This window comes from Listeria floridensis FSL S10-1187 (assembly GCF_000525875.1).
In the GTDB taxonomy this organism is placed as follows: domain Bacteria; phylum Bacillota; class Bacilli; order Lactobacillales; family Listeriaceae; genus Listeria; species Listeria floridensis.
The window spans coordinates 1-56,366 of record NZ_AODF01000011.1 but is presented as its reverse complement, the minus strand read 5'-3'; the positions used below and the strand labels follow the sequence as shown (position 1 = coordinate 56,366).

Sequence of the window (56,366 nt, the reverse complement as noted above, 5' to 3'; positions counted from 1 at the left end):
TTGGGGTGGAATACACAAGCTGATGGGCAAGGGAAATCTGTTTCGGCAGGAGAAGACTGGTCCGATGCGGCGCAATCTGTTCTGTATGCACAGTGGAAGGCCGATACCATTATGGTCGATCCACTTCCTGAGCCAACCCCAGATCCAGATCCACAACCACAACCTATAGATCCAATGGATCCAGTTGACCCTGAGCCCCCAGTTCAACCTGAACAGCCGACACCTGAAAGAGGGGACATAACACAAGAATCTGTTGAGTCACACGATCCTATTCTGTCGAGTCAAGAGTCTTCTCCTTCAGGGGGAACTCCAGCGAAACTACCTCATACTGGAGATCGGCCTTTCCCTATGGGTTTAGCTGTTGGTTTAGGCAGCGTATTTCTGTATCTGGGAATTCGGCGATTATTGAAATAAAAAAGCCCTTCCGAGGGAGTGGTTGTGAGAGATGTGAAGAGAATTGACAAACCTGTTTTAAAAAAGCGTAACTGGAACGCGTGAAGGAGGATAGACTGAAAAAAGGCGAAGCCATGCGATTAAAAGAGGGAATGGAAGGGAGAAAAGAGATGAATATGAAAAAGAGTTGGGCGGTTGTCCCGACAGCAGCGTTATTAGTGAGTTTAGGGAGCCCAATGGTGCAGGCGGTGGAGTCAACAGGCCAGGAAAAGGGACCTAATCAATCTCTTGCCGTTTCGAAGGCAGCGGTTGAACCTGTCGCTTCAAAAGGGATTCAAACACAGGCAGAAGATCCGAACGAAGTCAAAAGCATTGACGAATGGATTCCAAACAATCCAAGCCTTGCACTGCGTGTGAAAGAAGAAGTGCTGGGTGAATTTGAACCGAGCAATCTGGTGTCTCGGAAGCAATTGGAAAGTTTGGAACGTTTAACACTCGAGTATTGGGGAGACGATAGTCTAGCAGGGATTGGCGTATTAAAGGGATTGCAAACCTTGAACATCTATGGAGATGTGAAAGATTATACCCCGCTGCGAGGATTACCCAATCTATTAGTTTTAAACTTGTATGGTACGAATTGTACCAATTTGGATTTCTTAGAGGGAATGGCTCCTTTAAATAATTTAATGGTTCAGACAACAGAGTTAACGAGTGTGGAAGGATTGCGTCACCAAACAGCGTTAGCAACGTTAGACATTAGTAACAATTCAAAGGTTACGGATTGGAGCCCACTAAATCAATTAACCACGCTTCGAGGATTAAATGTGGCGTATTGTGGCATTGATGATTATTCGTTTATCCAAAATATGACGAAGTTAACGCGTCTGAACTTGGATGGGAATCCGATTACGAAAGTAGAAGGGCTTCAAGCTCTACCTGATTTGAAATTCTTAACGTTAGGTTCTACTCCATTAGAAGATTTTAGCGGTTTAAAAGGATTGGATTTGATTCGATTGAACGTAAGCCATACGGGCATTCATCGTGCGGAGGACTTGGCACTTATTGAAGACATGATCAATCTAGAAGAACTGTATATGAGTGACAATCAACTGACAGAAGTTCCTTCGTTTACGAAGTTGACGAAGTTAAAAAAATATCGGTTTAGCACACAATCAACTAGCTGATGCGCGTTTTGTGAATGAGCTTCCATTAAACGCGACCGTGACTTTGCAATACAATCAGATTGTCGATTTATCAGTGATTGAAAACTTTGCTGCACATACTGATTTAAGGTTACAAAACCAAGAAGTAACCTTACCTTTCCGTTATGTACGGGGAGATGAACCTATTTACGTAGATAATGTATTGATCAAACCGGATGGTTCTTCTTTCACTGATTTAGTCTATGGAGGATATAGTGGAAATCCCCGCCCAACAAATTTTGGTGGTTATGATGCGGAAAAGAATCAGGTTTATTTTTATAATCTAGAAACCTTAGAACATCGATTTCCTAACCGAGAAGTTATTTATGCTCAAGTAGACCCAAACTATCCGAAGTATGGGGTATGGGTAAGGATTCCTTTTGAGTTTGCGGAGAATCAAACGGTGACCTATGATCCGGCAGGGGGCGAACTAACTTCCGATGACACACAACAAGTCTTTCCGGGAGAAAAAGTGACAAAACCGAATGCCCCAACACGTGAGGGCTATACGTTTGAAGGATGGGCATATGAAACAGAGGAAGAAACAGTACTTTGGGATTTCGAAACCCAGACGATGCCCAATTCCCCGTTAACGCTTCAAGCCACGTGGTCTATTCAGTCGTATGCCCTACATTACAACGCGAATACGATGGAAGCGGTAACGAATGTACCAGAATCTCAATCTTTTACCGTAGAGAACTATCCTTCTGTTCCAACGGAAACGCCTACTCGGGAAGGGTATACGTTTGGAGGATGGAATACCCAACCGGATGGGTTAGGAGAGACCATCCAACCTGGAGAGAGTTGGTCTGAGTTGACTGAAACTACGCTTTATGCGCAGTGGAAAGTGAAAGACTGGATCAACCCGACCCCAGATCCGGAACCAAAACCAGATCCAGATCCAGATCCGATCCCAGAACCTGATCCTACGCCGTTCGATCCAAGTCCGAGTCAACCGGAGAATCCAGGTGGACAGCTAGAGGATAATCCTGAAGGGACAACGGGAATCAAAGACGGGACGTTCGTGACAGTACCAGCAAAGGAGAAAGAAACGGAAAACAATTCTACCCCAGTGCGTCTTCCTCAAACTGGAGACACTCCGATTCTTCCTTATCTTGGACTCGGAACCTTGTTCCTGCTCCTTGGTTTACGGAAGTGGATAAAATAAGGGAATCCATAAAGTCTTAGTAAAAGAGCCTATACAGGCTCTTTTTTTGGCTTGATAAATGAAGAAAGAAGTAGAATAGCCTGACTAGCTCGGCTCCTTTAATTGATGATGATCCTGTCACAATGAATATAATGACAGTTCAATAGCATAGCAAGTGATCTTTGCTTCTTTTTTTCAAAAATAAAACGAGAAAAACAACAGTAAAGTTATACATTTCTGAAAATTCATTGTGTTGAAAAGGAGTATCAAGTATACTAGAGAGGGAACAGAAAAAAGAAAAAAGGGAGAGCAAACATGAAAAACAGACGTGTGTTAAAAAAAGGATTGTTACTTGGGATTTCGGGAATGATGGTGGCATCAGGATTGGTTGTGTATCCTATGCCGCCTAACGGTACGACAAGTAGTTCACGCGCAGCCACCGCCTATGATACAATTGACTATAATAAGGTGGTTAATTTGGATGCGAATATCGCCTATCCAGAAACGAATGCGTTTTGGTCAGCGCCTTATTATTCGGAAGGTTCCACTTTTGTCGCGAGTGCTACCGCAACAGCGTATGCCAAAAAAGATGTCAAATTGGTAAGGGAAGCGAAAACAGCGCGTGGAATCTATTATCAAGTGAAAATAGGAAACCAACTCGTCGGATGGTTAGATAAACGGGCTTTTACTTTTTATACCATGCCGACCAGTAATGAGGTTTTTAATCGACCGGCGATTGTACAAACCGTAACCGGACATGCAGCATGGACAGAGCCATACGGACAAATGGGCTCCACTCGAATTGGCCCGGCTAGTGACTATTTGAATAAACAAGTCCAGTTACTGAGAAAAGTGGTAAACCCGAATAGTACGTATTACCAATTCAGCTTGAATGGGAAAACCATAGGGTGGATGGATAGCCGCGCTTTTGATGTCTATGATGTGATCGAGAGTAATACGGTAGTGGATATGACAGGAGTCATTGCCAATGGGGCTACGAATGCGATTTGGACAGAGCCTTACCGAGTTATTGGAACCAAGTTGGTTGCGCAGGCAACCGCTTATCAGGATAAAAAAGCCGTGATACATCGAATTGCGAAAACGACACGTTCCACCTATTATCAAATTAGTGTAGACGGTAAGCTGTTAGGTTGGATGGATCAACGGGCCTTTAATGAAATCCATGTCGCTTATTTGACAAACCAGGCTGTGACCCTTCGAGCAGATCGAAGTGATTCCTCAGCGGTTGTTGCGAGTGTCGAACCATTTGCTGAAGTGACAGGTGTTTTTGGAAGCACTCAGAACGGTTGGATAAAAGTAAACTATGCCGGAAAAACGGGCTATGTGAAAGTAGCAGATCTTACTGAAAAAAATAAATTTACTGAGATTATTTCTGAGAAAAAAGTGAATTATGGCGCAGGAGTCATTCTCGGAAATGAATTCATTTATGAGAAGAATGTTTACAATGCACCTGGAGCTAGCAAAAAAGGCGCAAGTTCAGAATATCTTAACCAATTCTATCAGGTAGATATGGAAAAAGTAACTGCCGATTCAACAATTTGGGCACATTTAGTCTATCCAAATGGTGAAGAACTGGGATGGATTAAGAAAGCGTCATTAAAAACAATCTCAGCTGCAACTTTTGATGAACTTATAAAATTTTTAACCACTTATCCGGATTACAAAACTTACTTTGAAGGTATTTTTGATGATACGAAGCTGGATAATGATTTAGATACTTTAATTAGAGAAACTATCGTGGAGTTATCTAAAATGGAAAAAGAAAGTCAAATAGAAATGGAACAACTTCAACAAGAATATACTGAATTAGCCGTGAATCCATTAAACCCTGAAGAGGATCAACAACCAGATGAGAATGGGGTCCAATCAAGAAATATTGGGACAGCGTTAGCTGCTAGGGGAGCGTATACAGCAGGGATGGCTTTGGTCGCAAAAAAAGGGAACATCATCACTGCGAATTATATGAAGCATGCTCAAGTCCCTTATGGGATAGCAGGTTGGCTATATAAACCAAAAAATATTACGCATAAAAATGATAGTGTGGCTAACCGAGCATACGGACATCGAGGCTTTTTCTTTACGATCAATGGAAAGTTTGAGAAAGAAATGCTTGAAAAAGGAAAAACTAATGCTACGGTAACAGGTAGTTATGTATTTGAATCTGGAGCAGATAGTGATCTGCATACAGCTTTTAACAAAGTTAAATATACAGCAACTTTCAAAAAAAAGAAAAAATGGTACTTATAAGGTTCAAGTCGTAATTGATGATAAATTCGATTTTGCATGGGGAAAGTATGACAATTTACAAGTTGGATTTGGAAATAATTATTGTGTATGGATGACGAACTTAGGATTAATTAAACCATTTAAAATAAAAATTATCAAAGATGTTCAATAGAGAAGTGGTGATTTGATGAAGAAGATTCTAGGATTACTTGTAGTAATGATTTTAATCTTGTCAGGATGCGCGGGCTCGGCTGATTACGCGATTAAGGTTAATGATAGATATGAAATATGGCAAATTTATCCAACTTTACACGTTATTCATGATAACGAGAATGGAGAAATCCAACTTGATAATCATACAAATTCAAGTTCGGATAGCAGTGATAATATTGTAAAATTGAACTGGGATAAGGATTTTCTGATTGCTAAAACAGAAACCGAAGAAGAATCAAATAAATGGTTTAAAAAACATGAAAATCCAACATATTGGCTATTGGATCTTGAAAAAAATCAACTGACAGGCCCAATCAAAAGTGAAACTGAATTTAAAAACATTTTGAAAGAAAAGAAAATTGATTTAGAATTGATGTCCTATGAAAAACGTATTAAAGATGAAGAAAAAATTTATTAGAGGATCATCCATATCTTTTTACTTCGCTAGTTATAAAATAAAGAAGTCTTGAATTTATGCGTAATAGAATTTAAAAAGGAGAAGAGAAGGGGGAGGTGAATCCCCTTCTTTTCTTATATTATTTGCTCAAATGAAACTATATCATATCTGGGAAACTAAGCACAGCATACACAGAAGAGGGAGTATTTTCGGCCTTTCTAAATGGTCTTGATCAACACTAAACGATAAAGTAGGTAGATGAATTGAAAAAAAATTGTGTATCTATTAAGTATATTTGGATGCTTTTTCATAGTAACTGGCTGTAGTTGGATGGAAGATGGTGATTTTAATGTAAAAGTCACAGACAAAAGCATATTAACTAAAACGAGCAATGATGTCATTTTCTATGCTTGGATTCAGGATGGAAAAAATCTTATTATTGAAGATCCTCTATCTTGGGTGAATTGGAATAAAAAATATTTGATCGCCAAGTCGGATCAAACGGATGACCAATTTTACTATGATCTTCCAGAAAAGACTCCTCTCTTCTGGATCTATGACTTCTCACAGGATGACTTGTCTAAGTTTGAGACAAAAGTCGCTTTTGAAAAAGCATTAAAAGAAAAAAAAGATTTCACTTAAACTGATTCGTACAAAAGAAAAGATGTTACAAGCTCCAGATAAAATATACAATAAAAAAAGATTTATTTTACGGAACACTGGGATAGAAGGTAGATATAGTTGAGGTGACGTATGAAAGAAATAAAAAAAGCTTTTATATCATTAATTAGTTTGCTTGTATTGAGCGGTTGTGCGTTTGGACCAGGAAGTGGAGACTATAAAGTGGCCATTACAGAAGGTGTTTATTTCATTCGAGTTAATAGTAAAGAAACGTCGCTTTACCGAGGTACCGAGGATTATATTGGAACAGCTATTATTCCAGATGCGATTCAAAAGGTGAATTGGGATGACGATTTTTTAATCGCGAAATCAAAACGTTACGCAAGTGGTTCATATGAGACTGTGGAAGAAGAGAACTATTGGATTTATGACATTCAAAAAAATGAAACAAAAAAAGTTTGCATCGGAGCAAGCCTATGACGAGAGCGTAGAGGAACTTCATATTAATATGAAGTTAGTTGAGTTAGATAAGAGGTTAAGATTCGTTAAAAAGAATTATGATTAAAAGGAGTATTTACAAGGGTCGAATCCTATCCAGTATTATGAAGGGAAAGGGCATAAACCAAAAGGATATTCTAGTGGGAAATTCGGCAATAAACAAAAGAAATTACCAACTAGAAGAACCTACACTGAATTTGATATATACAGGAAAAATGGCAGAACGAATAAGACAAGAGGAAACAGAGGACGACAAAGACTTGTGAGATCAAATACTGGGAAATGGTACTATACTAATAATCATTATAGTTCTTTTAGAAAAGTAAGGAGATAGTAAAAATGAAGATTTTGGAAGAAGAAAATGAAAAGACTTTATGGAGAAAAATAGGCGAAATTTATAGCTTTAAGAATTATAACTATAAAAAAATTGAACCTAAAAATTTAATCTACACTGTAAAGCAAATAGATGGAACTTGATGTTATTTTCGTATGATAAAAATGATAGAGTATCAAAATTATATATAGAGTCTGGAGAAAAATTGAAAACAGCTTTTGAAAGTTGTTTCCCTAACGGTATCTATATATTGAATTGGGAACATGAGTGCTATGAAGTAAATTCTTATGAAAATTTTCCTATTAAAGATGAAGATGGATCATGGAAACCTAATTTTCTACCTGAAGGGGATACAGTATTCTTCCTATCAAAAAATCTTCTTTCTGGATGGATAGCTGATTTTAACAATGGTTCTATTATTATAGTAGGAGAAAAATTTATTGAAACGATTAGGAAACTAGATTTTGAATTTCTTAATTTTGACAGGTAGATGGATTTCCTATGAATGAATTGTTAATGCAATATAATGAACTATTAGATATACTGGAAAAGAAAGGGCTTTAGACAAATGATGTTTAAAGCCCTTTCTGGATGTTTTTAGGGCTTAATACTGATAAATATGATATTGAGGCGAACTTGGAAGCGAAGCGCAAGTGAATTTTTCAAAGAGGGAAAAAATTACTGGAGATGATTCAGGGTTGAAAGATTCTGTAGCTGGACAAAAAGGAGCGGAACTTCATAGAACCCCCTCGAAAAGTAATAAGTCAAAAAAAGCCAATAAGAAACCCAAAAAAGAAAAAAAAGTATTAAAGGAGTTCATTTATGAACGCAAAAGAGATAATAAAAAGAATAAAGAATACTAAATCAATTGATGCAAAAAAGCAACTAATAAAAGGGCTAGGAAAATATGCTAAAGGAAAAACAGTTCAATCCTTTCTGTTAGGTTTGACAGAAAATCAAAATGAGGAAATAAGAGCAGCAGCAGTTGATTCTTTATTAATCAATAAGAAAAAAGTTGTGAAAATGAAGATTGTTAAACACTTAGAGGATATAAATCTAGTGAAAGTAAAATGTTTTGAATACATTGGTTATCACAAGATGTCTCAATTTTTGCCGTTACTTGTAAGTTTTCTTGTAGATGAAGATTTTTGGGTGAGGTATTATGCCGTTTTAAATATAGGGGATATGGGAGACGAAAGCTACCTTGAGATTGTGAAGCAACATTTGGAAAATGAACAGAATGATGTTGTAAGAGCAGGTTATTTCTTTACTTTGTTTTTGTTAATAGACGAGGAACAGGAGTGGCGTTTTTATATTAGACAACTAGAAAATTTACTTGTAAATTCTCAAAATAATGTGGCTCGTTTTGTTACTATCAATTTTTTGATAGATGTTGCAACAAATATTGGAACGGAGCAGGTGGAACAACTCTTTAAACAATGCTTATTGGTCGAATCTGACCTAGAAAATCAGGAAACTTTAAAAAATGGTATTCGGTCAGTAAAGTATTGGAGATAGTGGTTGGAAAAAGCAGATTTATAAGATTTAATAAAAGGAGAAAGAAGAAATAGGGAGGATAGGAAGTGGTTAAAAGGGTTACTTCTAATGAATTAAAGCATTAATAGATGAATTATATATCGCTGAACAGAGCATTCCTCAGTAGGTTTTTCGGGGAGCAGTTTCGACATATGTATTTGATTTGAAGAATTTTATGGATCATAAGTTAAGGACATACTGAATTTGTCGAAAAATGAAGATGCCAAAAATCTTGTTTGGTTACCCCATATAAGTGTTCCAAGAGAAACTGAAATTATAGAATTAATTCAAACGAAAATCCAGAAGATTTTGGTGACTGTTAAAAAGGCTTTGGGATAATGGTGCCACTTTATTTCTTTTATTGGATTACGGGTGTTTATTCAATGACAAGAAAAGCTAGATTATTCATTTTTCCATAGAGTTACAGATTGCTGTACTGGGGATTTTTCTGAAGAAGTAGATATTAAAGTGGACTCGCCAAATGTAAAAATGGCATATACATACGTTGACAGGGTTGTCACGAATTATCATTATGATGGCGATAGTATCGATGTCTTGTATGAGACAGATGCGGCTGGAAAGGTAACACGGCAGTATGTGTATTCGGATGACAATGTTCGTCTTGCGATGAAGATGAATGGGAAGACACTTTATTATCACTATAATGCGCATGGGGATGTCGTGGCGCTGACGAATGAAGCAGGAATGCTCGTTGCGGAATATACGTACGATGCTTGGGGAAATGTGCTTTCAGATACGGCAACGACCGCGGAAGCGAAGGCGAATCCTTATGGGTATGCGGGTTACACGTATGATAAGGAGCTTGGTCAGTATTACTTGATGGCGCGGTATTATGAGCCCGAACAAGGCGTATTTACGGCATATGACCCAGATCCGGGGGGTGAAGATGATCCTCAGACGATGAATGGGTATAATTATGCGAATAATAATCCAGTGATTTATTTTGATGGTGACGGAAATATGGCATATGCAGCTGTTGCAGGTGCAGCTTTTGGACCGATTGGTTGGGGGGTAGCACTTGGAGTTACTGCCGCATGGGCTGGGTATAAAGTTTATAAGTGGCATAAATCAAAAAAAGGAAGTAACTATTCTTATAGTAAGAGTAAAAGTAAAGGAAAAAATAAGGGAAAGAAAAAAAATAAAAAAATAAAGTTTATTAAAAAAGAAAAAAAGTTAAACAATACGAATCAAATGTGACAAGACAACAGCTAGAAGGTAGATTAAGAAAAGGAAAATGGAAAGTAACTAAGGGAAGCAAAGGAAGTAAAATATATACCCGAAATGGAAAAAAATAACGACAAGATCTCATTCTTCTGGTGGGGAACCGACTGCTGAATAATGGGGAAAAGGAAAAAGAAAACCGATAAAATTTAGATTAAGGGATAGGAGAAAGAAGAAATAAATAGAGAGGGTGGATAGGAAGTGATTAATAGAGTTACTTCTAATGAATTAAAGATAATGTACTCACTAATAGATGAACTATATATCGCTGAAGAGAGCATTCCTCAAAAGGTGTTTAAGGGAGCAGTTTCAACATATGTATTTGATTTGGAGGATTTTATGGATCATGGGTTAAAGGACATACTGGGTTTATCAAAATATGAAAATGCTCAAAATCTTGTTTGGCTACCTCACATAAGTGTTCCAGGCAAAACTGAAATTATAGAATTAGAATTAAACCAAAATCTAGAAGATTTTGGTGACTGCTTGCAAAGACTATGGGATGGCGCTACTTTGTTTCTTTTACTGGATTACGGGTGCTTATTTAATGATAAGAAAAACTGGATTATTCACTTTTCCATAGAGCTACAGGTTGCTGTACTAGGAATTTTTTCGAAGGAAATAGATGTTAAATCTAGAATATTGTCTACTCCATATTCCAAAGAAACTTTTTTTAAAAGACTTTCAAGAATTCCCTGAGGACTACGAGAATAGGAGAATGGGGGAAATAGAAGCTAAAAAGATGAATGATCTTGTAGTTTATCCTATTATAAATAATTATTTTTGAGTCCTTTAAAGAAATTAAATAAAATATATGGAAAAGAACTGGATTAATGCTAGAAAAGTAAACAGAAGAAAAGACTAGAGTGGGAATTAAAACTCTAGTCTTTTCTATTAATTCTTTTAGAAACCTTCTTTCGTAAATGGGAAAATCAGTTTTATTTAATAAAGATGAAAATATATAATTATGGATAAAAGTCCAAAACTTATAAATTCTAGACTCTTTTTAGTCCAACGAAAGAATGCAGGTTTTCGAGATGGAAAATCCTTGATTTTAGTCTATAGTATGGTCTATAAAAGAAAGGTTGAAATATGAATAATGATGTTAAAAAAGTATTGAAGAAAAAATTTTATTTTGTAATAAAATGAAAACATTTTTGTGCTATACTTAATATGTGAAATTTCTGTTCTTTAAACATGAGGGGGCTCAAATAACTACACAATCCCATTAATGGATAATATGGAGAGGTTAGAAATCTTAACTATAATGAAGACGTTTTGCTTGAATGAATGGATAATATATAAAGATAGTGAAAATTAATGGAAGGTCTTTGGGAAGAAGCAGATAAAAGGATATCTTTTGGTAGAAGTAAAGAAACTTGTCCTGGGATAAAGTTTAACAATTTGAAAACGAAAAGAAAACTACAGATATAGAAAAACTACTTACACATGCTCTTCAGTTATATCAACATATACATAACTTTGTAAATGGTTCAATAAATAGCATTTATAAACAAGGTAATGTCAATATTTTAGAGAAATAGTTAATATTAATTAATATGTTAGAGGATAGTCAAAAAAAAGAATAAATGATTCCAGAATTATCTTTACAAATGGCTGGTAAAATGTTATCTACTGAATTTGGTGGAGATGAGCTTGCGGGATACATTTCAATTAATGCGACTAACTTTAATTAAATTATTCGGAGAGAACAATGGATGATGCTTATAATTGGTTTGACTATAATAGTTATAAATGAAAAGAGAAAACGATTGGAGGACGTAAATGGAAACTATAGAAACGAAAAAAAGTATTTATATCATATAGTTGGTCTAGTGAAGAACATAAATCAAGAGTGTTAGAATTAGCTAAATCTTTAGTGGGATCGGGTGTAGAAGTTATTTTAGATGTTTGGGATTTAAACGTCGGTCAGGATAAGTATGATTTTATGGAGCAAATGATAAAAGATAAATCAATTGATCGAGTCCTTATTATTTCAGACAAGCTTTATTCTGAAAAAGCTGATGGAAGAGAGGGCGGTGTTGGAACAGAAACGCAAATTATAACTCCTGCCATGTACGATGACTTGGGAAGAAATAAATTTATTCCTATTGTCTTTGAAAGAGATGAAGAAACAGGGAAAGAATACCTTCCACTTTATGTTAACGGAAGAATGTACATTGACTTATCAAGCGACGAAGTCTTTCAAGATGGTTTTGAAAGATTGTTAAGAGAGATTTTTGATAAGCCGAATTTGAGAAAACCAAAACTGGGTAAAGTACCAGCATTCCTACTTGATGATAGTGTAGATACATTTGAAATTGAAAGAAAAGCAAGTTTAGTTGAAAAAGCATTAGATAAGAATACACAGAGACTTTCATATGCAACTAAGGAGTATCTTGATTGTTTTATAGAAGAACTTAAAAAATTAAGCATTTCAAAAAGAAGAGGATGAAGAGGCAGATGAGGCGGCTATTCGGATGATACATGAGTCTCTTCCTTTTCGAAAATCTTTTTCAACAGTAATTAATGCATTTGTTCAGGATAATAAGATGAATAATATTTTTATTGTTGACTTTTTTGAGGACTTTAATAATCAAATCTATTATCTTGAAGAAAAGGGAAATGAATTGAGCTCAGAGGCAATTAAATTTCTGCTTACAGAGTTATTCCTTGTTGCAAACTCAATTTTTATTAAGTATAAAAGGTTGGATATAGTTTCTTCACTAATAAATCACTTATATTTTGATAAGCGACGACATAAGAATGTGTCGTTTTACATTTTTCGACATCCAACTAGAATCATATTTGAAGGGAAACTTTCAAAAGAAAGTAAACGTGTTTCTTTAACTGCAGATTTTATGAAAGAGCGATCCACAGAAAAGGAATTTAAAAACATGATAGAAACAGATATGTTGCTCTATTTTGTAAGTAATATAAATCCTATTGGAAATTCTAATTCATATAGTATTTGGTTTCCATTAACATATATATATTTGCATAGAATTAACGAGCGGATAAGTATTATTAGTGCTTTGAAATCTAGAAAAGTACTAGAAGATATGTTGCCAATCTTTGGTGTATCAGAAATTGAATTTATTGAGAGAATTAAAACAATACCGGAAGAAATGGGCTATAGAAATAGTTGGGAATCAATTCCTAATTTCGAAAGATATATAAAAGGTGATGAAATAGGAACAACAACTTGAAAATGTGTGATATGTCAAATGGAAGTTGGTTGGGAGTATGCTAATTAATTGGTAGCTTGATTTTTTTGGGTGTTTTTAGGCAATTTTAGTGAATCAATTGAATAAGATAAAAGGAGAATAAGATTTCTGATTGAAAAATGAACACCAAAAAACTAGTTTGGAAAAAGGTAGGAAAGCATACTGTTTAAAAAAGAGTAAAAATGATTTTCTTTCATTTGATTAAACTAGTTTATCGTCTGAACTTTAAAATAAACTAGTAATACAATGAAAAAATACTTAAGAATGATTCGTTTTTCCCTGTCCAGAAAATGACCATTTTCTGGACAGGGTTATTTTTCATGAATTTTCATCTAAAAATGATCGTTATCCTGTTCATAAACCCATAAAATAATCTATGACCAGTATATCTAGTTCATTTAAGTTATGGCACAATAAAACGAAAATAAGATAGAATGTGTTTTGAAAGTTACGAAAAATAAAAATTTACTATGCGCGAGTTTCGACAGGTTTACAAAATTTAGACTTACAAATGGATAGCTTAGAAAAAGATGGGTGTGAAAAAATTTTTACGGATTATATCAGTGAGGCAAAAAGTAAAGATCCTGGATTGGAAGAAGCGATTCAATATTGCCGATCAGGAGATACGTTGGTTGTTTGGCGTTTAGATCGTCTGGGAAGAAATATGGAGGATTTAATCCGGATTGTCAATCAACTGAACGAGAATGGTGTTATTTTTCACAGTTTACAAGAGAACATTACGATGGACAAATCGAGATCAACTAGTCAACTGATTTTCCACTTGTTTGTAGCCTTTGCAGAGTTTGAACGAAATTTAATCTTAGAACGTTCAGCAGCTGGACGAGTGGCAGCACGTGCAAGAGGAAGAAATGGAGGACGTCCAGAAAAATTATCAGAAGAGGATCACAAGCCGTTACGTAAACTTGTGGAAAATGGAACACCGATTAAAAGTATTGCGGAACGATGGAATGTATCGCGGACAACTATCTATCGGTACTTAGATAAGGTTGAAAAAATAAAGGATGAGCGAAAGAAAAGAGAGGTAGCGTTGTGTGACTAGCACAGAGTAGAATGCTTCAGCAGACTGATAATCATAAAAAGAGCATGCGGTTCGCCGTAGCATGCTCTTTTTATAGCTATAAACCGCTTAAATTTAGGCCTTTCGAATTCTTAAAATAAGCTCGTCTTTCTTCAGGAGTAGATAGTTTATTTTGGCTGCTGTAAGACGCTTTTTTACTTGAAAGCGGAGCAGATTGTTCCTTATCAAAATTCCCCATTTCCTTGGCAAGTTCATCATCAAAGAAATAGTTAGACACATCGTTTTTATCATTGATATTAAGAGTAAAACCTACATCATATTTTTCATTTTTTACTGCTTCCAATACATGTTATTCTTCTCTGCAAATTGCTCGAAAGTCTGAGGTTCTTTCCCCATAACCTGTTTGAAAACAGAAGTCACTCTTTTAGCAGTTCCTAAGCGCGTCATCAAATACAACATACTCATAATAGTACTATACTTTTTTTCTAGCCCCCTTACTTTGATCCAATATTTTTTTGTAAAAGCAGGTTTAGGGTTAGTATAGACAATCTCTCGATTTAGCTGTTTGGAAAGAATTTCTGCAACTCGCCAATAGTCGATGGCTTCCGGTCCTGTAATTGAATACGCGCTATTTTGGTGCTTTTCAGGCTCACTTAATACTTTTGCAGTAAATTCACCAATGTCTTCCGTATCTATAAAGCTGGTTAATGCTTTTTTAACTGGAACAACAATCCGGTTAAAGTGCTTAATTTCAAAAGCATGGATACCACTTATATTTTGCATAAAGAAACTAGGTCGAATGTGGCAATAGGGTAAGTTGGCTTGCTCAATGTACTTTTCGATTTTATAGTGTGGAGGGATTGGATTGTGTTCAATACCAATTAAAGAAAGAAAACTAACGAGTTTTATTTTTTTCGGATCAACAGCATCAATAAATGGTTTTAAATCTTCAAGTTTGCCTAAATGAGGTGGACGCATAATAAATATTCGATCGACGTCTTCTAAAGCTTGTGAAAATGTGGCTGGATCAGCAAAATCAAAACGAACGATTCTTGCTGTATCGCCAAATAGAGTAGATAGCTTTTCCACCGATGTTCCGGCTACTGTTACTTCTTGTTTATTTGCAATAGCATAATGTGTCACATATTTACCAACATTTCCAGATGCACCTGTTACTAAAATTCTACCCATTCCTTTTTTCCTCCAATAGAATATGATTTGCGTCTTCCAGTAATCTTACAAGTTCAGAAAAATTTTTCTCGCCCATTTTTTTATGCAATGTTGAAATCATTGTGAAATAATCTTGATAGGTTTCTTCAACAAGTTGTATGGCTTTATCTGTCGGAATAAGTATAAAACTGCGCTTATCTTTATCAGACTGCTTTTTTTGGAGAAATCCTTTTGAAGATAAGGAGGTCACCATGTTGGTTGCCATCGATTTTGTGAAACGAAAAAAAATTTGCTACACCTAAAGGGGTTTTTTCTTCATCTGTCTTTACGAGATAGATCAACATTCCCATCTCGCTGGCACGAATAGGTAAATTTGGTTTTATTTGATTGTTCATCCTACAAAATAGAGAGATTTGTTCAGAGGCTTTTATGAAATCATCCATACGGGTCACTCCTGTCAATTAAGTATACTTAATGTACTTTATAAAAGTTATATTAGTACATCCAGTGTACTTTGTCAACGTGATTTATTCTTAGTTATTTTTGATAGATTGTGTTTTACATAGGGGCATGGGAGTATGACTTAAAACAATACAAAAATTTACTGCAAACAAAACGAATAAAATGATTTTTTATGATTGCAGGGAGTGACTCTTGTGATTCTAGTTCACGATTTTGTCATCATAAGTGTTCAGGTTAGTAAATATATCTACAATTGAATGTTTTTTAGATGTATCAGTTGACTTTGCTTTTTTCGGTTAAATATCTGAAGAATTATGGGCATTGAATTTGTATTGTTTAGATAATCAATACATAATTTATCAAAAGTATCTATGATTTCAACGCTATCTTTGCTCTAAGCGGGGTATCAATTGTTAGGTTGTCATCATCGTTTACGCATTCATTCATGTGGACAAACGCGGTAGGACGTAAATTATATCAACCAATGTATACTATTTATTAAGATGAGGTTATTTTCTCCCATTCGATTATCTTAGTAGTATAATTTCATTGAAAAATTCACCTTGAGCAGAAAAATTCGACTTTTAGCCCAAATAGCATTCTGCAACTGAACATTTCATGGTGTGAAATCTGAACACTAAAAAAAGCATTTCCTTTTTTTACTGGAAAATGCTCTTTTTGATGTAGCAAAAAATAGTTTCAGTGTTCAAATCTCACAAGGTGTTCATCCTCAAGAGATTGATTTCATCCAATCCTGTTATAGAGAATAAAATGCTTTTTTCGAGTGTCAAACGGACGTCCGTCACATAGCTCTGTAAAGATTCTGCTGAAAGTCAACAGTTTCTCCATAAAATATCTAGTATTATCAAAATGAGGGAACTCATCAGATATGGACTAAGTAACTAAAATGATAAATACTCACCTCACCCTTTCCCAATCAAAAAACTAATGACTAGGATAACGAGTACGATTCCAGTGATCCCAACGTAAAGGTAGTCTTTTTCTTTCAGAAAGGTGAACAGGGATACGACCACCCGAAAGACCGGTGTCAAAATTAGGCAAAGCAGACCGAACATCATGATGGCGAATGGTTTGAGGGAAACTAGTCCCGAGAAAATTGTGCCAAATGTGGTTGGGTAGGTGGTGCCGGGATAGCCGCTTTCACCAGTGATAACATAGAGTGCAAGACCGATAATGATGATTGCGGCACTGATGAAGACGCCGATGCGGAGGAGACCGCCGACGATTGCCTCAACGTGATACATTTCTTCGTTTTTGGTTTTGTTTTCTGACATCTAAATCCACCCCAATCCTTGCAGTATCATTTGGAGAGCGACATAAAGCAGTACCGGAATGAAGATAAGCCGGATAACACGACTCTTTAAGCGTTGCATGATTTTTGTTCCTAGGGTGGCGCCGATTAAAACGCCGATTGCAACAGGAGCTGCGATGGTCGGATCAATGTCGCCTTTGAAGAGATATACGGTTGCGCTTGCGGCTGCGGTTACGCCCATCATCAGATTGCTCGTTGCACTGGATACTTTGAGCGGCATTTTCATGAAGACATCGAGTGCCATAACTTTGAAGGCGCCGCTCCCAATGCCGAGAAGTCCGCTTGCAACGCCCGCGCCGTACATTACGCCGAAGCCGGCTGGGACATTTGCCACTTGATAGTCTACTTCGCGGCGAAGTGCTTTGTCATAATAGCTGTCATGCAAGTTTAATTTGGTGGCGAGCGGATCAGGCTTTACGTTAACAGGAATCTCGGTGCTCGCCTTTTTAATCATATTAATTGCGGAATATAGTAAGAGCAGCCCAAATATGATGTAGAGCGCTGTCGCGGATAGAAGTCCGCCGATAAAAGCGCCGGTAATGGCTCCAAGTGTCGTTGCGATTTCAAGAAACATGCCGACGCGAAGGTTTGTAATTCGGTCGCGAATATAGGCAATCGCAGAACCGCTACTCGTTGCGATTACAGAAATGATGCTTGCGCCGATTGCGTATTGGATGTCAATGCCGAAAACAAGTGTCAATGCAGGTGTTACAATGATGCCTCCTCCAAGGCCAAGAATTGAACCGATAATTCCGGCAAATACAGCAATGAGGAGAATTTCAAGCGTTTGTGCGATATCCAAAAATGTTCACTTCCTTTTTCTCTATCTTTTTCATCTTTCCATCATACGCCAAAATCAAATAGTTGAAAAGTAAAACTCTAGATTTGTCACGTGTCAAAATTGGATTTTTAGGCTACAATAGAGGAAGTAAATTGCTTTTAGGGGATGCTTGCATGAAACGATTAACCATTTGGCATACAAATGATGTTCACAGCCATTTAGAGCACTGGCCGCGAATTTCATCTTTTCTTAAAGCTGAAAAACGTGCCGCCCGTGAAAAGGCAGAGAATGTGTTGTTTTTTGATATCGGTGATTTTCTTGATCGTGTCCATCCATTTACGGAAGGAACAGCTGGAAAGGCCAATGTTGAACTTTTAAACGAGCTACCATATGATGCGGTAACTTTTGGAAATAATGAAGGAACAACGCTATCGCACGAGCAACTAAATGAGCTTTACGGAGCAGCCGATTTTCCGGTTGTCTGTGCGAACTTTTATGCGGACGTTGAGCGAACCAAGCGGGCAGAGTGGGCGCTTCCGGTTGTTTATAAACGGGTAGGTGATGCAAAAGTTGCAGTGCTCGGTGCCACGGCTGCGTTCAGCGACTACTACGAGTCGCTCGGCTGGGGAATTGAAGAACCGATCAAAGCGCTGCGGCGTGAGCTAGCTAAGCTTGATCCGGATACCGACCTTGTCATTTTGTTATCCCACCTTGGACTTCCGCTTGATGAGGAGATTGCGATACAGCTTCCGGAAATTGATGTTATTCTGGGCGGGCACACACACCACTTGCTTGAAGAAGGTAAAAAAATCGGATCGACACTGCTTGCTGCTTGTGGTAGATGGGGCGAATATGTCGGCCGCGTTGAAATTGCGTGGAACGATGAGGGAAAATTCAGCAGTAAGTCGGCGCGTGTCTATAAAACAGACAGTTTAGCGGCTCCGGCAGATGAAGCAGAACAAATTTCGGCGTTTTTTGAAAAAGGAAAAAAAGAACTTTCAAATACGATAGTAACACTCCCAGCCAAACTCTCGCACAACTGGTTTGATGATTCGGCGATTGCAGATATTATGCACGAAGCGCGGTGGAATGGGCAGATGCAGACAGTTTCTTAACGAATGCAGGCATTTATATGACAGATATTGGGCCAGGTCCGGTGACGGCGTTTGATATTCACCAGCTTTTGCCGCACCCACTCAATTTGATAGCGGTCACGTTGTCTGGAAGCGAGCTTGAAATTTTGATCCACGAAATTATCCGTAAACAAGAGGAACTCGAAAAAATTCCACTGCGCGGTTTTGGCTTCCGCGGCGAATTTTTTGGCACGGTTTTGATGAAGCGCGCGAGTTTCGATCCGATTCGTGGATTGCCGCTCTTTGACGGGGAACCGATTTCGAGCTTAAAGAAATACCGGATTGTGACGCACGATACACTTGTGTTTGCGCCGTTTTTCCCAATTATTAAACAAGCACGGAAAAAAGAAGTCTATACGCCGGAACTTTTACGCGATATTTTCGCTTGGAAATTGAAACAACTATATGGGGAGGAAAAAGAATGATTACGATCCAAAATCAGGATTATGAACTGGTAAAAGACCATCGAGACTGTTTTGATGAAGAAAAATTGAATGAACGTTTCAGTGATATCCTGTTGCGTTATGATTACATTGTCGGTGATTATGGCTACGATCAGTTGCGTCTTAAAGGTTTCTTTGAGGATGGCAACAAAAAGGCAACATATGACAATAAAATCAGTACACTAAATGAGTATCTTTATGAGTATTGCAATTTCGGCTGCTCGTATTTTGTCCTTAAAAAAATGAAAAAGCCTATGAAAAAGGCAGAGAAAGGCGAATAAAATTTTGAAAAAATATCAAGCTTACCTGATTGACCTAGATGGAACGATGTATCACGGTGAACAAGTTATTCCTGAGGCGATTCCATTTATTCAGCAATTAATTGACCAAGGAATTCCCCACCTTTTTGTCACTAATAACTCAACCAAAACGAGCATCCAAGTTGCGGAACGACTTAACGGAATGGGGATAGCGGCTCGCCCGGAAGATATTTTCACTTCTTCGATGGCGACGGCGGCATATATGCTTTCAGAAGGCAAACCCAAAACCGTCTATGCGATTGGCGAAACAGGATTGAAAGACGCGCTGAAAGAAAGTGGATTTACAGAAGAACGCGAAAATCCGGCGTATGTAGTTGTTGGGATGGATACTTCGCTTACGTATGAAAAAGCGGCGGAAGCGGTACTTGCGATTCGAAATGGTGCCACTTTTATTTCAACGAATGCCGATGCAGCAATTCCGACTGAGCGCGGGCTTCTCCCTGGAAATGGCTCAATCACGGCACTTGTTGCGGTAGCGAGCGAAACAAAACCGCTTGTTGTCGGGAAACCCGAGCGGATCATCATGGATCAAGCATTGGCGCGGTTAGGCGTTTCAAAAGATGAGGCGATTATGGTTGGCGATAATTATGATACCGATATTTTGGCAGGGATAAATTCCGGAATGGATACTTTGCTCGTCCTAACTGGCTTTACAAATCGAACAGCCTTGGCTGAAAAGAAAGTCCAGCCTACGTTCGTAATCGACAAACTGACCGATTGGGAATTTTAAGAAACGCTTTTTTAAGGCGTTTTCTTTCTTTTCAAATATAGAGAGGAGCGAAGCAGATGGAATGGTTAAGTAATTTGTTTGTCGTGGTTTTAATCCTCGGCACGGCTTTTTTCGTAGCATCCGAGTTTGCAATTGTAGCAATCCGCAAGCCGACCGTGGCAAGCCTTGTCGCATCGGGCAATAAGCGAGCACTTTACGTTCAAAAAGTTACGTCCAATATGAATGATTATTTGGCTGCTTGTCAGCTTGGCAACACGCTTGCGGCTCTTGCAATGGGGTGGGTCGGCGAAGAAACAATGCGAGGTTGGCTTGAACCGCTATTTGCTCTTTTGCCGCTTCCTGCATCAATTGAAGGCCCAATTTCCATCTTCGTCTCCTTCATTTTAATCACCTTTCTAAATGTGGTGCTTGGCGAATTAGCGCCAAAAACGTTAACGATTCAAAGTACGGAGAAGGTAGCACTTTTTATTGCAAGACCGCTTGTATATTGGTATCGTCTAACATTCCCGCTTAACTGGGTGCTGAACCATTCGGCCAATTTGATTACACGGCTCTTTGGAGCGAAAAATGATGCCGATCCTGATCGGATGACACCAACAGAGCTGAAAATTATTTTTGAAGATAGTTACAAGCAGGGTCTTCTTAATCCGCAAGAATTTAAATACATGAAGAATATTTTTAAACTTGGCGATGTACCTGCTCAAGAAGTGATGATTCCGCGTACTTCTGTGGTTGCCATCGACGAAACAGCGACGGAGCTTGATTTGCTGAAGCTTACTTCTGAGCACACGTATCATATTTTCCCCGTAACGACAGATCATGATAAGGATAAAATCATCGGTATTTTACAAGTAAGTGCAGTTATGGCTGGACTTGGGAAAGATCAGACGATTGTAAACCAGTCGATCAAGCCGTTTGTGCGGCCGGGAATGGCGATGTTTGAAGGCACGGTTTTAGAAGAACTGCTTGTTAAAATGCAGCAGAAAGGCGAGTCATTTGTGATTTTGACGGATGAATACGGCGGAACTTCTGGGGTGACAACGATTGAAGATATTATGGAAATTATTGTCGGCGATCTGGAAGAGGTGAATGGGCCAAAAGGAATACGCAAAATCGCGAACCATCATTTTGTGATTTCGGGAAGCGAACCACTCGTGAGTGTAGAGGAAGCACTTGGATTTGATCTTGAATCAAGCGGCGTGCATACACTTTCCGGATGGATGCTGCTGCAGGATTTTAAACTCGAAAGCGGGGACACGGTGTTTGAAAAAGGTTGGACGTTTAAAGTGCTTTCGATGAATAAGAACTCGGTGCGACAAGTGGAAGTGAAGAAAAATGTGGCGGGAAAAGTAAGAGATAAGAGAGAGTAAAAAGAGGAAGTCCTTGATCAAAAATGGCGTAGTTTATCTAAATATATAGTAAAGTCCGTCTCAACTTTAAAAGTGAGGCGCTTTTTTTGAACATGCAACATCTACACTTTTTTATAAATCATAAGAAAAAATGCCTTTAGGAAAGTAAAATAAAATTAAAAAATTGTACACAAATATCAAGTGAGGACATGATATAATATAGAATGATTATTATTTTAAAGGAGGTAGTGAATGTGTTTAAAAAAAGGGAATTTAAATTTCTATAGAAAGAAACGCAAAGCTATTGTGATAGTTATCATGCTTACATTATTGCTGAGTTTGGTTCCAAGTTTGCAGCAAAGTAAGGCCAGTACTATTGATGGAGCTCAAAAGTCAAGGGTAATAACAGGATCGATAGTTACGGTAGATACATATCAAGATTTTAAGTTAGCGGTTGAAGATGCAAATGTGAAAGAAGTAAACTTGGGTAGCGATGTTCATTTTCCGATCAACTTGGATGCCAAAAATGAAGTAAAGCTATCACGCTCTCTAACCATAAATGGAAATGGATATACCCTATATATGTATAATGACTCATTTGATGGTAAAGCATTGGATGAGAATACAATTAATTTCAATAATATTAGAATTGAAAGGGAGCCATATAGCTTTTATGAGGGAGAGTTTACGAGAGTTTCTAGATATGGAATAATCAGTGAGGGCAAAAATGTTACAATTAATCTGAATAATGTCTATTGTAAGGCGATTGATTCATTTAGCGCAAGATATATTAATATTTCTGGAGAAAGTGTTTTTCATATGCCTTATTTTCCTACTAATAATGGTATGGATTATCTTGATATTTTCCCACATATGTATGCTGGACATCTTAACATCGAAAAAAAAAGCGAAAGTGGTTTTTTATTCATACTCACAAAGTGCTATATCTTTCGGTTCAATGACCGTAAATGAAGATACGGATATTCTTATAGACACACGTTATAGGGGTATTACTGGTAAAGAATTGTTAATGAAAAAGAATGCTAGGATGACAGTAGTAGATAGTTATTATGGAAGTAACGCTGTCGATTCAATTGTATTGGAAGAGAAGGCCGAACTGCGAATGAAGCGGGGAGCAGATGAAAAGGGCAGTGGATATGAGATTGGCAGCTCCTATCTTAATACTAATTACGTTACCTTAGGCGAAGATACAGTTTTTGATGTAAAAGCATGTGAACGAGACGTTTTTCAAGGAGGGACTTTGGACATTGGAAAGGTTAGATACGTGAATTTAGAAAATACATTAGGCGACTGGAATGATCAAGTTATGGGTATGCCTGTTAAAAGTTACCTTATGACTAGACCTTCTCAAGTTATTTGGAGGGGACAAGATTTGTACGTATGGGAAATGTACAATAACTCTAAGTCCCATGATTATATGTGGGAAAATATTGCAGGGCAAATTGCGTTTGAATCTGCTGACACCAATAGTATGGATGTTAATACAAGTTTTAAGAGTATAAACAAACGTCGTATTTCCAACCAAGCAGCTATCGACTTTGATTTGAAAGTTAATCCGATTACTGATACTGATAAAGTAGTAACAGGGACGGTAGTACCCGGGGCTTTGGTCAGACTTTATGTTTATGAAGCAGACCATTACGAATATCATGAAAGTGTTGCGCGAGAAGATGGTAGCTATAGTATACCTGTCGATAATTTAATAGGTTCAGAATATATTTATGTTATGGCGGAAAAAAACAAGCAATATGCATCAGATAACTGGAAAGTAGAACAAACAGTTAAATTGAAAAAGCCATATATTGATGAGAATACAACAATGATAACTGATTCACCATATATTCTAGGGAAAGCTGAGCCGAAAAATACTTTGGTAGTTACAGTTGAGGGTCTTTTGGAACCAATTATAGCTAGAACGTCATCTGGTAGTGGGATCTTTGAAATAGATGCATCAAAATTCCCTGAAAATGCAAAAGTGTCAGTTGTTGCAAAGGATAATGACGGTAATGAAAGCGCTCCAACTACTTTTTATGTGCGAAACTATTTTTTGTCTATTGATGAAGCAGATTTTAAAGATACTTTAAACATATCAGGAACTTTTGGCTCGAATATTAATAAATTAGGGTTATGGGTAGATGGGAAATTAGTAAAAGAAATCATGACTAAGCTCAGTGATAAAAACCAATATTCATTTTCTCTTGAGGGCATTGAAGGGATTAGAAATGGGACTAAAGTGGAGGTAGTTGGCACTGATACGAAGCAAAATCAAGTGGTGAATAAAAAATCGGTTAGTGCGAAAGACTATCGAGTAATTATTGACGCATTTGCTTTAGGAGATACGACTATAACGGGACAACTTGGAACAGAGCTTTCAATTGTTAATTTCTTTGTCAATGGCAGGTCTATGGGTGCAGGCAGGGTAAGTACAGACAAAGATTTTATCATTCCAATAGTTGACCCAGAAAAAATAAAAGCAACTGATAACATCGAAATTGTTGCAAAAAATAAACGGGGTGAAATTGTTAGAAAATCTGTTGAAATGCTTAACTATCAGTTAAAATCGAATAAATATGCTGCAGGAGAATCCATTTTATCGGGTACTTATGGAAAAGATGTTAGTAATATTCAGGTCTGGGTTAATGATAAAATGATAGGAAGAGCCACTTTAAATGCTGAGAACAATTTTAGCTTCCCTAATGCAGATAAACTGATATCTCTAAATGATAAAGTAGAGTTACTAGCTTTTGATGATGAAGAAACAGAAAGAAGTCGAACAATGGTCAGTATACTAGACTATAGTCTGTTATCTATCAAAGAATATAGAATTGGTGAATCTCAAATTATTGGAAGTTATGGTAAAGATGTTTTTCAAGTACGACTAGTAGTTAATGGTGAAATTGTACAGCAAGCGCAAAAATACGACACCAATAAAACTTTTGTTTTTTCTAAAGTGGATCAGCTGATTCATTACGGTGATACAGTGGAAGTTATCGCTGTAGATTCAAGCTATCGAAGAGCCAATCAAAGTCGAATTTTATTAAAAGATTATAGTCTTAATCTTGATAGCTATGTAGGGGGACAGACAAGCCTAAGCGGGCTTTCTGGGAAAGATGTCTATAAAATTCGTCTGTGGGTAAATAATCAAGTAGTTCAGCAGGCACAAAAGGACGAAGATGGACAATTTACTTTTATTAATGCAAACCGATTAATTCAAAAAGGAGATACTGTAGAGATACTTGCTGTAGACTCGTCATATCGTGTAGTAAATCGACTCAACTTAAAACCAACTTTCCCAAATGATTATTCATTGACAGCTGAAAACTATGAATTGGGAGAAAAAAGACTTACAGGAACTTACGGAAAAGATGTCTATCGAGTTAGACTTTGGGTGAATGGACAGCCGGTTATGCAAGGCGAAATAAGTGATCAAGGTAAATTTGTTTTCCCCACAGCTCAAAATTTGATTAAGCGTGGAGATAAAGTTGAGCTTGTTGCTGTGGATGCACGTTATGCCGAGGTAAATCGAATTATGATTTCAGTTTCAATACCGAAAGATTATAGTCTTACCGTTAATACTTATGAGCTTGGACAGGCAACTTTGTCGGGGCAATTTGGAAATGATATTAGATTTGTTCGTCTATGGGTAAATGGCGTGCCGGTTACACAAGGTGAAGTTCGTACGACGGGAGAATTTATTTTTCCTACTGCTAAAAGTTTGATTAATAACGGAGATAAGGTTGAACTTGTAGCCGTAGATGACCGTTATAAAGAAGTGAATCGAATAGCCGTTTCGGTTGGCATGCCTAAAGATTATACACTGATGTCCGATACCTATAGAGCTGGGCAAGCGGCACTGACAGGGAGATTTGGAATTGATATTGCATATATACGCCTATGGGTAAACGGAAAGGTTGTAACACAGGCAGAGATAGTGAACAAAGGGATCTTTAAGTTCCCAAGTGCTGGACGTTTGATTAGAAGTGGAGATAAAGTGGAACTTGTAGCCGTGGACAATCGTTATCGAGAAGTAAAAAGAGTAAAGGTAATCTTTTAGCAAATATAGACCCTTTTGAAGTAATTCTAGATTTGAGTAGGTAGAAGAATGGATTAAATAAAAGGAGTGTCGCGATAAAAAGTGACAACTCCTTTTATTAATATATATATATAAAGTTTATCAGACTCGATGTTACATTTATTCTTTTCGTTTTGAAATCATGGATAAAAGTCGTTATTTCTAAAAAATACTGAGTAAAAATGATCACGTGCCGCTGTCGAGAAAAATTCTTTCTTGATCCCTGCATCATAAAGCGCGAGTAACGGCTTGTAATATCCATCTGTGTTGATAAAAAATACACGGATTTTGGCGGGCATGGAGTCGTCAAAGCAAAATTACTTCACTCATGTTTTCAAGTGTGTCTGGATCAACAGGAATCACAATGTAGGTACCTCCCATTTCCATCCGCTTTTTTTACCGTTTGTACATGTTTTTGTCTGAATCAGCCGTGTCAAGTCACAGTACGCAATTTTGTGCTTTTGAGGAAAACCGTAAGCATTAGTATGACAACACTGTAGCAGCAACGATGCCTATCAAACCAACATGTCCGACTCTGAATACAAGCGTATGTTCATTTTTGCCAATTGCATGTACACTTTTCTTTACGTCAATATCAGAGATGTAACATACCGTAATCTTCACGTTAAGCTTCCCTCTTTATTTCGTGTAATTCTGGTTAAAGTTTATTGAACGATATCATCATGATAACTGTGCGCAAGCCGACTCGCGGCTGCAGCCGCGATCGCTCCAACGATATCATCCAAAAATGTGTGGACACTTTTACCGTCATGCTCATTCAGCTTGGCAAGAATCCCTGGTTTGACTTTATCAATATACCCATAATTGGTGAAACCAATTGAGCCGTAAACATTAACGATCGAAAGAGCTAACACTTCATCCACACCATAAAGCCCTTCATCTTCAAAAATAATATTTTGCAGCGGCTGTTCAAGTTTACCTTGTTCTGCCATCACATCGAGTTGAATGCCTGTCAAAATCGCATTTTGTACTTCCCGTTTCCGCAGAACATGTTCAACATTTTCACGGCAAATCGAAAGTTCAAGCTGCGGATGATATTTCTTCTGCAAGAATAGTACAAGTTCCGCGATATCGTTAATCGAGACGCCTCGTTCACCGAGCCAAGCCCGTGCTTTTTTTTTCTAATACACTTTGTTTTTCAACCATGATAAACCTCCTAGTATTTCCGGTCCGTCGTTTTCCATCGAAAAAAAGAACACGACGAATAAGTGCTCCGCCGTGTTTTTCATCTCGTTTAATATACTTGAACGACTTCTTTAAAACCAAATATTTTTTCAGCTAAAGTAAGTTCAATGCCCATTTTTAAAGTCATATCCGAACTTGGGCAAGTCGTGCACGCCCCGAGCAACCGGATTTTTACAGTGCCGTCGTTTGTCACATCGACAAGTTCATAATCGCCGCCGTCGCGCAGCAGATACGGCCTAAACTTCTTCAGAGCGTTATCCACTGAGTCAAAACTAATTTCTTCCATATGTGAACAGACTCCTTTAACATAATATACAATCATTATACCAAGAGAATACAAGACTGAAAAGCACAAGGCATTTTTTTGAAAGAAGCTTCTAAGTTTGCATTTGCACAAACCAAACATTCGATTTTCCAAATTTATTTGTGTACAATGAATTTGAGGTGAGAAGAGATGAAAAGTCAAGCTAAGCTTTATGTGTATGGTTCAACGGTCATCTGTGCAAGCTGTGTTGGCGCTCCGTCATCCAAGGAAACCGAAGAATGGCTTCGGGCAGCCGTTGGAAGAAAGTTTGCAGACCAGCCGTTTGAAGTGGAATATGTCGACATTTTTGATCCAGAGCAAGTGGAACCGGAAGTGCGCGATCTTGCCAGAAAAATCGTTGACGAAGATTATATGTATCCCGTCGTAGCGATTGACAATGAAATTATAGCGGAAGGTAATCCGCGTTTGAAAGATATCTATCAAGTCATGACCGACCGCGGTTACGTGGCGACCATGTAAATTTTTTGCGAAGTGTGAAAGGCTTCCGATTGTGAGAAAGGAAGTAAAGCATGAATCCGATTGTGGAATTTTGCGTCAACAATTTGGCGAGCGGCGCACAAAAAGCCTTTGATCAGCTGGATAGTGATCCAAACCTTGATGTGATCGAATACGATTGCCTTACTTACTGTGACTTATGTGCCCGAAATTTGTTTGCACTTGTTGATGGGGAAGTGATTCGCGGCGATAGCGCCGATGAACTTGTTCAAAATATTTACCGTTTTCTTGAAGAAGAAGGCTTTTAAAAAAGGAGTTAAAGTTTTGAAAAACTTTAACTCCTTTTTTCAATAAACGCGAAACACAGGCCTTAAGATTAGGCTTGAATGTCCAAATAAGAATAAGAGCGCACATCAAAACGGTTACGGCTTCGTGAATACTCAACAGGACGACCATCTTTCAAGTAAACAATTTGTTTAATTTCAAGTACTGGATCATTTTCGCTACATTCGAGGTGCTTTTGATCAAACTCTGAACTGCGATCTGCGGAAATCGTCCGATAAGCTCCTGCAAACTTGAGGCCAAGTTCTTGCTTCACATGTTGATAAATGGAATGCTCGATATGATATTCTGTAAGACCGGGAACTAGATCGACCGGCATATACGTATGTTCTAGAATAAACGGCTTATTATCGAGTCTTCTCAGCCGAATAATTTTGTAGACAGGCTGACTTGGCGCGAGCATTAAACGCTCTTGAATTTTTTCATCGGGAAACTCAACTTCGAAAGCTAAAGCTTCACTTACGAGCTTATGTCCGGAGTTTTCAAAATCATGCGTTAACCCGCGATAATCAGATAAAAACGACATGTTTCGATCGAGAAAGGGGTGATTCAGGACTTTAGTTCCTGCGCCGCGCTGAGAAAAAACCAAGCCTTCCATAGTTAAAATGTTGATGGCTTTTTTGATTGTGGTACGGCTGGCGTTGAATTCTTCCACCAAATCCGTTTGATTCGGCAAAAGCTGATCAGGCAGGTAGGTTCGATCTTGAATGCGTTCTCGCAATATATTCGCAATTTCTTCGTATTTTGGCACGTTTTTTCACCTCTCTTTTCGAGTATAACGGACTTGATGGCTTTTCACAATCCCATTCGTATTTTAGGCTTTTATAATAGACAGATCAACAGAGGAAATGGGATAATTGTAGCAAGAAAACAAACCAATAAAGTGGGGATAATGATGACAAAACCGCGCATTTATACGATGAGCTTTGCAAGCGTATATCCGCTCTACATTCAAAAAGCGGAACGAAAAGAGCGTACGAAAGAAGAAGTTGATCAGATTGTTTTCTGGTTGACGGGATACGATGAGGCAGGTCTCGCAGATCAAATAGAACGAAACACTGATTTTGAAACATTTTTTACAGAAGCACCAATGCTTAATCCGAATGTGGGTCTAATTAAAGGAGTCGTGTGTGGTGTTCGCGTTGAAGAGATTGAAGAACCGTTGATGCAGAAAATCCGCTATTTAGATAAGTTGATTGATGAGCTTTCGAAGGGTAAGAAAATGGAAAAGATTTTACGAATGGAAAAATAAGATTCAATGTGTAGCTGAATCGCACAATTGGCTTAGGGTGAACGAATTTCCCTAAGCTTTTTTGGTTGGGGCAGGAAAATAAATTTATCCAAGCAAAAACCCGCTTTCTAAAAAGAAAACGGGCTTTATTTTTATATATCTATTTCTTTTTGCCGATCGAGAATCCGGAGGAATGGGAACCAAATCAAGGCGACGATAACAAAATCGACCACTTGAAGCAGTCCACCAAGCCATGAATTCGTTGCAAGCACACCGCTTGCGACAATTGGAACTGTCCACGGAACAGAAACCCCAGTTGGCGGCGGAACAATCCCAGCAGCCATCACCAAGTAGTTAAACGTTGTGACAACAAGAGGTGCTACTACCCAAGGAATCAAAATGGTCGCATTCAAGACAATCGGAAGTCCGAAAATAACCGGTTCATTTACGTTGAAAATACCTGGGCCAAGCGCAAGTCGGCCAATATCTTTATACTGCTTACGTTTCATGAAAAAGGCCATGATGATGACAACTGCTAGCGTCATCCCCGAGCCGCCAAGTCCAACGGTGAAGGTTTCCATAAATGGTTTAGAAATAATATGCGGTAAAGCTTCACCAGCTTTATACGCCTCAAGGTTATCGAGCATTAACGTGTTCCAAATCGGGTCCATGACGGAGTTGACGATAATTTGGCCATGCAAGCCGAAGAACCAAAGAAACTGAACAAAGAAGAGTGCAATTAATGTTGCAGGAAGACTTCCGCCTAGACCTGTCAGAGGTTTTTGAATCACTTCATAAATGACATCATGCAAGTTTGCTTCGAAAAATCCGACAACAGCAGCATTGATAAGCAAGAAAACACTAAGCGTTAAAACCGCTGGAATTAAAGCAGCAAATGATTTTGCAACTGCTGGCGGAACGCCGCTAGGCATTTTAATTTGCCAACCGCGCTTTGTAATCCGGCAGTAAAGTTCAGCTGCAAGAAAAGCAGCAAGCATCCCGAGAAACATTCCCTTGGCACCAAGTCGATCAAGGCTCAGCATATTTGTAATCATTTCACCTTTTTCCGATTCCATAAAGAACGGAGTTAAAATCAAAAAGCTGGAAAAAGCAATCGCACCGCCGAATATTCCTTCGACGTCATAGGATTTAGATAAATAATAGCCGATACCAAAAGTTACGAAGATAGTCATAATACTCATCGTAGCGCTTTGCCCATTTCCAAGCAGATGATTTAAAGTTGCTTTCGTTTCGTCGCTCCAAAACGGCAAGTTGTTAAGTACAACAATGATAGAACCAAACATTGTCAAAGGAAATGCTAACATAAAAGCATCTCTTAATACGGTAAGATATCGATTTTGCCCGAGTGCATTTGCAAGCGGCATGATTTTCTCCGCCAGCTTATCCATAAATCCATTCATTTTTTTCACCTCAAAAATTAATTTGCAATCGATTACATTTTAAATATATCACCCTTTATTTTAAATGTCTAGTCATTTTTATAAAATGATTGATTTTTTAAAGAAGCGCAGGTATGATTAATTTGTAAAGTAAAAACGAAGAAAAGGGAAGTTTACTCGGCTGAATTTTTCTGAACAAAATGAAAAAGAGTTGTAAGAAAGAAGGAGAGACAAATGATAGGAGCAATTGAAGCAGGCGGGACGAAGATCGTGTGCGCGGTGGCAGACAGAAAAGAACTGCCGCGAGTTGCAGAGCGTATTAGCATTCCGACAAGAACACCGGAGGAGACCTTGCCAAAAATCGTGTCATTTTTTAAGCAGTATCCAGTTGAGGCGATTGGAATCGGTTCATTCGGTCCAATCGATGTGAATCAAGATTCATCCACGTACGGCTTCATCACGAATACACCAAAACTTGCGTGGCGAAACTTCGATTTCCTCGGCGCTATCCGAGCAGCATTCGATCTACCGTATTTTTGGACAACAGACGTTAATGCGGCAGCGTTCGGCGAACAACAATATGGTGCAGCTCGTTTCGCTAAAAACAGTATTTATATAACAGTTGGAACAGGGATAGGTGGGGGAGTCATTTTAAACGGTAAAGTAATGGAAGGAAGAGGGCATCCCGAAATCGGACATATTTACATCAATCAGCTAGCATCTGATCCCTTTGAAGGAAATTGCCCATATCACAGTAATTGTTTGGAAGGACTTGCCGCCGGACCTGCGATCGAAGTGCGGGCTGGTCAAAAAGCCGAACAGCTTAATGCCACGGATGCGCTTTGGCAAATTGAAGCCCATTACCTTGCCCAAGCTTGCGTCAATTACACATTATCATTTGCGCCGGAAGTCATTGTTTTTGGCGGTGGAGTGATGAAACAGACCCATCTCTTTCCGCTTATTCAAGAACAATTTCAGATGCTTTTAGGCGGATATATGGAAACAACTGCCGTGGAGAGTTTTATCGTACCATGCAAACTTCGTGACAATGCGGGAATCGTCGGCTCTTTAGCACTTGCCGAACAACTTATTTAAAGGAGCAGAAGACATGAAACTACAATTTCCAAATCATTTTTGGTGGGGGGCTGCAACATCTGGCCCACAAACAGAAGGAAGATTTAATAAGCAACATGCCAATGTATTCGATCATTGGTATGACATCGAACCGGACATTTTTTATAACCAAGTAGGACCAGATACAGCTTCGAATTTTTATAACAGCTTTAAAGAAGATATCGCGTTGATGAAAGAAGTCGGCCTGAATTCCGTACGAACCTCCATTCAGTGGACGCGACTAATTGACGATTTTGAAACAGCAACAGTCAATCCAGATGGCGTACGCTTTTATAATGAAGTCATTGATACGTTTATTGAACAAGGGATTCGGCCTGTGATAAATTTGCATCATTTCGACCTTCCAGTTGAGCTTTATAACCAGTATGGCGGCTGGACTTCCAAACATGTGGGGATCTTTTCGCCAAGTTCGCAGCCAAGTGCTTCGAGCTGTTCTCAGATCGAGTTTCCGACTGGTTCACCTTCAACGAACCGATGGTAATCGTGGAGGGCGAATACTTACATCAATTTCACTATCCGAATCTTGTGGATGGTCCGACTGCCGTTCAAGTGGCCTATAACCTTCAATTGGCATCTGCAAAAGCCATTCGTGCCTTTAAGAAAATCAATCAAAATCCAGATGGGAAAATTGGGATTATCCTCAATTTAACACCGCCGTATCCAGCTACAGATTCTGACGCAGACAAGCGTGCATCCGAGTTTGCCAATATGTGGCTGAACCAGTTTTTCATGAAGGCCTCAACCATAGGCAAATTTCCTGAAGCCTTACTTTCCGTTTTTCAAAAAGACGGGGTACTTTTCGAAACAAGCAACTCGGAAATGAAGCTGCTTGCGGAAAATACAGTTGACTATCTAGGCATCAACTATTACCATCCCCATCGTGTGAAAGCGCCTGACATTTCGCCTAAAAGCCTTGCAGTTGACTGGCTGCCGGACAAGTATTTTGACGAATACGAAATGCCTGGCCGCCGGATGAACGTCGACAAAGGTTGGGAAATTTATCCAAAGGCAATTTATGACATCGCAATTGATATCCGTGACAATTATCAAAACATCGAGTGGTTTATTGCTGAAAATGGAATGGGCGTATCAAGAGAAGAACGCTTCTTAAATGAAGAAGGCGTAATTGAAGATGATTACCGCATTCAGTTTATCGAAGAGCATCTTTACTGGTTGCATCAAGCGATCAAAGAAGGAAGCAACTGCTTTGGCTATCATCTTTGGTGTCCAATTGACTGCTGGTCATGGAAAAATGCGTATCGCAACCGTTACGGATTGATCTCAAATAATATCCATACACAGATTAAAACCATCAAAAAATCCGGTCGATGGTTAAACCAAGTGGTCCAAACAAATACAACTCGAACTTCAAACAGAGTTCGCTAGAAAAGGAGAATAAAACCTATGACAAAAACGATTATGCTAGTTTGTTCAGCTGGAATGAGTACCAGCTTGCTTGTCACAAAAATGCAGAAAGCTGCTGAAAATGCAGGAACCGAAACAGATATCTTTGCAGTTTCCGCATCTGAAGCCGACCATAGTTTGGAAACGAAGGATGTCGATGTGCTGCTACTTGGGCCACAAGTGAAGTTCATGCTTGACCAGTTCAGTCAAAAAGTGGCGTCACGTGGCATTCCGATTGACGTCATCAACATGACCGATTATGGCATGATGAATGGAGAAAAAGTGCTTGCCCAAGCAGAAAAGCTGATATTAGAAAATCAGTCAATTGATCCTGTTTAACGAACCAAGCCCCCGCTCTCACCCTCAAAAAAAGTTTAAGACAATAAAAAAACGGCAATCCTTTTTTCATACAAGGATTGCCGTTTTTTAATTTATAAATAATCATCAATTGGTGTTTCGCCATTTGCAAATGTATAAATCTTGCCAAATGTTTTTTCTTCTGGCAAAACAGCCGCAGCAAAAGCAGCCACATCTGCGCGTGTAATCGTTTTTTGCAATGAGCTAGAAGCATCGTCTACTTTCCCTGTTCCTGCATCATCAGTCAGCGTTACAGGGCGGAGAATCGTATAATCCAATCCGCTTGCAAGCAAAGCATCATCAGCTTTCCCTTTCGCTTCCAAGTAAAGCGCAAGTGAAGCAGGACCCTTTTCCGGTTCGCCAGCAAGAATCGAGCTCACGATCACAAAGCGTCGTACTCCTTTTGCTTTCGCCGTTTCAATCGCGCGAATGGCGCCTTCCTGATCCACAGCGATCGTTTTATCAGGACCGGTGTTTCCGCCTGAACCTGCAGAGAAAACGACCGCATCTATTTCATCATAAGCATAGCTAAAATCTTTTTCGAGATCACCGATAATCGGATGAGCACCAAGTTTTTCAAGGGCATCAAATTGTTCGGCTTTACGTACCATTGCGCGGACAAAATTAGTCGGGCTTAACCGCTGAACGATTTGTCTCCCAATTTGTCCATTTGCGCCAAGAACTAGAATTCGCATTGTTTTTCCTCCTCCAATCAGGAACCTATCTAAACCTTTCCCATTTCTGTAAAAATAAAACACAGTTAAATAGTTTTATAATTCGGTATAATGTACTATATTATTTCAGAAAGCGCTTACAAATATCATTTATGATCAAAATCGGACTCTTTACGACATTTTTGGTTTTAGCCTTATTTTTTGTGCTAATATTTAGTTATAGAGAGATGAATATATGAGGTGATGATGATGTTGAGGAGGATAAAGCAAGGTTTTTTGGACAGCAAAAAAGAAAAAAAGAAGAAGATGCGTCCTTAGAACGGGAACTCCAAGAGTTAAGAGCTCGGATGCACCACATTCAGCAGCAGATTTACAACGATAAAGATAGACGCTTGATCAAGCAAGAGAATAGATGAAAAAAACAAAACCATGATAGGTCTTTAACGGAAGAAAGGAACTTGGATAATCCAAGTTCCTTTTGCGTTTTACTAGGAAAATAATGAAGTGGAGTGCATCGGCTGAACGCGAGCACTAGGATCAATAAAGTTAAGTGCATTATTGACAGCAGTAGGAGCCTCGCCGAATCCAGTTGCAATCAACTTTACCTTTCCGTCATACGTACAAATGTCGCCAGCAGAATAAATCCCAGGAATGGATGTTTCCATTTTGGAGTTCACGATAATGGAATTGCGCAGAAGCTCGAGCCCCCAATCTTTAATTGGCCCAAGTGAAGAAACAAAACCGTAATTGACAATAAAATCGTCTATTTCAAGGACTTGTTCCTGATCGCCCTTCACTTCGCCAAGCACGACCTTGGCGATTCCGTTCTCATCACCAATCAAGCAGTCGGAATATACGGTGTCATAATTTGAACGCTTGAGTTCTCAAGCCGCGTAACACTATGCTCGTGCGCCCGAAAAGTCGGACGGCGATGAATAAGCGCAACCGAATTTGCAATGGGTTCAAGCATCAAAGCCCAATCAACAGCAGAGTCACCGCCGCCGCATATCGCAACATTACGTCCTTTAAAACGGTTTAAATCATTGATGAAGTAATGCAAGTTTTTTCCTTCATAATCGGAGGCGTCATCAAGCTGCAGCCTTCTCGGTTCAAACGCACCATTTCCAGCCGTAATAATCACCGTCTTGCTATAATGACTATCATGATCCGTTGAAATTTCAAAAGTTCCATCAGCTTCTTTTCCGATCGCCGTTACGGTTTCGCCAAGACAGACCTTTGGATCGAAGGGATTCATTTGCTCAATCAAGTTATTTACAAGCTCTTGAGCACGTACTTTCGGGAATCCCGGAATATCATAAATATATTTTTCTGGATAAAGAGCAGCTAACTGTCCGCCAAGTTGAGGCAGACTCTCAATAATTTTAACACTGGCGTTTCTCATACCAGCATAAAAAGCAGCAAATAAACCAATCGGGCCGCCTCCGATAATAGTAATATCATAAATTTTGGTTTGTTGGTCCAAAAGTTTCCCCTCCAATTGCACAAAACTGAAATGCACATCGGCATAACACTACCATTCTATCACAAACTACTTTGAAAAGAAGTTAGATAGGCTTGGGATTTAACGACATGCAAAGTATGTAATTTCACAAACTTGTTCGAATTGAAAAATGAAAACTTTTTTTGAAAAACGCTTTCTAAGTAAACCAATTATTTGTTAAAATAGTAACAAAATAGTCTAAATGATTAGTGACTGCATGTGGAAGTGCAAAAATTGCCTATACCACTTAGAGTATATTCAAGCAAAGCGCATTTTCAAAAATTCTATCCTTGAAATCCGCTCCGAAAACGTCTATCATAATAACTATAAGTGGTATTTTTCACGCAAGGTAGATGAATAAGCGCAATCTACATATGCTGTCAAAAAGGAATCATTTGCAAACTAATTTGTGAAAAAAATATTAAGGGAAAGTAGATGTGATTACAAATGAGTAAACCAAAAGTTGTCATTTTAGGAGCAGGATACGGCGGTCTCAAGACTCTTAGAAAATTGCAGCAAGCAAATACTGGAGCAGAAATCGTTCTTGTTAATAAAAATGATTATCACCAAGAAACAACATGGCTGCATGAAGCGGCAGCAGGGACATTAGAACCTGAACAACTTGTTTACCCAATTTCTAAAGTAGTAGATACAAGTAAAACAACTTTCATCCAAGATGAAGTCGTTACAATTAATAAAGATTCAAAAACCGTGACACTTAAAAACGAAGGTGATATCTCTTATGATTATTTGCTAGTTGGACTCGGCTCTGAAGCTGAGACATTCGGCATCAAAGGGTTGAAAGAATTCGCTCTTACCATTACGAGCATTCCTTCCGTTAAAAAAAATTCGTGCCCATATCGAAGAACAATTCTCAAAATGGAAAACGGAGCAAAAAGACGAGCTGCTTACGATCATTGTCGGCGGTGCAGGCTTTACCGGTATCGAGTTCTTAGGCGAACTAACGAACCGCATTCCGGAACTTGTGAAGATGTATGATGTTCCGCGCGAAAAAGTCCGGATTGTCTGCCTTGAAGCAGCACCGAAAGTATTGCCGCAATTTGATGCAAAACTTGTTGATTACGGTGTCGGAGTGCTTGAAGATCGCGGCGTGGAATTCCTTGTCGGAAAACCTGTAAAAGAAGCAACGGCTGACGGAGTAAGATATGCTGCGAGCGAAACAGAAGAAAAAGAAATCAAAGCTGGAACCATTATTTGGGCAGCGGGTGTACGCGGAAACAGTGTGATCGAAGCGTCAGGATTTGAAGCTGGTCGCGGTCGTGTGAAAGTCAACCATAATTTGACTGTTCCAGGTAATGAAGAAATTTTAATTATTGGCGACTGCTCACTAATCATCAATCCAGCCAATGAACGTCCGTATCCTACAACAGCACAAATTGCGATGCAGCAAGCAGACGTAGCAGCAATTAACCTTGCTAAAATGGTCAAAGGCGATACAGATTTGGTTGACTTTGAATACCATGAAAAAGGTACTGTTTGCTCGATTGGTGACAATGATGCAATCGGAGTTGTCTTCGGTAAAAACATCAAAGGCTATCCAGCATCGTTTATGAAGAAAGTGATCGATGATCGCGCGCTTCTTCTTATCGGAGGAACTGGCGTAATGATGAGCAAAGGGAAGTTTAAATTCTACAAATAAGCATTAAGTGTAAAAGCACCTTCACTGTGAAGGTGCTTTTTTTAATATAAAAAAACCGCTAAGCTTTTGCTTACCGGTTTAAAACTTTTTGATTAGCTTCGTACTCATATCCATCATAGAGTTCAGAGCTAGATAATGCTTCTATCCGCCGGAGCTCGATCAACGAATCGAGGAATTCATCAAGTGGACAATCTAAAGTGTGCTTTTTGTAATGAACTACAATAAACTCAGTTAAAGCTGTATAAAAACTAAAGTGGCTCAAATAAATGTCTTTCCAAGGTGTGTTCATATCTCGACGATCTTCGCCAATATCTTTCATTGAAGCCGTTACTTCTTCAGTTCCATATTTCTTCAAAGCTTGACTGAATAGTTGACTAGCTTCCCGATACTGAGCGTCTAAAAAACCTGGCGTATCTTTACGCATTTGATACTCTTTCGATTCAACATAATAGCTGCTAATCCAGTAATTAATAAATTCATCGGAATGTTGCTCTAAGAAATGAACGATGCCCGTCACAGGTTTCCACTTCCTTCTATATTTGTATTTATATACATTGTAGCACGATCAAAGGAATAAAGTTGTGACAGATTCGTGAATAATTCCTCAAAAAGCTCCCATAATCCAAGAAATTATTAACCCGATGGATATCCCAGTTACTGCACCAAAAAATACCTCCATCGGTTTATGACCAAGCAACTCCTTCAAATGTTTTTGCTTCACTTCCTGTTCAGGCGCTGTGAGTCCTTTCGCATGTTCCACAAAATCCTGAAAGTCAGAAACCAGTTTATTTAAAACAACCGCTTGTTCGCCCGCTTGACGTCTTACACCTGTTGCATCGAACATGACAATAATCCCAAAAACAACTGCAACCGCGAAGTAAGGAGAACCAAAGCCATGCTCAATCGCAAGCGTAGTCATTAATGCTGTAACTGCTGCTGAATGCGAACTTGGCATTCCACCAGTCGAAAACATCAGTCCCCATTCAATTTTCCGTGAAACCATCAATCGTATCGGCACTTTCACAAATTGAGCAAACAAAATTGCAATAATAGATGCCACAAGCGGCACATTTTCAAAAATAGCCATCCAAATCTCCCCAGTCTATTAAACTTCTATAATTTATTGTACCACAGAAAAAGCCCGCAAAAACTTGCGATTTCCGATATAATAAAAGAAAAGGATGTGAAAAAATGGATTTTGCAGAGAACATTGGAATTGAAACGATTTCCGTTTCCACGCAAGAAGTAGAACTAAAACTTGTTGTGACAGATAAGGTGAAACAACCGTTTGGATTTTTGCATGGTGGGGTTTCCGTAGCATTAGCTGAGCATGCAGCAAGCATAGGTGCAAAAGCAGCTGTACCTTCTGACCATGTTGTTTTTGGACTGGAAATCAATGCAAATCATATTAAAAGCGTAAGTGAAGGCGTGGTTACGGCTAAAGCGACTCCAATTCATCAAGGCCGTTCTACACAAGTTTGGCAAATCATTATTACAAATGAGTCAGGGGAAACTATTTGTGTTAGCCGCTGTACCCTTGCAGTTCGCCCAAGCCGAACCAAATAAAAAGGTTGAAGCCGAAAGCTTCAACCTTTTTATTTTTCCTCTTCATTTTTTCGATCGTCTTCTTCAATGATTTGATTTTCCGAATCATCTGCTTCTTCTTCAATCGCCGTTTCATTTTCTTCGCGGCCAAGATCTTCACTTTTCTCGCGTTGATCAATTTGCTCTTCGCGTAGTTCCCAGTCAAGCCGATCTTCAAGCTCTTCTTTTTCCTGACGTGCTTTTTCAATTTGTTCTTGACGAATAATCAAGTTTCGGCGCTTTTTAATATCATCTTTCTTAACAGAGCGCAGCTGGTCACGAATCCGAATCGCAAGCGGAACACCTGTATCATAGGCTGCCCGGTTAATCAGATGCGAGGCAACTGGAGTAGTTAGATAGATAAACAAAATGGCCAAGAGGACTCGCGGATAGAAACCTTCACCTGAGTGAAAGAAAAAACCAACTGTGGCAAAAAGCAGCAAACTTACACCAAATGTATTGCTGATTCCCGCCGCATGAGTTCGCGTATAGACATCGGGAAGGCGGATGACGCCGATCGCAGCGAGAATGCTGAGAAGCCCCCTAAAACAATCATGGTCGAAATGATGATCTCAATTATCACGTTCACGGTCAATCACCTTCCCTTTTTCAATAAACTTCGAGAATGAAACAGTGCCAATAAATGCGAGCAAAGCAATCAGCAGAATTACATCAAGATAAGCATTCGTTTTATAAAACATCGATAACATGGCGACAATCGCCACAAGATTCATCCCGATTGAATCAAGAGCAATAACTTTGTCAGAGGTGGTAGGGCCTTTCAGGATGCGGTATAAGTAAAGAAATGTTGAAATCGAATAAAGCAGTAGCCCGATAGATAAAGCAATTTTGATAATCATCCGTGAAACACCTCCATGATTGCACCTTCGTAAGATTTTCTAATCGTTTCGATTTCCTCTTCAATGTTCGGAACGTGTAGCGAGTGTACATAGATGGATTTATAATCATCCGAAATATCAATCGAAAGCGTTCCTGGGGTGAGGGTAATCATCAGTGCAAGCATCGTCACTTCCCAGTCCGTTTCAAGCAGGGTATCATAACGAAAAATCCCCGGGCGAATGCTCATGTCTTTTTTAAGAATGATACGACTGACATGAATCGTTGAAAGAATCAAGTCATGTAAAAAATTATAAAGCAGTTTGACGAGCGCGAGCAGCCGGAATACATAAAATGTCGTCCCAAGAAAGCGACGCATGAAAAACAATAAGACGATTCCGATGATAAAGCCGATCAAGAATGTACCAAACGTAAAAGAAGATTCAAGGAACATCCAGAGACAAGCAAGAATTACATTGATAATTAACTGAAATGCCATTTCATCACTCCTTCATCACGGCATCGATGTAGACATTTGGATCAATAATCGGCTCGACTGCATCTGCAATGAACGGGTACACGGCATTTGAGAATACGCCGTAAAGAACCGAAAGCGTAAGCAGAATTATGACGGGCAACATCATTTTGCGGTAAGGGATCGTAAGCGTCAAATGACCCGATTTTTCTCCCCAAAACCCGCGAGTAAATACTTTGATAAGGGACATCAGCACGAACAGGCTTGATAGGAGAACCAAAATCCCGCCAATCATTTCGTGCGCACTAAAGGCTCCTTCAACGATCAAGAGTTTACCGAAGAATCCGCTAAGTGGCGGAATACCGGAAATCCCCATAATGGCAATAAAGAATGCCCATCCAAGCGTCGGCTTCACCGTCATCAGTCCGCTGAACTTCTTCACGGATGAGGAACCGGTAATCGCCATCACAACCCCGATAATGAGGAAAAGAGCAGCCTTGATAATCATGTCGTGGATCAAATAATAAACAGCGCCGGTAACGGATTCTCGTGAAAGAATCGAAACACTAAATAAAATAACCCCAATAGCAATCAGAATATTGTAAATCACGATGGTTTTTAAATCATAGTAGCTGATTGCCCCGATAATGCCGAAGATGATCGTGATGAGCGCCAAGATGCCAAGAAGCGGCATCATGAAGGTGGTTTCTTTTGTGAAAAACAAGCTAAATGTTCGGATGATCGCATAGACGCCTACTTTGGTCAGAAGTCCGCCAAATAATGCCAAAACGGGAATTGGCGGGGCGAAATACGAACCGGGAAGCCAGAAGTAAAGTGGGAAGAGCCCCGCCTTTAGACCGAAGACAAATAGAAATAAGACGGCAGCTACGCTCAGCATTCCGGTATTTGTACCGTGTAGCGCATTAATTTTTTGGGAAATATCGGCCATGTTAAGCGTTCCTATCATGGAATAAAGTACCCCAATCGCTACAACGAAAAAACCGGAACCGATCACATTGATGAGCAAATACTTAATCGTGGCCTTAAGCTGGATTTTTGTTCCTCCGATAACTAGAAGCACGTAAGAAGCCATCAGCATGACTTCGAAAAAGACAAACAGGTTGAAAATATCGCCGGTGAGAAAAGAACCGTTGACGCCGACAATCATAAGAAGTACGGCTGGGTAATAAAGGAACTTTTCGCGCGGTTTTCCAATCGTATAGAAGGAATAGATGATGACACAGACAAGTACGATGCTTGTTGTGAAAACAAGTAAACTCGAAAGCATATCCCCGACGATCGTAATGCCGAATGGAGCATCCCAGTTGCCGATATTGACGGTTGTAATTCCATTTTGTTTGACATGGAAGACAAGGAACAAGGAGACAGCTATTAAAGCAAGTCCAGCTATGAGCGCCGCTGTTCGCTGCAAAATAATCTTCTTCGGCAGAAGCATCAGCAGAATTGCACCGAGAAACGGGACTAAAATTGGAAATAGTACTAGGTTATTCATCATCGGCCTCATGTCCTCTCGTTTTAGATATGCTCTCACTATCAAGCTCTTGATAAGCCCGGTAAGCGAGCACTAAAAAGAAGGCTGTAACACCGAAGCTGATAACGATTGCGGTAAGAATTAGCGCTTGTGGCAAGGGATCATTGTACGCAGATGTTGCTTTTAAACCGAGAATCGGAACGTCACCGCGTTTTACGCCCCCCATTGTGAGGACGAAAAGGTTGACACCGTGACTTAAAATTGCAGTTCCGATAATAATCCGTAGCAAGCTTTTTGATAAGATTAGATAGGTGGCAGCTGCAAACATTAAACCAATCAGGATAGCCATTAATAGTTCCATCGTTAATCACTCTCCCCGATCGATTGTATAATTGTAAGTGTAACGCCGACAACGACAAGGTAAACACCAAGGTCGAAAAGTGTTGCCGTGTGCAACGAAGTTTTACCAAGAATAGGAAGGTTGACATAGCCGAAAACATGAGTTAGAAATGGCTTGCCGAGAAAGACGCCAAGTAGCCCAGTTCCAACAGCGAATAAGAGACCTACTCCGGTAATAAAAATCGTGTTTATATTGAGCATGCTTTGTACAGTTTTAATATCGTAAGCGAGGAGAGTAAGCGTAATTGCACCGGCACTTGTCAGCCCAGCTACAAAACCGCCGCCTGGATTGTAATGTCCGGCGAAAAACAAGTGCAGCGAAAACAAGAAGATGATAAAGGCGACAACTTTTGTTACATTACGCAACAAGACGTCATTCGTTTTCATGTTTTCTCCTCCTTTTCGTTAGTCTTAATTTGATCATCGCAAAAATTCCGATTGAGGCAATCGCAAGGACAGCCGTTTCAAAGAGTGTATCGAAACCACGGAAATCGACGAGAATAACATTTACGATATTTTTCCCAGCAGCTTCTTTATAGACATTATCAATGTAATACTGTGAAATTGATTCGTAGAAGGTCGTATCATAAGCGGAAAGCGCTAAAAGGGTAATCGTGATACCAACGCCGATACTCAAGAGTGTTTTGACCGACAAGAATTTTGGTTTTTCTTCAATGTTGCTGAATTGCGGTAAGTGATAGAAGACCAGCAAGTATAGGACGACAGAAATGGTTTCAATCACGAGCTGGGTAAGTGCAAGATCAGGTGCGCTTGCGATGACAAAAAAGATACTAATGGTATAGCCCATCGCGCCAAGCAAAATGATGGACGTAATACGTGATTTTGAAAAAACAATGCCGATCAGTGTAACAAGAATGACTGCTGCGAGCACGCCGTCTACGACTGTCACTTGTGTCAAATTCGAAAAATCGAAATTAAGCGAATCTGTGATCACAAGTGTACCAAGTACGAGGACGATGAAAGAAAATAGCATGTAATTTAAATAGGTTCTAAGCCAACCAGTCATCACATACATCGTGAGGCGATAAGCGCCTTGTTCCATGTAAAACATACTGTTATCGTATGCTTTGCCAATTCTAAGCCATTTTGGAATTTTAACTGTAAGAAACGGTTTCCAGAAACGATGTGTTTTATAAAGGAATATCCCGACAATAACGACGCCGATGGTCATTAGAAGTGCCGGTGTAAAGCCGTGCCAGAAGCCGATATGGATGGAAAAATCATCTGCTCCAGAAAGTGTCGGCAAAATAGCTTTTACGGCAGGTTCAAGTATGGGCGCTGCAATCAAGTTCGGGAAGAATCCAATGATAACAACGAGCGCTGCCAAAATTGCAGGGGGAAGAATCAAGCCGAGAGACGCTTCATGCGGTTTTTTTGGAAGCAGATAGGGTTTAATTTTCCCAGTAAAGGTTTTAAAGAAAATAATCATGCTGTATACAAAAGTAAAGACGCTTGCAACCCAAGCAATTACAGGAAGAAGTATGCCCCATGTTTCAACGTTCCAAAGGTTTAGGTGAGTGATTTCGACTAGGCTTTCAAAGAACATTTCTTTGCTGAGAAAACCGTTAAACGGCGGAATTCCTGCCATCGCAAAGGTACCGATGAAAGCAATCGTAGCGGTTACCGGCATGATACGCATTAGGCCGCCGAGGCGCCGAATATCACGTGTTCCGGTTTCATGATCGACAATCCCAACCATCATAAACAAACTGCCTTTAAAGGTTGCGTGATTGAAAAGGTGGAAAACGGCCGCTACGACTGCAGCAGCATATAAATTATTACTAAGGGAGTCAAAATGAAGACTTGCCGCTCCAATCCCAAGCAGTGTCATTATTAGCCCTAGTTGGCTGATCGTAGAATAGGCCAAGATCGCCTTCAAGTCGTTCTTTTTCGTTGCGTTAATGGACCCCCATAAGAGTGTAATGATCCCAACGACTGAAACAACAGTAAACCAGACGCCGGAAACGGCGAAAAGCGGTGTGAAACGAGCCACAATATAGAGGCCAGCCTTAACCATTGTCGCAGAGTGAAGGTAAGCACTAACAGGCGTTGGAGCTTCCATTGCATCCGGTAACCAAATGTGAAACGGGACTTGTGCCGATTTTGTAAATGCACCGAGCAATATTAAAATCATTGCTGGAATAAAAAACGCGTGATTTGAAATGGCAGGTCCAGCCGCAAGTATCTCACGAAGCGAATAACTATCTGTCATGATGTGTAGCAAAATGAAACCGCCGAGCATCATCAATCCGCCAAAAACGGTGATGGTCATCGCTTTACGCGCTCCATAACGCGAACGTTCTCGGTGATACCAATAGCCGATCAAAAGGAATGAACTGATCGAAGTGAGTTCCCAGAATAAGTAAAGCACGATCAAATTATCGCTTAGTACGACACCAAGCATAGCCGTCATGAAAACCATGAGGAAAGCATAGAAATTGTTCAATCGTTCTTTATTTTTCCCTAGGTAGAAGATCGAGTAGAAAACAACGAGTGAGCCGATCCCAGTGATGAGGAGAGCAAACAGAAGACTGAGTCCGTCAACAACAACTGTGAAATTAATGCCGTAACGAGGAATCCAGTTAAACGAAGCGGTGGTTGCTTCGTAAGCTGTTTTAGGGATGTAGCTTAGGAAATAGATGAATAGGATAACGGGAATCGGTAAAACGAGCCAACCCGTATGTATTTTCTTAGTCCACGTGTAGATTAGCGGAATAAGGAGTGCCGCAAAAAAGGGCAGAAGAATGGCGAGATGAAGTAAAGACAATAGCAGTTCCTCCTTTTTAAATTTATATCATTTCACAAGAACGTGTATTTTTTAAGCAAGTACTTACATTTTGTTCGATCAATAAAAAAGTCCATCTATAGTATAGCATACTTTTTTGCAAGAAAAAAAGTAGAGAACTCCAATATTTTTGTGAGCTCTCTACTTAGAAAGTTAATTAATCCACGTTCAGATGACGTTTTCGATCTGAATGAAGTGCATAAAGTAAAATTAGGAAGGCAACGAAAAACATGATGCTCATAAAGATAAAGACGTTATTAATACCGATGAACCCGGATAAAGTTCCTCCGAGAATCGGGCCGATTACATTGCCGAGAAAACGCGCGCTTTGATTGTAACCAAGAACTTCTCCTTGCATATCTCCAGGAGCTGCGAGCCTAATATAAGCAGTAATGCAAGGAACCATTCCACCAAGTGCAATTCCAAACAGGAAACGAAACAAGATGAAGAGCCAGAGCTGGTTAGTAAAAGCTTGCGGAATGACAGTTATCGCAGCAAGGATTAACAAGATATTCAAAATCTTTTCATACCCATATTCATCACCAAGCTTGCCCCATTTACGCGTCATAACAAGATTACCGAAACCAGTTGCTGAAAAAGCAAGACCGGACATGAATGCGATGTTACTTGAATGAGTCATTTTTCCAACGTAAAGAGCGAGCAGCGGCTGGACACTGAAATTAGCAATTTGAATGAGTGCGGTAATAATCATAACAGTCAAGAGTACGCGCATGCTAAAAATACGCTTTAAAACAGCACGGCGAGAATAAATCATCGGGTTGCCGCCGGTCTCTTCCTCGCGATTTTCTTTTAGACCAACTGTCACAATAATGGCGGCTGCTAAGATGGCAATGCCGGTTAATGTAAAAGTGTTTTTAAAACCAAATGTATCTGCCATGGCACCGCCGAACAGCGGACCAAACAGCATACCGGTTACGCCACCAAGCTGCAGTGTCCCGAGGATTTTCCCCGCTTCTTTTTTTGCTGTTTGACGCGCGATAAAAGCATTTGAAATTCCAATAAATCCTGTAACTACGCCCATGCAGATACGAAGGATGAACAAGTAGCTGACAGAATGTGCAAAGCCCATTAAAAAAAATACTAATGGCCATTCCGAAGGAAGTAAAAACCAAGATTTTCTTATAACCGTATTTATCCCCGATTCTGCCCCAAATAGGCGAAAAGATGAAGCGACTAGGAAGGTGACGCCGAAAATCAGGCCAGCCCATTTCTGAACATAAGCAGCGCTGTACTGTCCGAAAGTTTCAATATATAAGGAAAGAAATGGCATGATCATTGTTGTGCTTGCGGACATAAGTAAATTTGCAAGCATTAAGATATATAAATTACGTTTTTTGATCGACACATGAGGTCAACTCCGTTCGTTTTGTTTTCAAAATCAGGACATTCATATTAAAATAAAATAGAACTGAATAAATCAGAGCGGTTTTGACCGCAAAAAGGAGCATATATGGCAAAAAAAATCATCATTTGGATTGTCGCGGCAGTACTTGCAATATACTTAGTGGCTGTCGTCATCAACTTGCTGTTCATCTGGTTTGGAAAGTAAATTAAAGAAAAAGGAGCATAACTATGACATACCCTCAATTATCAAAAGAAATCGCAGAAAATGAAAAACTTGCAGAAATTGTCACAAATCGTGGGACTTTAAAAGTTAAATTATTTCCGGAAATCGCGCCGAAAACTGTTGAAAACTTCGTGACACATGCGAAAAATGGTTACTATGATGGCTTAATTTTCCATCGTGTCATTCCAGAATTTATGATTCAAGGCGGAGATCCAAACGGCAACGGCACAGGCGGCGAAAGTGCTTTCCCTGGAGGAGCTCCATTTGAAGATGAATTTTCTCGTCATGCGTTTAATTTACGCGGAGCGTTATCAATGGCAAATGCAGGTCCAAACACAAACGGAAGTCAGTTTTTCATTGTACAAAAACCGGATATGCCACCAGAAATGATTGGACAAATGGAAGAAGCTGGGTTCCCGACTGAAATTATCGAGGCGTATAAAGAGGGCGGAACTCCTTGGTTAGATGGCCGTCACACAGTTTTCGGGCATGTTGTGGAAGGTATGAACGTCGTGGATGATATTGCGGCTGTACCAACTGGTGCGCAAGATAAACCAGTGAACGATGTTGTTATTGAAAAAATCACGATCGTTGAATAAATAAGGCCAGAATAAAAAGGCGTGCCGCTCGGGCACGCCTTTTTATTCGGCAAAAAACTCTTGATAGAGCGCTTGAATCGCTGTTTTTTCAAAATCTTTTTTGATGCCGAACATGATACTCACCTCGGAAGAACCTTGGTTGATCATTTCGATGTTGACACCAGCTTCAGCGAGTGCACGACTGGCACGATGGGTTGTTCCGATGCTGTGGCGCATCGATTCGCCAACGATCATCACGAGCGATATATCGTGTTCAATCGCAACATCATCCGCACCAAGTTCCCGCTTAAGTGCTTCAGCAACACGAGTTTCAAGAGTGGGATTCAGTTGATTTCCTCGTAAAATCAGTGTCAAATCGTCAATTCCAGAAGGCATATGCTCAAACGTTAGGCCGTTTTTTTCTAAAATCGATAAAACGCGGCGTCCAAAACCAATTTCGCGGTTCATCAAATATTTGCTGATATAGATTCGGCTAAACCCGCTGTCACTCGCAATTCCGACAACTGGACCAGCCGAACATTCCCGCTTTCTCACAATTTTTGTTCCGCGAGAATCGGGGTTATTCGTATTTTTAATATGAACTGGAATGCCTGCTTGAAAGGCGGGAATTAGCGCTTCTTCATGAAAAATCGAAAAACCAGCATACGCAAGTTCGCGCATTTCGCGATAAGTTAGTTCACTAATTTCAAGCGGATGCTTGACAAAACCGGGATTCACCGTGAAAACAGCATCAACATCGGTAAAATTTTCGTAGAGGTCGGCATTTACAGCATTTGCTAAAATAGCGCCGCTAATATCCGAACCGCTCCGCGAAAAAGTACTAATTTGGCCGGAATTTGTGTAACCGAAAAAGCCTGGAAAAATCACAAGCTGATCCGCGTTACGCAGCTGATGAAGCTTTGCATAAGATTCCGAAAGCACTTGCGCATTCGCGTGTTCATCCGTTACAATCAGCCCAGCTTCTTTCGGATTTACATACTGTGCCGGAATTCCTTTGCCTGTAAAAAAAGCAGCAACGAGTTTGGCGTTGTTATCCTCGCCGCTCGCCTTGATTAGATCCATAAATAAATCTGGATTCGCTTTGTCGGAATCTATTCGTCTTTTAAGGTCAGAACGAATTTGTTCGACAATAGAAGCATCCGTTCCAGTTTGTTCGGCGATTTCCTGATAACGTGCGATGATTTGTTCAAAAAGTACAGTGGTATCTTCCTCAAGCAGTGCTTTTGTTGCAAGGTCAATCAAGAGATCAGTCACCTTCGCATCTTCCTTAAATCGCTTTCCGGGTGCTGAAACAACCACAATCTTTCGTTCAGGATCAGCCGTAACGATTTGGAAAATTTGATTTAAATTTGCTCCAGTTGCAAGGGAACTTCCGCCGAATTTTACTACCTTCATGTTTTCACTCCTGTTCGTCTATTCGTATTTCTCTATTTTACTCTATTTCACTAAAAGTGCAATCAGTTTTTTGCGAAAAGAATGATTTATCGAAAAATTTATCTCTAAAATAAAAAGTGTGACAAAAGAGTGAAAAGATTTGTTATAAGTATATACTTTTAGTATTAGAAGCTTGTTAAATGATAGCAAGATGCTGTATAATAAAAAAGTAGTTATTAAAGCGTTTTATTTTGAAAGGAAGATAAAAATGAAAAATATCGTTTTATTCTGTGCGGCAGGTATGTCCACTAGTTTATTAGTTACTAAAATGCAAGATGCAGCAAAAGCGAAAGGCGAAGAAGCTGAAATTGCAGCATACTCAATCGCTGAAATGGACAGTGTAATCGATAAGGCTGATGTTGTTTTGATCGGCCCGCAAATTCGCTTCCAAGAAAAAGATGTGAAAAATAAAGTGGATGGCCGTATTCCTGTTGATGTGATTGACATGAGAGATTACGGTACTATGAACGGCGAAAAAGTTTACGCTCAAGCCGTAAAATTAATTGATGAAAATAAATAAAAAAGAAAGCCTGAGATTCGATTTTAACGAGTCTCAGGCTTTTTTTTATCGTTCTTTATGAAGCTTACCATCTTCCATTCGGTAGATATGGTCGCAAAGATCAAGCATTCGTTCATCGTGCGTCACCATAATTGCACTACGCTTCGTGTTTTCGACCTCTTTACGTAGCAGTTCAACGACTTCTCGGCTACGCTCGCTGTCAAGGCTTGCTGTTGGCTCGTCAGCTAAAATGAGCGAAGGCGAGTTGATCAAAGCCCGAGCAATCGCCACGCGCTGTTTTTCACCCCCGGGATAAATCTTTTGGGTAAAAGTGGGTACGGGCTTCCAGTCCAAGCTGATTAAGCAGGTCAAGTGAGTCTTGGTCAGATTTGTTTTTGTCTGTACCTGATCGCTTGCCGATAAAGCTGACTTGGTCCTTCACTTTTAAATAAGGAACCAGATGAGCTGCCTGAAAAATAAAGCCGATTTCATTAAGTCGCAGTTCCGTTTGCTCCTTCTTAGAAAGTCCGCTGATGTCCTTTCCGTTCAAGAAAATCTGTCCAGAACTTGGCGTAAGCAGTGCGCCTGCTAGTGAAAGAAATGTACTTTTTCCAGAACCGCTTGGCCCAACAATTGCAATTAATTCGCCTTTTCTTGCTTCAAAATCCGTTTCGTGCAAAGCGTGAATAATGCTCGGTCCGGATTTGTAATTTTTGGCAACCGCTTCAAACTTCAAAATTGCTGACATCATTCATCACCTCCGCGAATAGCATCTAAAGCATCAACTTTATTAATTTTCCACATTGAAAGTAGCGATCCAACTATTGCGACAATAAAGAAAATCACACTATAAATCACTATAGTAGTCGTGGAAAGTTGAAATGGCATAGCGTCAGGTAAGATGCTTGGAAGAAGAAGTGTAATCCCGACACTCACGACAATACTAATTAGTGAAATGACAATCACTTGTGTAATGACACTTGCTGCAATATAGCTGGTTTTGGTTCCAAGTGCTTTCAAAATGCCGAATTGCGTTGTTTTTTGCAAAGTCATCACATAGAAGAATGCCGTCAAAATAAATCCGCCGATCACAATCAAGAAATAAATCATCATGTTTAGCGTCAACTGCTCAGCTGAATAACCAGGAATTTGATCTAAAAAGGCTTTTTGATCTAAAAGCTCAAACGACTTTGAATTTAGTTTAAGCGTTTCATCGCTATTTTTAGGCTGAATCGCAATCGCACTCACTTCAGGTGTTTTCTGGTGATAAAGCATCGGGTTGATCGATTGCCAAGTTGGCATATTAATGTAAACAACTGGGGCATGACTATATTTTTGATTTTCAGTAAACCCAACAACTGTTAACTCGCGGTTCAACATATCGTCCATCAATACATCGCCAAGTTTAATCCCTTCTTTTTTAAGCGAAGAATCCACCACGATTTCATCAGGTTTGCTAACTTCAAGTTCTTTCCCGGAAGAAATTTTGGGATCGAGAAAACTGCCTGGCTGAATCGCAAAGAAAGCAATGCTGAATTTTTTTTTCGTCCTCATCCCGCTTTAATGTCTGCATAGACTGGCCGAGAACAGCGGCATCCTTCACATTTGGATCGTCCTTAATCTTTGTCAGATCAGCTTCGGGGAAAAGTGAGCGCGAAACCTTTCCCTGCGCATCCTTAGCGATGGCATAATACGGCACGCCGTTGTCAGAAACCGAAGAAGAATTATCATAAGCGAGTCCGTTAGCGAGTCCAGATAAGATCAGCGACAACAACATAATTAAAATCATGATGCCCGTTACAAGTATGTATCGCAACTTCGAATAAAGTAGCTCGCGAAGACCTAAAAACATAAAATCATTCACTCCTTTTTTAGTAAAACGAGAAGTTTAGCTCCCGCAAATTTGTTAAAACATCTATTTTTTAGTATAACAAGGAATGACACCAAAAAGTAGTTTTGTGTTTGAAAAAGAATAGAGCACCCAGCAAGTGAGTGCTCCATGATTCTTATTTTAAAACACCTTGAATCAAACACGAAATCCCTTTTTTCAAAGTTTCACGCGGGCAGGCAATATTCAACCTGATAAAACCAGTACCTGCTTCACCAAAACCCGAACCCATTTGCACGCCGCAACCGGCATCAATAATATCTTGATAAAGAGCATCTTCTTCCTTTGGCACCGCACGCGCATCGAGCCACATCAAATACGTTGCTTCGAGCTCCGCTACACCGATGTCAGGACAATGCAGTGCAAGCTCATTTTTTACATATTGATAGTTTTCGTAAATATAGCTGCGCAATTCGTCTAACCATTCCGCGCCTTCGTTATAAGCTGCATGAAGTGCCACTTGACCGAATTCATTGATACCGCCACTATGGACGTAATTTTTGCAGGCAATTAGTTTCTCACGGTATTCAGGGTTGTCAGAAATAATATAAGAAACCTTTAAAGCCGCAAGATTAAACGTTTTTGTCGGTGCCATTAGCGTAATAATTTGATTTTTATAGTCTTCTTTCACTTTAGCAATTGGCGTATGTATACGGGGCTGCATCACAAGATCAGCGTGAATTTCATCAGATAGTATTGGCACCTTATAACGAGCGCAAAGCTCGGCTATTTGAGAAAGCTCTTCTGAACTCCAAACGCGACCGCCGGGGTTTTGCGGATTGCAAAGCAAAAATAATTTAATGTCGCCAGTTTCGAGTTTTTTTTCCATATCAGCAAAATCAATTTCAAAGCGATTATTTTCATAGCGGAGCGGTGAAAGCACGACTTTGCGATTAAGCTCATCCCCTGTCACTTTAAAAAACGGCGGATAAATCGGAGAGTGCATTAAAATTTTGTCTCCTTTTTCCGTCAAAGCGCGTATCACGAGTGAAATGGAAGGAACAACAGCTTCGTTAAAAATAATCGCATCCGGATTAATGTCAAAATCGTGGCGAATTTTATTCCAATTGACAATAGCTTCAACCAGTTCGCTTGTTGAGTGGGTGTAACCAAAAACGCCGTGATCAACCCGTTTTTTGAAAGCATCTAAAACAGGTTTTGGGGCTCTAAAATCCATATCTGCAACCCACATCGGGATAATTCCGTCTCGCCCAAATAAATCTTTTGCACCATCCCATTTTTCTGAATTGGTTCCTAGGCGCGGAATGACTTCATCAAATTGACTCATAATTGTTCCTCCTTTTGAACTTGGAAATTTTTCTATTATATTGTATCATATGCATGTTTTAAAATGCCGAAGTTTGGCTATTACAACAGGATAGGATAATAAAAATGGCGAGAATGAGTAACGAGTGATATAATATTTCATTATCGATTGAAATTGGAAAGTAGGTGTTGTTTCAATGAGTGCATTTCAAGTTGGCGATGTTGTCACGGGAAAGGTAGCGGGTATTCAAGGCTACGGTGCATTTGTCGCTCTAGATGATAAGACGCAAGGTCTTGTTCATATTTCTGAGATCACACATGGTTTTGTCAAGGACATCCACGATTTTCTTGAAGTGGGTCAGGAAGTCAAAGTAAAAGTTCTCGAAATCGACGAAGAAGGACAGAAAATCAGTTTGTCGATGCGAGCGCTTGAGGATGTTAAACCGCAGACACGAAAGACGACATCGAAAAAAGAATCACAGGGAGTAGACGAAGGATTTAATACGCTGCGTGATAAGCTTGAAGAATGGGTGAAGAAAGCAGATAAATAAAGCTAGAAACGGACATGGAACTTCTGAAACAGTCGGAAGCTTCCATCCCATTTTACATTTAAAGTTTCTGATAATTCATTTTTTAGTTATAATTAAGTGAATTCGCGAAACAAAGTTAAATTTGCGATTGAAATTTTTTGATTATTTTTTCTAGTAAATCGATTCAAAGCAATAAACTGATAACTTTTGCAAAAAAGGGGAGGGCGCCATGAAAAGAACAATCAAAGTCGAGGGTTTTATCTATAACGAAAAAAAGGATGAAATTTTAGCAGTAAGAAAAAGGGATTTGACTTGGGGATTTCCAGGCGGAAGAGTTGATCAGGATGAAACCATGGAAGAGGCGCTGATTCGTAAAGTTAAACAGCAGACGAGCATTGAAGTTGCTGTTTCGAGTTTACTTTATTGTAAAGAAAGAAGAACTGCTTGGGAACATGTTTGCATCTTTGTCTTCAGAGCCAAACCGGTGGGCGGGTTCACTCTTCCTCAAAATGATGAAAGCGTTTTTCGAGTGAAGTGGCTTGGCGTTCCGCTTGCGGATGATTTGTTGCCTGAGGAAACGGCTTCGCTTCATTTTTTGCTCAATGCTGCTGGAGCAGAGTATGAACATTGCAATGAGTTTCCGGCAAAATAGCAACTGCCCAAATAAAATTCAGATGCGAAACGAAATGGAACCGATATTTTTTGAAATTTTCGAGAGAATCAAATGGCAAATATTAACTTTCTGTATAGCGACTATTCTTGCAAAAGTCGGGTATAAGATATAAAGTTAAGGCAGAATCTTTTTAAATTTTTGGAGGGAATTAAATGACACACATTAACTTTGATTATTCCAAAGCGTTGCGTTTTTTCGATCAACACGAACTGGACTACTTAGAACCGGCAGTAAAAGTCGCTCATGAGATGCTACATAACGGAACTGGTGCAGGAAGCGACTATCTAGGATGGGTCAATCTGCCGAGTGATTACGATAAAGAAGAATTTGATCGCATCTTAAAAGCGAGCAAGAAAATCCAAAGCGATTCCGAAGTATTGATTGTTATCGGGATTGGTGGATCTTATCTTGGCGCACGAGCTGCAATTGAAACATTGAACCATTCTTTCTATAATGTTATGGATCAAAAAGATCGCAAAACTCCGCAAGTCTTTTTCGCAGGAAACAGTATTAGTTCAAGTTACTTGCATGACTTAATGGAGGTTGTCGGTGATCGTGATTTCTCTGTCAATGTAATTTCAAAATCTGGAACTACAACAGAACCAGCGATTGCTTTCCGTATTTTTAAAGATTTGCTTGAGAAAAAATACGGCAAAGAAGGTGCTAAATCTCGCATTTATGCAACAACTGACAAAGCAAAAGGTGCACTTAAAACCCTATCGGATAACGAAGGCTATGAAACATTTGTTGTGCCGGATGATGTCGGCGGACGTTTTTCTGTCCTTACAGCTGTAGGGCTTCTTCCAATCGCCGTAAGCGGTGTGGACATCAAATTGCTAATGGAAGGCGCAGAAGCAGCAAGCAAAGACTTCTCTAACCCTTCATTAAAAGAAAATATTGCGTACCAATACGCGGCAGCACGTAACGTTCTTTACCGGAAAGGCAAAGTGACTGAGCTTTTAATCAGCTATGAACCTGGGCTTCAGTACTTTAATGAGTGGTGGAAACAACTATTTGGGGAAAGTGAAGGAAAAGACAAGAAAGGCATTTACCCTTCGAGCGCTAGTTTTTCAACTGATCTGCACTCTCTTGGTCAGTATATTCAAGATGGACGCCGGAACTTGTTTGAAACAGTCGTAAAAGTGAAGACACCGCGTCACAATTTGACTATTGGCAAAGAAGAAGTTGATCTTGACGGCTTAAACTATTTGGCTGGCGAAACAGTGGACTTTGTAAATACGAAAGCATTTGAGGGAACCCTTCTAGCACATACTGATGGAGAAGTTCCGAATTTTGTTGTTGAAGTTCCATCGCTTGATCCATACACATTCGGATATCTCGTATATTTCTTTGAGAAAGCTGTCGGAATCAGTGGCTATCTAAATGGCGTCAACCCATTTGACCAACCAGGAGTTGAAGCCTATAAAGCAAATATGTTTGCGCTCTTAGGCAAACCTGGCTATGAAGATAAAAAAGCTGAACTCGAAAAACGCTTAAACGACTAAGATTCATTCAAAAAAGCCCTCGTGTTCCGAGGGCTTTTTTTCTATATCAAGGAGGAGCATCATGCTTTCAATAGAACGAAAAAGAGCGATTGTTCAATATGTTAGATCACGCAAAATAGCAACCGTATCCGAGCTAGCCCAGCATTTTAGTGTTCATGAAGCGACCATCAGACGTGACCTTACCGCGCTTGAACAAGATAAAAAACTAAAGCGAACCCACGGCGGTGTTATGATCGAGGAAAAAGTTGTATCCGAACCAGACTGGAATAAACGCAGTGAAGTTCGCTACGAAGAAAAGAAGCGAATTGCCACTTATGCTGCCGAGATGGTTGAAGATGGTGACACAATTCTACTTGATGCCGGAACAACGACCGGCTACATCGCCGAAGTTTTAAAAGACCGCCCCGGCTTGACAATCATCACAAATGACCTCCGCGCAGCTTCCATTCTGCGCTTCTCAAAATCAAAAATCATCGTGACTGGCGGAGTAATCTATCCTGATACTTATATCTTAAATGGAATGATTGCTGATGAAACTATCCAAAACATTCATGTCCATAAAGCGTTTGTAACGACACCGGCATTAGATATTGATAAGGGACTGATGCACTATGATGAATATCTTGTTCCAGTGAAAAAGGAAATTTTGCATTCCGCTGATGAAGTTATCTTAGTAACTGATCATACGAAATTTGGCAGACTATCCTTATATAAATATGCCGACGTAGATAAAATTTCATGTATTGTAACAGGAGAGGAGTTAGATTCTCTATTAAAAGAGCAGTTTGAGGAGAAAGGCGTTCAAATTTATTTGACATAGAGGAGCTGGATATTTCGTCGTTCTTTGCATGAAAAGGGGATTCGAGCGCCAATATGTGTAAAAAAATAACTTTTATTCAAAAAAAATCATAAAAACTATTGACGAACGGCTCGAAAGTTGGTATATTTATAAACGTTGCTGATGCGCTAAATGAGCATCGCACAAGCAAGAGACTGACCTTTGAAAACTGAACAAAAAGAAGACGAAAAAGCGATGAGACAGTATGTTTCACCAATCAATTCGTAGGGCAGGAAATCAAAAGTGATTTCCAAAACAAATCTAGTAAGAAATTGCTAGCGAAGTCAAGTATGACGCTAAGGAAACTTATTCACGGTGTTGAATAAGTATTCAAATTCATTTTAACGAGAGTTTGATCCTGGCTCAGGACGAAC

Annotated in this window: 53 protein-coding genes and 10 pseudogenes; 37 read left to right on the top strand and 26 right to left on the bottom strand. The window is 39.4% G+C overall.

The window, feature by feature from the left end; all coding sequences use genetic code 11:
• The 17 genes and pseudogenes from MFLO_RS15970 to MFLO_RS06110 all read left to right on the top strand — a co-directional run.
• A pseudogene (locus tag MFLO_RS15970) lies at positions 1–414 on the top strand (hypothetical protein); the annotation flags it as partial.
• 155 nt (positions 415–569) lie between these two features.
• Positions 570–1,577 carry a leucine-rich repeat domain-containing protein gene (locus tag MFLO_RS06180; RefSeq protein WP_206538313.1) on the top strand — a complete coding sequence of 336 codons (1,008 nt, stop codon included), beginning with the start codon at positions 570–572 and terminating at the stop codon, positions 1,575–1,577.
• A 10-nt stretch (positions 1,578–1,587) separates the two neighbouring features.
• Positions 1,588–2,763, top strand: a complete 1,176-nt coding sequence (locus MFLO_RS06175) for an InlB B-repeat-containing protein (RefSeq protein ID WP_036097074.1) — start codon at positions 1,588–1,590, stop codon at positions 2,761–2,763.
• A gap of 294 nt (positions 2,764–3,057) precedes the next feature.
• Positions 3,058–5,010 (top strand): GW domain-containing glycosaminoglycan-binding protein, encoded by a 1,953-nt coding sequence (locus tag MFLO_RS15040; RefSeq protein WP_077913169.1) that lies wholly within the window; start codon positions 3,058–3,060, stop codon positions 5,008–5,010.
• Positions 5,011–5,176: 166 nt separating this feature from the next.
• Positions 5,177–5,620 carry a DUF3997 domain-containing protein gene (locus MFLO_RS06165; RefSeq protein ID WP_036097072.1) on the top strand — a complete coding sequence of 148 codons (444 nt, stop codon included), beginning with the start codon at positions 5,177–5,179 and terminating at the stop codon, positions 5,618–5,620.
• Between the two features lie 309 nt (positions 5,621–5,929).
• Positions 5,930–6,241, top strand: coding sequence for a hypothetical protein (locus tag MFLO_RS06160; RefSeq protein WP_036097070.1), 312 nt, complete (start codon positions 5,930–5,932; stop codon positions 6,239–6,241).
• A gap of 111 nt (positions 6,242–6,352) precedes the next feature.
• On the top strand, positions 6,353–6,700 hold the full coding sequence (locus MFLO_RS06155) for a DUF3997 domain-containing protein (RefSeq protein ID WP_036097068.1): 348 nt from the start codon (positions 6,353–6,355) through the stop codon (positions 6,698–6,700).
• Positions 6,701–6,812: 112 nt separating this feature from the next.
• Complete coding sequence (locus MFLO_RS17195; RefSeq protein ID WP_077913170.1) at positions 6,813–7,052, top strand: ribonuclease domain-containing protein; 240 nt, start codon at positions 6,813–6,815, stop codon at positions 7,050–7,052.
• A gap of 5 nt (positions 7,053–7,057) precedes the next feature.
• Entirely contained in the window at positions 7,058–7,195 is a 138-nt protein-coding gene (locus MFLO_RS15560; RefSeq protein WP_156065835.1) for a hypothetical protein, read from the top strand.
• Positions 7,195–7,542, top strand: a complete 348-nt coding sequence (locus MFLO_RS06145; RefSeq protein WP_051993530.1) for a DUF2716 domain-containing protein — start codon at positions 7,195–7,197, stop codon at positions 7,540–7,542. The genes MFLO_RS15560 and MFLO_RS06145 overlap by 1 nt, the downstream gene beginning before the upstream one ends.
• A gap of 163 nt (positions 7,543–7,705) precedes the next feature.
• Positions 7,706–7,915: a hypothetical protein gene (locus tag MFLO_RS15680; RefSeq protein WP_036097066.1), complete on the top strand. Its 210-nt coding sequence runs from the start codon at positions 7,706–7,708 to the stop codon at positions 7,913–7,915.
• Complete coding sequence (locus MFLO_RS06135; RefSeq protein WP_036097065.1) at positions 7,875–8,570, top strand: HEAT repeat domain-containing protein; 696 nt, start codon at positions 7,875–7,877, stop codon at positions 8,568–8,570. The genes MFLO_RS15680 and MFLO_RS06135 overlap by 41 nt, the downstream gene beginning before the upstream one ends.
• Positions 8,571–9,092: 522 nt before the next feature.
• Positions 9,093–9,806 (top strand): annotated as a pseudogene (locus tag MFLO_RS06130) (RHS repeat-associated core domain-containing protein); the annotation flags it as partial.
• A 225-nt stretch (positions 9,807–10,031) separates the two neighbouring features.
• A complete protein-coding gene (locus tag MFLO_RS06125; protein ID WP_036097064.1) occupies positions 10,032–10,529 on the top strand; it encodes a hypothetical protein in 498 nt (165 codons plus the stop codon).
• A 1,117-nt stretch (positions 10,530–11,646) separates the two neighbouring features.
• On the top strand, positions 11,647–12,285 hold the full coding sequence (locus tag MFLO_RS15965; protein ID WP_206538314.1) for a toll/interleukin-1 receptor domain-containing protein: 639 nt from the start codon (positions 11,647–11,649) through the stop codon (positions 12,283–12,285).
• A gap of 25 nt (positions 12,286–12,310) precedes the next feature.
• Positions 12,311–13,039: a hypothetical protein gene (locus MFLO_RS15960; protein ID WP_036097063.1), complete on the top strand. Its 729-nt coding sequence runs from the start codon at positions 12,311–12,313 to the stop codon at positions 13,037–13,039.
• 475 nt (positions 13,040–13,514) lie between these two features.
• The gene (locus MFLO_RS06110) at positions 13,515–14,117 is read left to right on the top strand and encodes a recombinase family protein (RefSeq protein ID WP_036097062.1); all 603 of its coding nucleotides are present in this window, start codon (positions 13,515–13,517) and stop codon (positions 14,115–14,117) included.
• Positions 14,118–14,193: 76 nt separating this feature from the next.
• On the opposite strand, the gene MFLO_RS06105 is transcribed toward MFLO_RS06110, so the two are convergent.
• The 6 genes from MFLO_RS06105 to MFLO_RS06085 form a co-directional block, all read right to left on the bottom strand.
• Entirely contained in the window at positions 14,194–14,439 is a 246-nt protein-coding gene (locus MFLO_RS06105) for a hypothetical protein (RefSeq protein ID WP_036097060.1), read from the bottom strand.
• Positions 14,427–15,287 (bottom strand): NmrA family NAD(P)-binding protein, encoded by an 861-nt coding sequence (locus MFLO_RS06100; RefSeq protein WP_036097058.1) that lies wholly within the window; start codon positions 15,285–15,287, stop codon positions 14,427–14,429. The genes MFLO_RS06105 and MFLO_RS06100 overlap by 13 nt, the downstream gene beginning before the upstream one ends.
• Entirely contained in the window at positions 15,280–15,519 is a 240-nt protein-coding gene (locus MFLO_RS17190; protein WP_420912517.1) for a hypothetical protein, read from the bottom strand. The genes MFLO_RS06100 and MFLO_RS17190 overlap by 8 nt, the downstream gene beginning before the upstream one ends.
• Positions 15,470–15,709, bottom strand: a complete 240-nt coding sequence (locus tag MFLO_RS16330) for a hypothetical protein (protein WP_241433560.1) — start codon at positions 15,707–15,709, stop codon at positions 15,470–15,472. Before MFLO_RS16330 ends, MFLO_RS17190 begins: the two co-directional genes overlap by 50 nt.
• 942 nt (positions 15,710–16,651) lie before the next feature.
• Complete coding sequence (locus MFLO_RS06090; RefSeq protein ID WP_036097056.1) at positions 16,652–17,023, bottom strand: DUF1634 domain-containing protein; 372 nt, start codon at positions 17,021–17,023, stop codon at positions 16,652–16,654.
• The gene (locus MFLO_RS06085; protein WP_036097054.1) at positions 17,024–17,863 is read right to left on the bottom strand and encodes a sulfite exporter TauE/SafE family protein; all 840 of its coding nucleotides are present in this window, start codon (positions 17,861–17,863) and stop codon (positions 17,024–17,026) included.
• Between the two features lie 152 nt (positions 17,864–18,015).
• Here MFLO_RS06085 and MFLO_RS06080 point away from each other — a divergent pair.
• The 6 genes and pseudogenes from MFLO_RS06080 to MFLO_RS06055 all read left to right on the top strand — a co-directional run bounded on the left by MFLO_RS06080 (position 18,016) and on the right by MFLO_RS06055 (position 25,892).
• A pseudogene (locus tag MFLO_RS06080) lies at positions 18,016–19,400 on the top strand (bifunctional metallophosphatase/5'-nucleotidase).
• On the top strand, positions 19,397–19,699 hold the full coding sequence (locus MFLO_RS06075) for a YutD family protein (protein ID WP_036097053.1): 303 nt from the start codon (positions 19,397–19,399) through the stop codon (positions 19,697–19,699). Before MFLO_RS06080 ends, MFLO_RS06075 begins: the two are co-directional and overlap by 4 nt.
• 4 nt (positions 19,700–19,703) lie before the next feature.
• Entirely contained in the window at positions 19,704–20,468 is a 765-nt protein-coding gene (locus MFLO_RS06070) for a TIGR01457 family HAD-type hydrolase (RefSeq protein WP_036097051.1), read from the top strand.
• 56 nt (positions 20,469–20,524) lie between these two features.
• Positions 20,525–21,838 (top strand): hemolysin family protein, encoded by a 1,314-nt coding sequence (locus MFLO_RS06065; RefSeq protein WP_036097049.1) that lies wholly within the window; start codon positions 20,525–20,527, stop codon positions 21,836–21,838.
• Positions 21,839–22,069: 231 nt separating this feature from the next.
• Complete coding sequence (locus tag MFLO_RS06060; protein WP_036097047.1) at positions 22,070–22,789, top strand: pectate lyase-like adhesive domain-containing protein; 720 nt, start codon at positions 22,070–22,072, stop codon at positions 22,787–22,789.
• A 76-nt stretch (positions 22,790–22,865) separates the two neighbouring features.
• Positions 22,866–25,892 (top strand): immunoglobulin-like domain-containing protein, encoded by a 3,027-nt coding sequence (locus tag MFLO_RS06055; protein ID WP_149022982.1) that lies wholly within the window; start codon positions 22,866–22,868, stop codon positions 25,890–25,892.
• Positions 25,893–26,575: 683 nt separating this feature from the next.
• On the opposite strand, the pseudogene MFLO_RS06050 reads toward MFLO_RS06055, so the two are convergent.
• Positions 26,576–27,077 (bottom strand): annotated as a pseudogene (locus tag MFLO_RS06050) (phosphatidylglycerophosphatase A family protein).
• Between the two features lie 88 nt (positions 27,078–27,165).
• Positions 27,166–27,402, bottom strand: a complete 237-nt coding sequence (locus tag MFLO_RS06045) for a NifU family protein (RefSeq protein WP_036097043.1) — start codon at positions 27,400–27,402, stop codon at positions 27,166–27,168.
• Positions 27,403–27,570: 168 nt separating this feature from the next.
• On the opposite strand from MFLO_RS06045, the gene MFLO_RS06040 reads away from it, so the two are divergent.
• Together MFLO_RS06040 and MFLO_RS06035 are read left to right on the top strand one after the other, a co-directional pair.
• Positions 27,571–27,900 carry a YuzD family protein gene (locus MFLO_RS06040; RefSeq protein WP_036097042.1) on the top strand — a complete coding sequence of 110 codons (330 nt, stop codon included), beginning with the start codon at positions 27,571–27,573 and terminating at the stop codon, positions 27,898–27,900.
• 50 nt (positions 27,901–27,950) lie between these two features.
• Positions 27,951–28,184 (top strand): YuzB family protein, encoded by a 234-nt coding sequence (locus MFLO_RS06035; RefSeq protein ID WP_036097040.1) that lies wholly within the window; start codon positions 27,951–27,953, stop codon positions 28,182–28,184.
• 68 nt (positions 28,185–28,252) lie between these two features.
• Here MFLO_RS06035 and MFLO_RS06030 read toward each other — a convergent pair whose 3' ends face one another.
• Complete coding sequence (locus tag MFLO_RS06030; protein WP_036097039.1) at positions 28,253–28,969, bottom strand: GntR family transcriptional regulator; 717 nt, start codon at positions 28,967–28,969, stop codon at positions 28,253–28,255.
• A gap of 144 nt (positions 28,970–29,113) precedes the next feature.
• On the opposite strand from MFLO_RS06030, the gene MFLO_RS06025 reads away from it, so the two are divergent.
• On the top strand, positions 29,114–29,470 hold the full coding sequence (locus tag MFLO_RS06025; RefSeq protein WP_036097037.1) for a DUF2200 domain-containing protein: 357 nt from the start codon (positions 29,114–29,116) through the stop codon (positions 29,468–29,470).
• Positions 29,471–29,601: 131 nt separating this feature from the next.
• Here the strand turns inward: MFLO_RS06025 and celB are convergent, their stop codons facing one another.
• Entirely contained in the window at positions 29,602–30,870 is a 1,269-nt protein-coding gene (celB, locus tag MFLO_RS06020) for a PTS cellobiose transporter subunit IIC (RefSeq protein WP_036097035.1), read from the bottom strand.
• 213 nt (positions 30,871–31,083) lie between these two features.
• On the opposite strand from celB, the gene MFLO_RS06015 reads away from it, so the two are divergent.
• From MFLO_RS06015 to MFLO_RS06005, 3 genes and pseudogenes are all read left to right on the top strand, one after another.
• Positions 31,084–31,944, top strand: a complete 861-nt coding sequence (locus tag MFLO_RS06015) for an ROK family protein (protein WP_036097034.1) — start codon at positions 31,084–31,086, stop codon at positions 31,942–31,944.
• 13 nt (positions 31,945–31,957) lie between these two features.
• Positions 31,958–33,369: pseudogene (locus tag MFLO_RS06010) on the top strand (glycoside hydrolase family 1 protein).
• Positions 33,370–33,387: 18 nt separating this feature from the next.
• Positions 33,388–33,726, top strand: a complete 339-nt coding sequence (locus MFLO_RS06005) for a PTS sugar transporter subunit IIB (protein WP_036097032.1) — start codon at positions 33,388–33,390, stop codon at positions 33,724–33,726.
• A gap of 92 nt (positions 33,727–33,818) precedes the next feature.
• On the opposite strand, the gene MFLO_RS06000 is transcribed toward MFLO_RS06005, so the two are convergent.
• Both MFLO_RS06000 and MFLO_RS05995 read right to left on the bottom strand, forming a co-directional pair.
• Positions 33,819–34,439: an SDR family oxidoreductase gene (locus tag MFLO_RS06000; RefSeq protein WP_036097031.1), complete on the bottom strand. Its 621-nt coding sequence runs from the start codon at positions 34,437–34,439 to the stop codon at positions 33,819–33,821.
• Between the two features lie 467 nt (positions 34,440–34,906).
• Positions 34,907–35,901, bottom strand: a pseudogene (locus MFLO_RS05995) (NAD(P)/FAD-dependent oxidoreductase).
• Between the two features lie 465 nt (positions 35,902–36,366).
• Here MFLO_RS05995 and MFLO_RS05990 point away from each other — a divergent pair.
• Positions 36,367–37,579 (top strand): annotated as a pseudogene (locus MFLO_RS05990) (NAD(P)/FAD-dependent oxidoreductase).
• Positions 37,580–37,649: 70 nt separating this feature from the next.
• Here the strand turns inward: MFLO_RS05990 and MFLO_RS05985 are convergent.
• Positions 37,650–38,096 carry a hypothetical protein gene (locus tag MFLO_RS05985; protein WP_051993528.1) on the bottom strand — a complete coding sequence of 149 codons (447 nt, stop codon included), beginning with the start codon at positions 38,094–38,096 and terminating at the stop codon, positions 37,650–37,652.
• 87 nt (positions 38,097–38,183) lie between these two features.
• A complete protein-coding gene (locus tag MFLO_RS05980) occupies positions 38,184–38,666 on the bottom strand; it encodes a divergent PAP2 family protein (protein ID WP_036097030.1) in 483 nt (160 codons plus the stop codon).
• Positions 38,667–38,770: 104 nt separating this feature from the next.
• On the opposite strand from MFLO_RS05980, the gene menI reads away from it, so the two are divergent.
• Entirely contained in the window at positions 38,771–39,145 is a 375-nt protein-coding gene (gene menI, locus MFLO_RS05975; protein ID WP_036097029.1) for a 1,4-dihydroxy-2-naphthoyl-CoA hydrolase MenI, read from the top strand.
• 29 nt (positions 39,146–39,174) lie between these two features.
• Here menI and mnhG read toward each other — a convergent pair.
• The 8 genes and pseudogenes from mnhG to MFLO_RS05935 all read right to left on the bottom strand — a co-directional run bounded on the left by mnhG (position 39,175) and on the right by MFLO_RS05935 (position 46,538).
• Positions 39,175–39,752 (bottom strand): annotated as a pseudogene (gene mnhG, locus MFLO_RS05970) (monovalent cation/H(+) antiporter subunit G).
• Positions 39,736–40,023 (bottom strand): Na(+)/H(+) antiporter subunit F1, encoded by a 288-nt coding sequence (locus MFLO_RS05965; protein ID WP_036097028.1) that lies wholly within the window; start codon positions 40,021–40,023, stop codon positions 39,736–39,738. The pseudogene mnhG and the gene MFLO_RS05965 overlap by 17 nt, the downstream one beginning before the upstream one ends.
• Positions 40,020–40,499, bottom strand: a complete 480-nt coding sequence (locus MFLO_RS05960; RefSeq protein ID WP_036097027.1) for a Na+/H+ antiporter subunit E — start codon at positions 40,497–40,499, stop codon at positions 40,020–40,022. Before MFLO_RS05960 ends, MFLO_RS05965 begins: the two co-directional genes overlap by 4 nt.
• A 4-nt stretch (positions 40,500–40,503) precedes the next feature.
• Positions 40,504–41,988 (bottom strand): Na+/H+ antiporter subunit D, encoded by a 1,485-nt coding sequence (locus tag MFLO_RS05955; RefSeq protein WP_149022984.1) that lies wholly within the window; start codon positions 41,986–41,988, stop codon positions 40,504–40,506.
• Complete coding sequence (locus tag MFLO_RS05950; protein ID WP_036097025.1) at positions 41,981–42,328, bottom strand: Na(+)/H(+) antiporter subunit C; 348 nt, start codon at positions 42,326–42,328, stop codon at positions 41,981–41,983. The genes MFLO_RS05955 and MFLO_RS05950 overlap by 8 nt, the downstream gene beginning before the upstream one ends.
• A gap of 2 nt (positions 42,329–42,330) precedes the next feature.
• Positions 42,331–42,753 carry a Na(+)/H(+) antiporter subunit B gene (locus tag MFLO_RS05945; protein ID WP_036097024.1) on the bottom strand — a complete coding sequence of 141 codons (423 nt, stop codon included), beginning with the start codon at positions 42,751–42,753 and terminating at the stop codon, positions 42,331–42,333.
• A complete protein-coding gene (locus tag MFLO_RS05940) occupies positions 42,740–45,154 on the bottom strand; it encodes a Na+/H+ antiporter subunit A (RefSeq protein ID WP_036097023.1) in 2,415 nt (804 codons plus the stop codon). The genes MFLO_RS05945 and MFLO_RS05940 overlap by 14 nt, the downstream gene beginning before the upstream one ends.
• 175 nt (positions 45,155–45,329) lie before the next feature.
• Positions 45,330–46,538, bottom strand: coding sequence for an MFS transporter (locus MFLO_RS05935; protein WP_241433559.1), 1,209 nt, complete (start codon positions 46,536–46,538; stop codon positions 45,330–45,332).
• 227 nt (positions 46,539–46,765) lie between these two features.
• Here MFLO_RS05935 and MFLO_RS05930 point away from each other — a divergent pair, with 227 nt between their 5' ends.
• A complete protein-coding gene (locus MFLO_RS05930; RefSeq protein WP_036097022.1) occupies positions 46,766–47,359 on the top strand; it encodes a peptidylprolyl isomerase in 594 nt (197 codons plus the stop codon).
• Positions 47,360–47,401: 42 nt separating this feature from the next.
• Here the strand turns inward: MFLO_RS05930 and MFLO_RS05925 are convergent, their stop codons facing one another.
• The gene (locus tag MFLO_RS05925; RefSeq protein ID WP_036097021.1) at positions 47,402–48,754 is read right to left on the bottom strand and encodes an aspartate kinase; all 1,353 of its coding nucleotides are present in this window, start codon (positions 48,752–48,754) and stop codon (positions 47,402–47,404) included.
• 247 nt (positions 48,755–49,001) lie between these two features.
• Between MFLO_RS05925 and MFLO_RS05920 the strand changes: the two genes are divergently transcribed.
• On the top strand, positions 49,002–49,313 hold the full coding sequence (locus MFLO_RS05920) for a PTS sugar transporter subunit IIB (RefSeq protein WP_036097020.1): 312 nt from the start codon (positions 49,002–49,004) through the stop codon (positions 49,311–49,313).
• 45 nt (positions 49,314–49,358) lie between these two features.
• Here MFLO_RS05920 and MFLO_RS05915 read toward each other — a convergent pair.
• The 3 genes and pseudogenes from MFLO_RS05915 to MFLO_RS05905 form a co-directional block, all read right to left on the bottom strand.
• Positions 49,359–50,040 (bottom strand): annotated as a pseudogene (locus tag MFLO_RS05915) (ABC transporter ATP-binding protein).
• Positions 50,040–51,144: pseudogene (locus MFLO_RS05910) on the bottom strand (ABC transporter permease). The pseudogenes MFLO_RS05915 and MFLO_RS05910 overlap by 1 nt, the downstream one beginning before the upstream one ends.
• A gap of 154 nt (positions 51,145–51,298) precedes the next feature.
• Positions 51,299–52,468, bottom strand: a complete 1,170-nt coding sequence (locus MFLO_RS05905; RefSeq protein ID WP_036097019.1) for a MalY/PatB family protein — start codon at positions 52,466–52,468, stop codon at positions 51,299–51,301.
• A gap of 175 nt (positions 52,469–52,643) precedes the next feature.
• Between MFLO_RS05905 and yugI the strand changes: the two genes are divergently transcribed.
• From yugI to MFLO_RS05885, 4 genes are all read left to right on the top strand, one after another.
• A complete protein-coding gene (gene yugI / locus MFLO_RS05900; RefSeq protein WP_036097017.1) occupies positions 52,644–52,997 on the top strand; it encodes a S1 domain-containing post-transcriptional regulator GSP13 in 354 nt (117 codons plus the stop codon).
• 208 nt (positions 52,998–53,205) lie between these two features.
• Positions 53,206–53,628, top strand: coding sequence for an NUDIX hydrolase (locus MFLO_RS05895; RefSeq protein ID WP_036097015.1), 423 nt, complete (start codon positions 53,206–53,208; stop codon positions 53,626–53,628).
• A 173-nt stretch (positions 53,629–53,801) separates the two neighbouring features.
• Positions 53,802–55,154 carry a glucose-6-phosphate isomerase gene (locus MFLO_RS05890; protein ID WP_036097014.1) on the top strand — a complete coding sequence of 451 codons (1,353 nt, stop codon included), beginning with the start codon at positions 53,802–53,804 and terminating at the stop codon, positions 55,152–55,154.
• A gap of 61 nt (positions 55,155–55,215) precedes the next feature.
• Positions 55,216–55,974 (top strand): DeoR/GlpR family DNA-binding transcription regulator, encoded by a 759-nt coding sequence (locus tag MFLO_RS05885; protein ID WP_036097013.1) that lies wholly within the window; start codon positions 55,216–55,218, stop codon positions 55,972–55,974.
• Positions 55,975–56,366: the final 392 nt, after the last annotated feature.

Bases quoted from the DNA above. Each gene is read 5' to 3' on its own strand.
- MFLO_RS06180 (WP_206538313.1), top strand. From the start codon at position 570: ATGAAAAAGAGTTGGGCGGTTGTCCCGACAGCAGCGTTATTAGTGAGT.
- MFLO_RS15040 (WP_077913169.1), top strand. From the start codon at position 3,058: ATGAAAAACAGACGTGTGTTAAAAAAAGGATTGTTACTTGGGATTTCG.
- MFLO_RS06165 (WP_036097072.1), top strand. From the start codon at position 5,177: ATGAAGAAGATTCTAGGATTACTTGTAGTAATGATTTTAATCTTGTCA.
- MFLO_RS06160 (WP_036097070.1), top strand. From the start codon at position 5,930: ATGGAAGATGGTGATTTTAATGTAAAAGTCACAGACAAAAGCATATTA.
- MFLO_RS06155 (WP_036097068.1), top strand. From the start codon at position 6,353: ATGAAAGAAATAAAAAAAGCTTTTATATCATTAATTAGTTTGCTTGTA.
- MFLO_RS15560 (WP_156065835.1), top strand. From the start codon at position 7,058: ATGAAGATTTTGGAAGAAGAAAATGAAAAGACTTTATGGAGAAAAATA.
- MFLO_RS06145 (WP_051993530.1), top strand. From the start codon at position 7,195: ATGTTATTTTCGTATGATAAAAATGATAGAGTATCAAAATTATATATA.
- MFLO_RS06135 (WP_036097065.1), top strand. From the start codon at position 7,875: ATGAACGCAAAAGAGATAATAAAAAGAATAAAGAATACTAAATCAATT.
- MFLO_RS15960 (WP_036097063.1), top strand. From the start codon at position 12,311: ATGATACATGAGTCTCTTCCTTTTCGAAAATCTTTTTCAACAGTAATT.
- MFLO_RS06100 (WP_036097058.1), bottom strand. From the start codon at position 15,287: ATGGGTAGAATTTTAGTAACAGGTGCATCTGGAAATGTTGGTAAATAT.
- MFLO_RS17190 (WP_420912517.1), bottom strand. From the start codon at position 15,519: ATGGTGACCTCCTTATCTTCAAAAGGATTTCTCCAAAAAAAGCAGTCT.
- MFLO_RS16330 (WP_241433560.1), bottom strand. From the start codon at position 15,709: ATGGATGATTTCATAAAAGCCTCTGAACAAATCTCTCTATTTTGTAGG.
- MFLO_RS06090 (WP_036097056.1), bottom strand. From the start codon at position 17,023: ATGTCAGAAAACAAAACCAAAAACGAAGAAATGTATCACGTTGAGGCA.
- MFLO_RS06075 (WP_036097053.1), top strand. From the start codon at position 19,397: ATGATTACGATCCAAAATCAGGATTATGAACTGGTAAAAGACCATCGA.
- MFLO_RS06065 (WP_036097049.1), top strand. From the start codon at position 20,525: ATGGAATGGTTAAGTAATTTGTTTGTCGTGGTTTTAATCCTCGGCACG.
- MFLO_RS06060 (WP_036097047.1), top strand. From the start codon at position 22,070: ATGTGTTTAAAAAAAGGGAATTTAAATTTCTATAGAAAGAAACGCAAA.
- MFLO_RS06055 (WP_149022982.1), top strand. From the start codon at position 22,866: ATGACAGTAGTAGATAGTTATTATGGAAGTAACGCTGTCGATTCAATT.
- MFLO_RS06045 (WP_036097043.1), bottom strand. From the start codon at position 27,402: ATGGAAGAAATTAGTTTTGACTCAGTGGATAACGCTCTGAAGAAGTTT.
- MFLO_RS06040 (WP_036097042.1), top strand. From the start codon at position 27,571: ATGAAAAGTCAAGCTAAGCTTTATGTGTATGGTTCAACGGTCATCTGT.
- MFLO_RS06035 (WP_036097040.1), top strand. From the start codon at position 27,951: ATGAATCCGATTGTGGAATTTTGCGTCAACAATTTGGCGAGCGGCGCA.
- MFLO_RS06025 (WP_036097037.1), top strand. From the start codon at position 29,114: ATGACAAAACCGCGCATTTATACGATGAGCTTTGCAAGCGTATATCCG.
- celB (WP_036097035.1), bottom strand. From the start codon at position 30,870: ATGAATGGATTTATGGATAAGCTGGCGGAGAAAATCATGCCGCTTGCA.
- MFLO_RS06015 (WP_036097034.1), top strand. From the start codon at position 31,084: ATGATAGGAGCAATTGAAGCAGGCGGGACGAAGATCGTGTGCGCGGTG.
- MFLO_RS06005 (WP_036097032.1), top strand. From the start codon at position 33,388: ATGACAAAAACGATTATGCTAGTTTGTTCAGCTGGAATGAGTACCAGC.
- MFLO_RS06000 (WP_036097031.1), bottom strand. From the start codon at position 34,439: ATGCGAATTCTAGTTCTTGGCGCAAATGGACAAATTGGGAGACAAATC.
- MFLO_RS05980 (WP_036097030.1), bottom strand. From the start codon at position 38,666: ATGGCTATTTTTGAAAATGTGCCGCTTGTGGCATCTATTATTGCAATT.
- menI (WP_036097029.1), top strand. From the start codon at position 38,771: ATGGATTTTGCAGAGAACATTGGAATTGAAACGATTTCCGTTTCCACG.
- MFLO_RS05965 (WP_036097028.1), bottom strand. From the start codon at position 40,023: ATGATTATCAAAATTGCTTTATCTATCGGGCTACTGCTTTATTCGATT.
- MFLO_RS05960 (WP_036097027.1), bottom strand. From the start codon at position 40,499: ATGGCATTTCAGTTAATTATCAATGTAATTCTTGCTTGTCTCTGGATG.
- MFLO_RS05955 (WP_149022984.1), bottom strand. From the start codon at position 41,988: ATGAATAACCTAGTACTATTTCCAATTTTAGTCCCGTTTCTCGGTGCA.
- MFLO_RS05950 (WP_036097025.1), bottom strand. From the start codon at position 42,328: ATGGAACTATTAATGGCTATCCTGATTGGTTTAATGTTTGCAGCTGCC.
- MFLO_RS05945 (WP_036097024.1), bottom strand. From the start codon at position 42,753: ATGAAAACGAATGACGTCTTGTTGCGTAATGTAACAAAAGTTGTCGCC.
- MFLO_RS05930 (WP_036097022.1), top strand. From the start codon at position 46,766: ATGACATACCCTCAATTATCAAAAGAAATCGCAGAAAATGAAAAACTT.
- MFLO_RS05925 (WP_036097021.1), bottom strand. From the start codon at position 48,754: ATGAAGGTAGTAAAATTCGGCGGAAGTTCCCTTGCAACTGGAGCAAAT.
- MFLO_RS05920 (WP_036097020.1), top strand. From the start codon at position 49,002: ATGAAAAATATCGTTTTATTCTGTGCGGCAGGTATGTCCACTAGTTTA.
- MFLO_RS05905 (WP_036097019.1), bottom strand. From the start codon at position 52,468: ATGAGTCAATTTGATGAAGTCATTCCGCGCCTAGGAACCAATTCAGAA.
- yugI (WP_036097017.1), top strand. From the start codon at position 52,644: ATGAGTGCATTTCAAGTTGGCGATGTTGTCACGGGAAAGGTAGCGGGT.
- MFLO_RS05895 (WP_036097015.1), top strand. From the start codon at position 53,206: ATGAAAAGAACAATCAAAGTCGAGGGTTTTATCTATAACGAAAAAAAG.
- MFLO_RS05890 (WP_036097014.1), top strand. From the start codon at position 53,802: ATGACACACATTAACTTTGATTATTCCAAAGCGTTGCGTTTTTTCGAT.
- MFLO_RS05885 (WP_036097013.1), top strand. From the start codon at position 55,216: ATGCTTTCAATAGAACGAAAAAGAGCGATTGTTCAATATGTTAGATCA.